Raw genomic sequence first — 57,671 nt, 5'->3', positions numbered from 1 at the left:
TGTCGTCCAGATCAAAGATGCCCGGCTTGACCGCATTGGCCATGGAGAACAGCACTTCACCATTGCCGGCCATGCTTTCGTGGCGGTGGAAAATATCCATCTCGCCAAAACGCAGCCCGCTTTCCAGAATGTTCTGCAACAGCGCCGGGCCTTTGAAGCCGGCAGCGTCGCGGCAGATCACACTGATCACCAGGACTTCTTCGGCTTGCGGTTGATCCTTTTCGACCGCTGCAGGCGCCGGCTTGGCGTCTTCTACGAAGTCGTCACGGCTGCTGAAGCTCGGGCCGCCGTCCAGATCCAGATCGAGGTTCAGGTCGCCCTGGGCCGGACCGTTGCTGCCGCGCTTGCCACGTTTGGCGCCGGATTCGCGAGGCTCGCGTGCTTCGCGGGCCGGCATGCTCACCGACGGCAGATCGTGCTCGTCCAGTTGCGGTTCCTTGTGTGTGTCCAATACGCGGGCCGGGCCCAACAGCTCAGGGCTGGTGTCCTCGTCCGGCAGGTTGGACAAACTTCGATCAAGACGGAATTTCAGTTTTCCCTTGCCGCCGCGCATACGGCGCCAGCCATCGAAAAGAATACCGGCTATCACAATGATGCCGATGACGATCAGCCACTCGCGCAGACCGATTTCCATGTAATCCCGTGCCTCTATAAAAAATGCTGAAAAATAAGGGGTTTACACTGTGCAAACCGCTTTAAAACGTGGCGCCAACTCTATGTTCTGACAGGCGTTTTGCCCACGTATACGAAAAATTGACATTAAACTAGCACGACCATAGACAACTTTACACCGTCTGTCTCATCGGCTTGCGCGAATATGTCGATTGGCCAGCAAGTCGAGTCAGGTAATAAAGTCCTACAGACCCCCTAATACCTTTCCCACAAGATGCCGAATCAGGCATCCACCATCGCCATCGCCTCCTCGACATCCACCGCTACCAGTCGCGAACAACCCGGTTCATGCATCGTTACGCCCATCAACTGTTCGGCCATTTCCATGGCGATCTTGTTGTGGGTGATATAGATGAACTGCACGGTCTGCGACATCTCTTTGACCAAGCGTGCGTAGCGTCCAACGTTAGCGTCATCCAGCGGCGCGTCAACCTCATCGAGCATGCAGAACGGCGCCGGGTTCAACTTGAAGATCGCAAAAACCAGTGCCAGCGCGGTCAGGGCCTTTTCCCCGCCGGAGAGCAAATGGATGGTGCTGTTCTTCTTCCCTGGCGGCTGCGCCATGATCGTTACCCCTGTATCGAGTAGATCTTCGCCCGTCAGTTCCAAATACGCGCGCCCGCCACCGAAAACTTTCGGGAAAAGCGCCTGTAATCCGCCATTGATCTGATCAAAGGTATCTTTGAAACGGTTACGGGTTTCCTTGTCGATCTTGCGGATGACGTTTTCCAGGGTTTCCAGCGCTTCGACCAGATCGGCGTCCTGCGCATCCAGATAACGCTTACGCTCGGATTGTTGCGTGTATTCGTCGATGGCCGCGAGGTTGATCGCGCCCAGACGCTGAATCCGCGCATTGATCCGTTCGAGTTCTTCTTCGGCTTCGCGTTCACTGGCTTGCGCAGTCAATGTGGCGAGCACGCCGTTGAGATCGTAGCCGTCTTCGAGCAGTTGATCCTGCAGGGCCTTGCGGCGCACGGTCAGGGCCTGCCACTCCATGCGCTGCTGTTCGAGCTGACCACGGATCAGTTGCGATTGCTGCTCGGCCTGCGTGCGGCGTTTTTCTGCATCGCGCAATTCGCGGTCGGCATCTTCGAGCGCGATCTGCGCAGTCTTGAGTTCTTCATCGACGGTCATGCGCTTGTCGAGCAGCTCTTCGAGTTTCAGGCGCAGTTCTTCCAGCGGTGCTTCGCCCTCTTCCAGATTCAGGCTCAACTGTTCACGCTTTTCGGTCAGACGCTCGGACTGCATTTCCAGACGTTCCAACGCCTGACGCGTGGAGTCGTGCTGCGCGCGCAGCGAGCCGAGACGCACGGCCAGTTGGTGCGCATGATCCTTGTGCTGCCGCGCTTCCTGACGCACGCGGTCGAGGCGTTCGCGCAGGCTGTCGCGCTGGGCCAGCAGCAACTCGCGCTGCTCGGTGTCCAGCGCCATCGCATCGAGGGCTTCCTGCAAGTGCATGCGCGCTTCGCCGATGTGTTCGTGCTCCAGCGCACGTTGTTCGCCGAGTTCGACCAGCTCTTCATCCAGACGAGTACGACGCAATGTCAGCTGTTCGGCCTTGGCTTTACCGGCGGACAATTGCGCTTTCAGCTCACCTTGCTGACGCGCTTCGTCTTGCAGCAAACGACGCAGATGCTCACGACCGTTTTCCTGCTGACGCTGCTGCGCGCGCAGGGTTTGCAAACGGTTTTCCATGGCTTCGACCGTGGCTTCACGCTCTTCGCGTTCAAGATGCAACGCTTCGATTTCCTGGCCACGGGCGAGCATGCCGCTTTCCGCTTCACTGGCCCGTCGTACGCGCAGAAAGTGCCGGCCGACCCAATAGCCGTCGCGGCTGATCACGCTCTGCCCGGCGCCCAACTGGCCGCGCAGAGCCAATGCCTGCTCCAGACTGTCGACCGGTTTGACCTGACCGAGCCACGGCGACAGATCGATCTGCGCCTCGACTTTGTCCAGCAGACTGCCCGCCACCCGCACGCCGTCGGTGCCAGGGCTGAGCAGGCGCAAATCGCCCTGAGTAAAACCGGACAGATCGAAGCCGCTAAAATCATCGACCAGCACCGCTTGCAGATCGGCGCCGAGCACGGTTTCTACCGCCAGCTCCCAACCGGCCTCGACCTTCAGGCCTTCAGCCAGACGCGGACGCTCGGCGAGGTTGTGTTCCTTCAGCCATTCAGCGGTGCCGGTGCCCGGATCGAGCGCGGCTTGCTGCAAGGCTTCAAGGGAGGCCAGGCGACCATTGAGGCGCTGCAAATCGCCCTGCGCCTGTTGCTGCGCGGTCAGCGCTTGCTGGAGTTCCTGACGCAGTTGCTCAAGCTTTTCGACTTGGGCTTCTTCGCTGGTCTGCAAATCTTCAAGGGTCGCTTCGGACTCGGCGAGCTGCTCGTTGAGCTCCATGATCGCCGCGTCTTCGGGGTCCGCCGAGAGCAACGCACGCTCTTCGCCGAGGCGCTTTTGGCGATCGGCCAAGCGCTCCATACTGGTTTCGAGCTGCTGAATGCGCGACTGCTGCACTTCGGCCTGACGCCGCGGTTCGGCAGCAGTGAGGTTGAAGGCGTCCCACTGCTCCTGCCAACCGTGCATGACGCTTTCGGAATCTTCGAGTGCAGCGGCGGCTTCTTCGGCGGCAGCGCTGGTGATTTCCTGCTCGGGGGTGAGCATGTCCAGCTCTTCGCCGAGGGTCAGCAGCAACGTGCGGTCGTGGCCCAGATGCGACTCGGTCTCCAGTCGCGCGCGCTCGGCTTCTTTCAAGTCGTCCTGCAACTGACGCAAACGCTGCTGGCCGTGCTGGATGCTCTGCTCGACCCGGGCGATGTCGCCGCCGACCGAATAGAAGCGCCCCTGCACCAGATTGAAGCGCTCGGACAGGTCGTGATGCCCGTCGCGCAAGCGCTCAATCGCCGCATCGGCGTTACGTTGTTCGGCGACCAGCGCTTCGAAACTGATTTCCTGGGTGCCGATGATCGACTCGCGCTGGCCGACCTGATCGTTCAGATCCTGCCAGCGCAGGGCCGACAGTTGCGCCTTGAGCTGACGCTCCTCGGCTTTGAACTCCTGATACTTCTTGGCGGCCTCGGCCTGACGGTGCAAGCGTTCGAGCTGACGTTCGAGCTCATCGCGCAGGTCGGTCAGGCGGGCGAGGTTTTCATGGGTGCGGCGGATGCGGTTTTCGGTCTCGCGCCGGCGCTCCTTGTACTTGGAGATACCCGCCGCTTCTTCGATGAAGTTACGCAGGTCTTCAGGCTTGGACTCGATCAGCTTGGAGATCATCCCCTGCTCGATGATCGAGTAGCTGCGCGGGCCCAGCCCGGTGCCGAGGAAGATATCGGTGATGTCACGGCGACGGCATTTGGTGCCGTTGAGGTAATAAGTGGTCTGGCTGTCGCGGGTCACTTTGCGGCGAATGGAAATCTCCGCGTAAGCCGCGTATTCGCCCAGCAGCGTGCCGTCGGAGTTGTCGAACACCAGTTCGATACTCGCCTGGCTCACCGGCTTGCGGCTGGTCGAACCGTTGAAGATGACGTCGGTCATCGACTCGCCACGCAGGTTTTTCGCCGAACTTTCGCCCATCACCCAGCGTACGGCGTCGATGATGTTCGACTTGCCGCAACCGTTCGGCCCGACGACCGCCGCCATGTTACTGGGGAAGTTCACCGTGGTCGGGTCGACGAAGGATTTGAATCCCGCTAGTTTGATGCACTTGAGCCGCACGCTTAGGCAACCGTCAGGGCAGACACCACCAGATCGCAGCTGCGCTGGGCGTAAGCCGTCAGCACGATGCGGATCTGCGGCAGGTCACGGGCGAGCACGGCAGCCAGCAAGCGCTCGAACAGTTCGAGGAATTCGCTCATTTCGGCCTTGCGCTGTTCGAGGGCGAGGAAGTACGCGCGGCTCATGGCCGGCTGCAGGTTCTCGACAGTTTCTTGCAGGTACGGGTTGTTGGCGAACGGATAGGCGGCGCGCATGACGTTGAAACTGTCATCGACGAACGTGCGGATGTCCTGACGCTCGTAGCTGGCGGTCAGGCGCTGCTGGATCTGCACGAACGGCGCCATGTCCGACTGGACCTGCCAGCCATTGGCCACCGAATTGCCGAGCAGGATGTACAGCTCGCTCATCAGCGTGCACAGGCTCTGCACCTTGTGCGCCGTCAGTTCGGTGACATGCGCGCCACGGCGCGGCAGGATCGCGATCAGGTGGCGACGTTCGAGGATCAGCAAGGCTTCGCGGACCGAACCGCGGCTGACGTTGAGCGCCAGCGTGACCTTCTGTTCCTGGATGCGCTCTCCCGGCTTCATTTCGCCACGAATGATGCGTTCGGCGAGGTGGTGAGCGATTTGCTCGGCGAGGCTGTCCGGGGCCTTGAACGTCATGGTGTCCTTCAAATTCTATCGATCTGCACAAGCGGCGCAGTGTAGCGCAAATGCAAGGTCATGGCGGAGTGCCCACTCAGCGGTTTTTGGCACGATTCCCGCAAAAAGGCAGGGGACTCGATGAGGGTCAATACTGAATAGACAGGTTGTTGATCGACGAAATGCATTTTCTTGACCTTTAAGTCAGAAAACCATTGACCGAAAAGTCAGAGCTGCTAAATTCGGCTCAAGTCGCTTAACAACAATAATGAGTCTGCGAGGCCTTCCGTGATCCAGTTTTTACTTAACCAGGAACTCCGTAGCGAGCACGCCCTGGACCCGAATCTGACCGTGCTCAATTACCTGCGTGAACACGTCGGCAAATCCGGCACCAAAGAAGGTTGCGCCAGCGGTGACTGCGGCGCCTGCACCGTAGTGGTCGGCGAGTTGCAGACGGATGACGACGGTCGCGAACATATTCGCTATCGCAGCCTCAATTCGTGCCTGACGTTCGTGTCGTCCTTGCACGGCAAGCAACTGATCAGCGTTGAAGACCTCAAGCACAAAGGCGAACTGCACAGCGTGCAGAAAGCCATGGTCGAGTGCCACGGTTCGCAGTGCGGTTTCTGCACCCCCGGTTTCGTCATGTCGCTGTTCGCTCTGCAAAAGAACAGCGATGCGCCGGATAACGCCAAGGCCCACGAAGCGCTGGCCGGCAACCTCTGCCGTTGCACAGGCTACCGGCCGATTCTGGCCGCTGCCGAGCAGTCGTGCTGCGCCAAGCAACCGGATCAGTTCGATGCCCGCGAAGCTGACACCATCGCCCGACTCAAAGCCATTGCCCCCACCGATATCGGCGAACTCAACAGCGGCGACAAGCGCTGTCTGGTGCCGCTGACCGTCGCCGATCTGGCCGATCTCTACGATGCTTACCCACAAGCGCGCCTGCTGGCGGGCGGCACCGATCTGGCGCTGGAAGTCACCCAGTTCCACCGCACGCTGCCGGTGATGATCTACGTCGGCAACGTCGCCGAAATGAAGCGCATCGACAGTTTCGATGACCGCATCGAAATCGGCGCCGCCACCAGCCTCTCCGACTGCTACGAAGCGTTGAACGCCGAGTACCCGGATTTCGGCGAATTGCTGCACCGCTTCGCTTCACTGCAAATCCGCAACCAGGGCACCCTCGGCGGCAACATTGGCAACGCCTCGCCGATCGGTGACTCGCCGCCCCTGCTGATCGCCCTCGGCGCGCAGATCGTGCTGTGCAAAGGCGAAACCCGGCGCACCCTGAACCTGGAAGACTACTTCATCGATTACCGCGTCACTGCCCGCCAGGAAAGCGAATTCATCGAGAAGATCATCGTCCCGCGTGCCAGCGCCGAGCAGTTGTTCCGCGCCTATAAAGTCTCGAAGCGTCTGGACGACGACATCTCCGCCGTCTGCGCCGCGTTCAATCTGCGCATCGAAAACGGTGTGATCAGCGATGCCCGCGTCGCCTTCGGCGGCATGGCCGCGATCCCCAAGCGCGCCGCCGCTTGCGAAGCCGCGCTGATCGGCCAACCGTTCAACAATGCCGTGATCGAACGCGCCTGCGCTGCCCTGGCCGAAGACTTCACGCCGCTCTCGGACTTCCGCGCCAGCAAGGAATATCGCCTGCTCAGCGCGCAGAACCTGCTGCGCAAATACTTCATCGAACTGCAAACACCGCACATCGAGACTCGGGTGACCGCTTATGTCTAACCATCACGCCGTAGAGAAGACCCAGGCTGAACTGGCCGAATTGTTCGCCCAGGACCTGACCACCGGTGTCGGCCGCAGCGTCAAGCACGACAGCGCCGCCAAACATGTGTCCGGTGAAGCCCAGTACATCGATGATCGCCTGGAATTTCCGAACCAGTTGCACCTGTACGCACGCCTGTCGGACCGCGCCCACGCGAAGATCATCAGCATTGATACAAGTCCTTGCTATGCCTTCGAAGGCGTACGCATCGCCATCACCCACGAAGACGTCCCGGGCCTGAAAGACATCGGCCCGCTGATGCCGGGCGACCCGTTGCTGGCCATCGATGATGTGCAATTTGTCGGGCAACCGGTGCTCGCCGTGGCGGCGAAAGATCTGGAAACCGCACGCAAGGCAGCGATGGCCGCGATCATCGAATACGAAGACCTCGAACCGGTGCTGGATGTGGTCGAAGCGCTGCGCAAGCGCCACTTCGTCCTCGACAGCCACACCCACCAGCGCGGCGATTCGGTCTCCGCACTGGCGACGGCCGATCATCGCATTCAAGGCACGCTGCACATTGGCGGTCAGGAACACTTCTACCTGGAGACGCAAATCTCCTCGGTCATGCCCACCGAAGACGGCGGCATGATTGTTTATTGCTCGACGCAGAACCCGACCGAAGTGCAGAAACTAGTCGCTGAAGTGCTCGACGTGTCGATGAACAAAATCGTCGTCGACATGCGCCGCATGGGCGGTGGTTTCGGTGGCAAGGAAACTCAGGCGGCAAGCCCCGCGTGCCTGTGCGCAGTGGTTGCGCATCTCACCGGCCAGCCGACCAAAATGCGCCTGCCGCGCGTCGAAGACATGCTCATGACCGGCAAGCGTCACCCGTTCTACGTCGAGTACGACGTCGGCTTCGACAGCACCGGGCGCCTGCACGGGATCAACATGGAACTGGCCGGCAACTGCGGTTGCTCACCAGACTTGTCGGCGTCGATTGTCGACCGCGCAATGTTCCACTCGGACAACTCGTATTACCTGGGCGATGCGACCATCAACGGTCATCGCTGCAAGACCAACACCGCCTCGAACACCGCCTACCGTGGTTTCGGCGGCCCGCAAGGGATGGTCGCGATCGAAGAAGTGATGGACGCGATTGCCCGTCATCTCAACCTCGATCCACTCGCGGTACGCAAGGCCAACTACTACGGCAAGACCGAGCGCAACGTTACCCACTACTACCAGACAGTCGAGCACAACATGCTCGAGGAAATGACCGCGGAACTGGAAGAAAGCAGCCAGTATTACGAGCGCCGCGAAGCGATCCGTCGCTACAACGCCAACAGCCCGATCCTGAAAAAAGGCCTGGCGCTGACCCCGGTGAAATTCGGTATTTCGTTCACCGCGAGTTTCTTGAACCAGGCAGGTGCCTTGATCCACATCTACACCGACGGCAGCATCCACCTGAACCATGGCGGCACCGAAATGGGCCAGGGCCTGAACACCAAAGTCGCGCAGGTCGTGGCCGAAGTGTTCCAGGTCGAAATCGATCGCGTGCAGATCACCGCGACCAATACCGACAAGGTGCCAAACACCTCGCCAACCGCTGCTTCCAGCGGTGCCGACCTCAACGGTAAAGCCGCCCAGAATGCCGCCGAGATCATCAAGCAACGCTTGGTTGAGTTCGCCGCACGGCACTTCAAAGTCAGCGAGGAAGACGTCGAATTCCATAACGGCCATGTACGCGTTCGTGATCACATCCTGACCTTTGAATCGCTGATCCAGCAGGCGTATTTCAATCAGGTCTCGCTGTCGAGCACAGGCTTCTACAAGACCCCGAAAATCTACTACGACCGCAGCCAGGCCCGTGGCCGTCCGTTCTATTATTTCGCCTTCGGCGCGGCGTGCTGCGAAGTCATCGTCGACACCCTGACCGGCGAATACAAGATGCTGCGTACCGACATTCTCCACGACGTCGGCGCCTCGCTGAACCCGTCCATCGACATCGGTCAGGTTGAAGGTGGTTTCGTCCAGGGCATGGGCTGGCTGACCATGGAAGAGCTGGTCTGGAACAACAAGGGCAAGCTGATGACCAACGGTCCGGCCAGCTACAAGATCCCGGCAGTGGCGGACATGCCGCTGGATCTGCGAGTGAAACTGGTAGAAAACCGCAAGAACCCGGAAGACACCGTGTTCCACTCCAAGGCCGTTGGTGAGCCGCCGTTCATGCTCGGCATTGCCGCGTGGTGTGCGATCAAGGACGCTGTGGCAAGCCTCGGCGACTACAAGCATCAGCCGAAGATCGACGCCCCGGCGACCCCGGAGCGGGTGTTGTGGGGCTGTGAGCAGATGCGTCAGCTTAAAGCGGTGAAGGCCGTCGAAGCTGAAACCGAGCTGGCTTCGCTTTAAGACCGAGGCGCGGCCATCGCTGGCAAGCCAGCTCCCACAGGGTTTTGTGCTGACCGTTGGACTGTGCAATTCCAATGTGGGAGCGAGCCTGCTCGCGAAGAGGCCCGAACAGACAACAAAGATGTCGAGGTGAATATGTACAACTGGATCGACGCCCTCGCCGACCTGCAGAACCAGGGCGAGCCCTGTGTGCTGGTGACGATCATCGAAGAGCTCGGCTCGACGCCACGCAATGCCGGCTCGAAAATGGTCGTCAGTGCTCGCCAGATCTTCGACACCATCGGTGGCGGGCACCTGGAATACAAAGCCATGCAGATCGCTCGCGAGATGCTCGCCAGCGGCAAGCAGGACACTCATCTGGAGCGCTTCAGCCTCGGTGCCAGTCTGGGCCAGTGCTGCGGCGGCGCCACGGTGTTGCTGTTCGAACCGATGGGCCAGGTGCAAGCGCAGATCGCCGTGTTCGGCGCCGGCCACGTCGGTCGCGCCCTGGTGCCGCTGCTCGCCAGCCTGCCCTGCCGGGTGCGCTGGATCGATTCCCGGGAAGAAGAATTCCCCGCACAGATTCCCCACGGCGTCCGTAAAATCGTCGCCGAAGAGCCTGTGGATGAAATCGATGACCTGCCCGCCGGCAGCTATTGCATCGTCATGACCCACAATCATCAGCTGGATCTGGAACTCACCGCCGCGATCCTCAAGCGCAACGATTTCACCTGGTTCGGCCTGATCGGCTCGAAGACCAAACGCGCCAAGTTCGAACACCGTCTGCGTGACCGCGGCTTCGACGCCAGCGTCGTGCAACGCATGCGCTGCCCGATGGGTATCGGCGAAGTCAAAGGCAAGTTGCCTGTGGAAATCGCCATCTCCATCGCCGGCGAAATCATCGCCACTTATAACGCCAATTTCGGCCAGCACACTGCCAGCGCCGAACCGATTACCAAACTGCTGCCGCTTTCACGCCGCAGTCAGGCCGCCAAACTCAAAGCCTCAAATTGATTAGAGAAACCTCATGCCTCTGACTCGCAAAGCCTACCGCGCCGCCATCCTGCACAGCATTGCCGACCCTGCCGAAGTCGGTATCGAAGCCTCCTACGAATATTTCGAGGACGGCCTGCTGGTGGTCGATGGCGGCAAGATCAGCGCCGTCGGCCACGCCAGCGACTTGCTGCCGACGCTGCCGGCAGACATCGAAATCAACCACTATCAGGATGCCTTGATCACCCCGGGCTTTATCGACACCCACATTCACCTGCCACAAACCGGCATGGTCGGCGCCTATGGCGAGCAACTGCTCGACTGGCTCAACACTTACACCTTCCCGTGCGAAAGCCAGTTCGGCGACAAGGCGCACGCCGATGAAGTCGCTGACATTTTCGTCAAGGAACTGCTGCGCAACGGCACCACCACGGCGCTGGTGTTCGGCAGCGTTCACCCGCAGTCGGTGAACTCGTTCTTTGAAGCGGCCGAGAAACTGGATCTGCGGATGATCGCCGGTAAAGTGATGATGGACCGCAACGCGCCGGACTACCTCACCGACACCGCCGAATCCAGCTACGTCGAGAGCAAGGCGCTGATCGAGCGCTGGCACGGCAAAGGTCGCCTGCACTATGCGGTCACCCCGCGTTTCGCGCCGACCAGCACCCCGGAGCAATTGACCCTCGCCGGGCAATTGCTGACTGAATATCCGGATCTGTACATGCAGACCCACATCAGCGAGAACCTCAAGGAAATCGAGTGGGTCAAGGAGCTGTTCCCGGAGCGCAAGGGCTACCTGGACGTTTACGATCACTACCAGCTGCTCGGCGAGCGCTCGGTATTCGCCCACGGCGTGCACCTGTGCGACGACGAATGTGCGCGACTGGCGCAAACTGGCTCCGCCGTTTCGTTCTGCCCGACGTCGAACCTCTTCCTGGGCAGCGGTTTGTTTAATCTGCCAATGGCCGAGAAGCACAAGTTGAACGTGGGGCTGGGCACTGACGTGGGTGGCGGCACCAGTTTCTCGTTGCTGCAAACACTGAACGAAGCCTACAAAGTGATGCAGTTGCAGGGCGCGCGCTTGAGCCCGTTCAAGTCGTTGTATCTGGCGACCCTGGGTGGCGCGCGGGCGCTGCGTCTGGAAGACAAGATCGGCAACCTGCAACCGGGCAGCGACGCTGACTTCCTGGTGCTGGATTACAACGCCACGCCGTTGCTGAGCTATCGCTTGAAACAGGCGAATAACATTGCCGAGACGCTGTTTGTGTTGATGACGCTGGGCGATGACCGGACGGTGCAGCAGACGTATGCGGCGGGTTCGCTGGTGCATCAGCGCTGAGTTTTCCCAAGGCAAAAAAAATCCCCCGGTGGTGTTCAGCCCCGGGGGATTTTTTGTTGCCTGTCAGATTGCATCGCTGGCAAGCCAGCTCCCACAGGTTTCTCGGTGAATCGCAGATTTGCTAACCCCACAAAATCCTGTGGGAGCTGGCTTGCCAGCGATTAGGGTCGACTCGGTATCAGCTCAAAGCTTGGCCGCAGGACGCCCCGGCTTCTTGGTCTGCAACAAATGCGAGAACACCGCATGCAGATCATCCGACGCGCCTTCCTCATCGAGGTTGAGCTTGCTGTCGATGTGATCCATGTGATGCATCATCAGATCCACCGCCAACTCACCGTTACGCGCTTCAATGGCGTCGATCAGTTGGGTGTGCTCGTCGTAGGAACAGTGCGAGCGGTTGCCGCTTTCATATTGGGCAATGATCAGCGAGGTCTGCGAGACCAGGCTGCGCTGGAAGCTGACCAGCGGTGCATTTTTCGCCGCTTCCGCCAGTTTCAGATGGAACTCGCCCGACAGACGAATACCGGCGCCGCGATCACCGCGCGAGAAGCTGTCGCGCTCGTCGTTGACCATTTGGCGCAATTCGGCGATCTGTTCGGCGGTCGCGTGCAACACGGCCAGTTCAGTGATCGCGCGTTCGACCAGACGGCGGGCCATGAACACCTGACGCGCTTCTTCCACGCTCGGGCTGGCAACGACGGCGCCACGGTTCGGCCGCAACAGCACCACACCTTCATGGGCCAGACGCGACAGCGCGCGGCGAATGATGGTGCGACTGACCCCAAAGATTTCCCCCAGCGCTTCTTCGCTCAACTTGGTGCCGGGCGCCAGACGCTGTTCGAGGATGGCCTCGAAGATGTGCGCGTAGACAATATCGTCCTGGGTTCCGCTGCGGCCGGCTTTGCCTGCTCGCGGTTGTTTCTTGAGGGGTTGCAACTGTTCGTTCATGGGCACTCGAGTCGGGAGAACTGCGGCGAATAGACCGTGACTGTAATACGGCACAGTAGGTCGCTGGCAAGTATCGCGTAAAAAACAGCGCGATTGTACACAATGGATGGTGGCAACACGACTGTATGGCTGTTTGTGACCACGGCTGTATTGCAACGGTTCGTTACGATTGAGTTTAGGCTTGATCGCAGAATCCGCCGCCCAAACGCGATCCGCTCATGTAGGAGCTGCCGAAGGCTGCGATCTTTTGATGTTGTTTTGTAGAAGCAAGATCAAAAGATCGCAGCCTTCGGCAGCTCCTACAGGGAAATAATGTCATTGGTATAAGGAACACCGCCGTCATGAACGACGCCACGCACACTCAACTGCGCCCTCTGGCCGACACATCGCCCTCGGCCATCGTCGCCGGTTTTATTGCGATGATGACCGGTTACACCAGCTCCCTGGTCCTTATGTTCCAGGCCGGGCAAGCGGCGGGCCTGACCAGCGGGCAGATTTCTTCGTGGATCTGGGCAATTTCGATTGGCATGGCGGTGTGCTCGATCGGCCTGTCGCTGCGCTATCGCACGCCCATCACCATTGCCTGGTCGACACCCGGCGCGGCGTTGTTGATCACCAGTCTTGGCGGCGTGAGTTACGGCGAAGCCATCGGCGCCTACATCACCTGCGCGGTGCTGGTGACGATCTGCGGGCTGACCGGTAGTTTTGAACGGCTGATGAAGAAGATCCCGGCATCGCTGGCGGCAGCCTTGCTGGCGGGGATTTTGTTCAAGATCGGCAGCGAAATTTTCGTCGCCGCGCAACACCGCACCGGTCTGGTATTGGGCATGTTCTTCACCTATTTATTGGTCAAACGCCTGTCGCCCCGCTATGCCGTGCTCGCCGCACTGCTGATCGGCACCGCGCTGTCGGGCTTCATGGGGCTGCTGGACTTCAGCGGTTTTCATCTGGAAGTGGCCACGCCGGTGTGGACCACGCCGCACTTTTCGCTGGCGGCAACCATCAGCATCGGCATTCCGCTGTTCGTCGTAGCCATGACTTCGCAGAACATGCCCGGCATCGCCGTGCTGCGCGCCGACGGCTACACCGTCCCGGCCTCGCCGCTGATCACCACTACCGGCATCGCTTCGTTGTTACTGGCGCCGTTCGGTTCACACGGCATCAACCTCGCCGCCATCAGCGCGGCAATCTGCACCGGGCCGCATGCCCACGAAGATCGCAACAAACGCTACACCGCAGCAGTGTGGTGCGGGATTTTCTACGGGATCGCCGGGGTGTTCGGCGCAACGTTGGCGGCGCTATTTGCCGCGCTGCCGAAGGAACTGGTGCTGTCAATTGCTGCGCTTGCGCTGTTTGGCTCGATCATCAACGGCTTGAGCATCGCAATGACCGAAGTGAAGGAACGCGAAGCGGCGCTGATCACGTTTATGGTGACGGCGTCGGGGTTGACGCTGTTCTCCATCGGATCGGCGTTTTGGGGGATTGTTGCGGGGGTTGTGACGCTGGTGATTTTGAATTGGCGTAAAGCGTAAGATCAAAAGATCGCAGCCTTCGGCAGCTCCTACAGGGAATACGCGTAGATCCTGTGAGCTGCCGAAGGCTACGATCTTTTGATCCACGAAAAAAAACGGCGACCCTCAGGTCGCCGTTTTTTTCAGTATCACTTAGCCGCGTTGATCGGCTTTTCCGGATACCAAACGTCCAGCAGCGGGCTGACGGTTGCACCGGTCAGTTCGCTACGGGTTTTCAGCCAGGCTTCAACAGCAGCACGCTGCTCTTCGTTGACCGAGCCACGCTTCTGCAGGCATACCAGACCGAAGTCGTCGCCGCCAACATAACCCAGACCATTGGCTTCCATGGCTTCTTTGATGAAGGCTTCGAGGAAAGCGTCAATGGCTTCTTCGGACAAGTCTTCTTTGAAGTCCAGGTTCAGTTCGAAACCCAGCTCTTGAAATTCATCAACGCACAGTTTTTTGCGCAGACGCTGGGAACGGTTAGTCGCCATTGGAACAATCCTCTTAAGTAATAACGGCCGGCACTTTACCAGTTTAAGACGTCATTTGCCCGACTCTCTGGACACTGCGGCCGACCGCCTGTAAAAAAATCACTGATTAGCCACCCCGGGGACGGCACAAGCGGTTACACCTTGGGGCATAATGCCGACACTTTCGTGACCACTGAGGGCTTTTTCATCCATGTCCTCGTTTTTCTCCCCCTCTTTTGCAGGGTTTTATTTCACATGATCAAATCGTTGCGTCCACTTTTTTTCGCCGGCCTATTTCTTCCTCTGGCCCTGCCTGCCTCTGCTGCCCCAATCAATACTGCCCTGACCCCCAATGTCGAAAAAGCCCTCAAGGCGAGCAAACTGCAGCCTAACGCCCTGTCGCTGGTAATGGTGCCGCTCGATGGCCCAGGCACAGCCACCGTGTTCAACGCCGATGTGTCGGTCAACCCGGCCTCGACCATGAAACTGGTTACCACCTACGCGGCGCTGGAAATGCTCGGCCCCAACCACCAGTGGAAAACCGAGTTCTACACCGATGGCACTCTGAGCGGCGGTATCCTCAACGGTAACCTCTACCTCAAGGGTGGCGGCGATCCGAAGCTGAACATGGAAAAACTCTGGCTGTTGATGCGCGATCTGCGCGCCAACGGCGTCACGCAGATCACCGGTGATCTGGTGCTGGACCGCAATTTCTTCGTGCAGCCACAGCTGCCGGAATTCAACGATGACGGCAATGACGAAAACAAGCCGTTTCTGGTCAAACCCGACTCGCTGCTGGTCAACCTCAAGGCCCTGCGCTTCGTCGCCCGCAATGACGGTGGCCGGGTGCTGATCTCGGTGGAACCGCCGATCGCCAGCATTCGCATCGAAAACACCGTTAAAGCGCTCCCCTCCAAGCAATGCACCGGCGGTGTGCGCTACAACCCGGTGCCACAGCCCGATGGCAGCGTGACCGTGACGGTGGGCGGCCAGTTGGGTGAAGGTTGCAGCTCGCAGACCTACCTGTCGCTGCTCGACCACGCGACCTACACCGCGGGCGCCGTTCGTGCGATCTGGAAGGAGTTGGGTGGCAGCATTCAGGGCAGGGATCGTCTCGCGCCGACCCCGAGCAACGCCAAATTGCTGGCTCGCGCATTCTCGCCGGATCTGGCGGAAATCATTCGCGACATCAACAAATACAGTAACAACACCATGGCTCAGCAGCTGTTCCTGAGCCTGGGCCAGAAATTTCGCAACGACGCCGACGGTGACGACGCCAGGGCAGCGCAGCGCGTAGTCCGTCAGTGGCTGGCGAAAAAAGGCATTACCGCACCGCACCTGGTGATGGAGAACGGTTCCGGCCTGTCCCGTGCCGAACGGGTCAGCGCCCGTGAGATGGCGAACATGCTGCAAGCCGCCTGGCACAGCCCGTATGCCGCCGAGTACATCAGCTCGTTGCCGATTGCCGGCACCGACGGCACCATGCGCAAACGCCTGAAGACCACCGCTATGCGCGGCGAAGCCCACGTCAAGACCGGCACCCTGAACACCGTGCGAGCGATTGCCGGTTTCAGCCGCGACGTCAACGGCAACACTTGGGCGGTGGTGGCGATCCTCAACGACAAAGCGCCGTTTGGTGCATCGTCGGTGCTGGATCAGGTGCTGCTGGATCTGTATCGCCAGCCGAAGCTGCCGCAGACGGCTTCCGTCCTGTAATCCAGTCCCACCAACACCCTAAAACCCTGTGGGAGCTGGCTTGCCAGCGATAGCGTAAGGTCAGTCACCAAAGATTCTGAGTGAACTGACGCCATCGCGGGCAAGCCCGGCTCCCACAGGGTTTGTGCTGTGTTCAATGTCAATTCATCTGCCGCTCAACCCGATCCCGCCCGCCCTGCTTCGCCGCGTACACCCCGTAGTCCGCGCGCAGCAACAGCGAATCAGCGCCCTCCCCCGGTCGCCAACTGGCGATACCGAAACTTGCGGTCACCACGCCGACCACATCAACCGGTGCACTGCGCAACCCCTGCCACAACTCCACAGCGAGCATGTACGCGTGTTCGCCGTCGATGTCCGGGCAGAGCACCATGAATTCCTCGCCACCCAAGCGACAGAACACATCCGTGCGACGCAAGCGATGGCCGATGCGCTCGCACACGGCTTGCAGCACCCGGTCGCCCACGGCATGACCGTGCTGGTCGTTGATCCGTTTGAAATGGTCGATGTCGAGCATGATCACCGACAGTTCACCGCCACCGCGCTCGACCCGGGCCATTTCGGTGGTCAGGCGCTCCTGGAAATAGCGACGGTTGTGGATACCGGTCAACGAATCAGTGATCGACAGCGCCCGAAGTTCCTCCTCCACGCGCTTCAAATCTGAAATGTCCGAGATATAGCCATGCCAAAGCACGCCACCGCCGGGCAGCTCCTCCGGCGTCGCCTCGCCGCGCACCCAGCGCAGACCGCGTACGGGCAACTGCACGCGATATTCCTCGCGCCAAGGGCTGAGGTTTTGCGCTGATGCCCGAATCGAGGTGCGCACGCGGCTCACGTCTTGCGGATAGATACGGGAGAAAATGGCCTCGGCATCGAGCAGCAGCACATCCGGTTCGAGTTCGTAGATCTCGCGGATGCCGTCGCTGGCGTAAATCACACTGAAGCGACCGTCGAATTCCATCTTGAACTGGTAAATGCCGCCGGGCACGTGAGCGCTGAGCTTTTTCAGCAGCACATCACGCGCCGCCAGCGCCTCGTGCACACGCTTGCGCTCAGTGATGTCGATGCAGATCGCCAGATGCCCGACCCACAGGCCCTGCTCATCAAGCACAGGGGTGGCGAGCATGTTCACCGGCAGGTGACTGCCGTCCTGGCAGATCAGGGTCCACTCGCGCGCCTCGTGCCCGCCGACTTCGCCGCCCTCGACCAGCATCGCCTGACAGGTCGGGATCGTCTTGCCGTAACGCGCACTCAATTCCGCCGCGCGGGCCATCAGTTCGCGCGGAAAATGCAGGTTCTCCAGGGTCATGCGGCCGACCACCTCATCGCTGCGGTAGCCAAGCATCTGTTCGGCGCCGGGGTTGAAGGTGCTGATCACCCCGCGCAGATCGGTGGCGATGATTGCCACCTGCGTTGCGGCATTCAGCACGCCGCGTAACTGGCCGTGAGTGCCGCGCAGTTCCTGTTCGCTCTCGTGCAACTCTTGCGTGCGCTGCTCGACCAGATACAAGGCTCGCTGGCGCTGGCTGACCAGCACATATAACAACGCACTCAGCAGCAGACTGAGTAATCCACCGAGAATCAGCACGCTCCCCACTGAGGAGTCGTTGGCCTGCACGAAAGCGTCGCTCGGCAGGATATCCACCTGATAGTCATGATCGGCCATGCGTACCAGCCGGGTGGTGGCCAGAGCACTGGGTGCCGGATCGTTAGCCGATTCGTAGAGCACCTCGTGCTGCTCAGGGATCGACAGGTCGAGAATGCGCACCGAAAGGTAGTCATGGAACGCGTCCGGCAAACCATCCGCCAGCAACTGGCGCATGCTGATCACGGCCATCACATAGCCGAAAGGCTTTTGCTGCCCCTCTCGAATGACTGGCGCCACCAGCAAGACCCCGCGGGCATAGGCTGGCTCGACACTGATCAGATTCATCGGTTGCGAAACGACCAGATTACGCAGCTCATCGGCGCGCTGCAGGACATCGCGGCGCAGCGGTTGCGCGAGCAAATCGTAGCCCAGCGGCGAGCCCAGACGGCTTTGGGTCTGACTGAATAAAACCGGCACGTATTCATCTCGGGCGCCCGCCAGTTGCAACTCGCGCTGTTCATTAAGTTCGCGAATCGTAAACATGCTCAGGCCTTCCGCACGCACGCGCTGCTCAAATTCGGCGCGCTCGGCAGCACTGACCCTGAGGGCAAACGAATAGGCCTGGGTGCGCAGTAATAAGGGTCGGGTATAACCATCGAACTCGGCGCGAGACACCGATTGGGAATTGGTGAAGAAGCGGCGCAGGCCGTCGAGGCGTTGCTCCTGGTCCTGAAATCGCTCTTCGATGCGGCTGTAACGCTCATTGGCCAGCAACTGAAAGCGCTGACGCAGTTGTTGTTCAAACTGGCTGAAAGTAGCCCAGGCGAGCAGCCCCGTGAGTATCCCGCCGGCGAGCAATACCAGCATCGCGACCAGCCAGGCCGAGACGTCTTCGCTGATGAAACCCAAAATCTTCGGGCGCACGGGGTGCAACGACATAAGGGCAACTCACTACGCCAGCATTGCGGGGGAACCCCCATTGGCCATGAGTGAGTTTATAGCTATTAGCCATCAATTTGGCTAGCGTTGATCAGATCCAAGAGCCTTTAAAATCAAGGCTCTGTGGATCCAATCCCTTGCAGCGTCAACGAGCCGTGATTTTCCAGGCGCGGTGAATCTTGGTGTTACGCGCGAAATCCGGATCAATGGTCTGCGCGCTGATTTCCTCAATCGCGTAACGCTCGGCCAGGTTCTCTTCCAACTGGAACTTGCGGAAGTTGTTGGAGAAATACAACACGCCGCCCGGCGCCAGGCGCGCCATGGCCAGGTCGATCAACTGCACCTGATCACGCTGCACGTCGAAAATGCCTTCCATGCGCTTGGAGTTGGAGAAGGTCGGCGGATCGATGAAGATCAGGTCGTACTCTTCGCGGCAACTTTCCAGCCACGCCATCACGTCGCCCTGCTCCAGACGGTTCTTGTCCGAGAAGCCGTTCAGCGACAGGTTGCGGCGCGCCCAGTCGAGGTAGGTTTTCGACAGGTCGACGCTGGTGGTGCTGCGCGCACCGCCCTTGGCCGCGTGCACGCTGGCGGTCGCGGTGTAGCAATACAGATTGAGGAAGCGCTTGCCGGCGGCTTCTTTCTGAATGCGCAGGCGCATCGCCCGGTGATCCAGGAACAGTCCGGTGTCGAGGTAGTCGGTGAGGTTGACCAGCAACTTGACGCCGCCCTCGGTCACTTCATTGAACTTGCCCTGCGCAGCCTGACGTTCGTACTGCTTGGTGCCACTCTGGCGCTCGCGGCGTTTGACCACCACGCGGCTCTTGTCGATGTTCAGCGCCTGCGGAATCGCTGCCAATGCATCGAACATGCGGATCGAAGCCTTTTGCGGGTCGATCGATTTCGGCGCGGCGTATTCCTGAACGTGCACCCAGTCGTGGTACAGGTCGATGGCCATCGCGTATTCCGGCATGTCCGCATCGTACACGCGGTAGCAATCGATGCCTTCGCGCTTGACCCACTTGCCCAGTGCCTTGAGGTTTTTCTGCAGACGGTTGGCAAACATCTGCCCGCCTTCGCTCAAGCGAGCCTGCTCGACCACCGGAGCCGGGGCTGGCGTTGGTTTGATCGGGTTGCCGTTCTTGTTGAACTTGCGTTCTTGTGGCTCGTCCGGCGTCTGGTCGTAAGCTGCTTGCTCACGCTCGACCTGACGCTGTTCCGGGGTGCGACGCTCGCCCGTGACGAATTGATCCGGAGTGACTTTGATCAGCAGCAGCTTGCACGGCAGTGCGCCGTTCCAGAACGAATACTGTTTGTGGCTGCGGATGCCCATGCGCTTGCCCAGATCCGGCGCACCGGTGAACACCGCCGCTTCCCAGTTCAGGCAGGCCTGACGCAGACGCTCGCCGAGGTTCTGGTAGAGATACAGCAGGCTGGCTTCGTCGCCCAGACGCTCGCCGTACGGCGGGTTGCAGATCACCAGACCTTTCTGGTTCTGATCCGGACGCGGCTCGAACGTCGCCACTTCGCCCTGGTAGATCTTGATCCACTCACTCAGGCCGGCACGTTCAACGTTGTTGCGGCCCGGTTGGATCAAGCGCGGGTCAGCTTCGTAACCACGAATCCACAGCGGCGGCTTGGCCAGACCGGCAGCCGCACGTTCGGTCGCCTCTTCGTGGAGCTTTTTCCACAGCGCCGGCACGTGGCCCAGCCATGCGGTGAAGCCCCACTGCTCACGACGCAGGTTCGGCGCCATATCGGCGGCGATCATCCCCGCTTCGACGAGGAACGTACCGACACCGCACATCGGGTCAGCCAGCGCGCCGCCATCGGCAGCAATGCGCGGCCAGCCGGAACGGATCAGGATTGCTGCCGCGAGGTTTTCCTTCAGCGGCGCTGCACCTTGCTGCAAGCGGTAGCCGCGCTGGTGCAGGCTGTGGCCGGATAGGTCGAGGGAGAGAATCGCTTCGCCGCGATCCAGACGCAGGTGAATGCGCAGATCCGGGTTGAGCTTGTCGATCGACGGACGGTCGCCCTGCGGGGTACGCAGTTTGTCGACGATGGCGTCCTTGACCTTCAAGGCGCCGAAGTGAGTGTTGTCGATGCCCGAGCCGTGGCCGCTGAATTCAACGGCCAGGGTGCCATCGCTGAGCATGTGGTCTTGCCACTCGACGTCGAGCACGCCGTGGTACAGGTCTTCAGCGTCCTTCATCGGGAAACGCTTGAGCACCAGCAACACGCGGTTGGCCAGGCGCGACCACAGGCACAGACGATAGGCGGTTTCCATGGTTGCCATGCCACGCACGGCGGAGGTGTGCTCGCGGGCTTCTTCAAGGCCAAGCCCGACGGCTTCCTCGATAAGCAGGCCTTCAAGACCTTTGGGGCAAGTGAGGAAGAGTTCGAATTGGTCGGACATGGTATTTCCAGAGCCTTTGGCTATGTGAACCGACAACGCATTGCCGATCCGGTTTTCAATCAGGCGCTTTTCTAAAAGAACGCCCGCGTGGCACGAAGGTGTGCCGTCCCATCCCTGCTGCTCGGGTTAAAAGAGCTTAGATGCAAGGACAGAGAAAAAAGTTGAAGCAACAAAATGACTCAAAACAACCCTTCGTCGAATAGTACCCCAGTGCAACCGTGGGTCATTCTCACTAAAGGATTAAGCCCATCATGCAGCGCGGTGCCGATCATACCGGGGTTTGCTCAATAAACATTGAACAAATACGCAGTTACTTATTGCCATAGCACCCTTTTCGTTACGTCCTTATGACAAAACGGTCATTCCATCGGTGTGACTCATTGGTTAGAACTGAGCACAGGTTGACGTCGCAACGGCGTCAACACCTTGGCTCGCCACGCCGGCAGCGAGCCGCCCCCGGCAGAGTTTTTCTGCCAGACCTCGGTTGAGGTCAACGCGACACATACAGTCAACAAGTGAGGGAAACACCCTATGAGAAGACTTAAGCGTGATCCGTTGGAAAGAGCATTTTTGCGCGGATATCAATATGGCGTTGGTGGCAAATCCCGTGAGCTTTGCCCATTTACTCTACCGTCGGTACGTCAAGCCTGGATTAACGGCTGGCGAGAAGGACGCGGCGACAACTGGGACGGTATGACCGGCACTGCGGGAATCCACAGACTCAACGAACTTCACGCCGTCGGCTGACACAGGGCATTTATTCCGACACGACAATCTGAATTTGCAACGCATTAACCACGCACGTCCCTCCCGGACGGCGGGCTACGGCCCAAGGGCTCCTTCGAGGAGCCCTTTTTTATGCCCGGTCGATTTGACTGACGCCCGCCTTTCGAATGTCTGCCGACCACCTCTGTAGGAGCTGCCGCAGGCTGCGATCTTTTGATCCTGTTTTTTTAAAATCAACATCAAGATCAAAAGATCGCAGCCTTCGGCAGCTCCTACATTGACCGGGACAGCCTGGGTTATTTGCGCAATGCGGCGATCGCATCCACCGATTCACGAATCAGCGCCGGGCCTTTATAGATGAAGCCCGAGTAAATCTGCACCAGACTGGCACCCGCAGTGATCTTCTCAGCAGCATGCTTGCCTTCAGTGATGCCGCCCGCTGCGATGATCGGCAAGCGCCCACCCAGCTCAGCCGCCAGTACTTTCACGGTGTGGGTGCTCTTGTCTCGCACCGGCGCACCGGACAGGCCGCCCGCCTCGTCACCATGCACCATGCCTTCAACACCAACCCGGCTCAGCGTGGTGTTGGTGGCAATCACCGCGTCCATCCCGGTTTCGATCAGCGCTTGCGCGACCTGCGCGGTTTCTTCGTCGGTCATGTCCGGGGCAATCTTGATCGCCAGCGGCACATGCTTGCCATGACGCAGCGCCAGTTCGGCGCGGCGCGTGGCCAGGTCCGCCAGCAACTGCTTGAGCGAATCGCCGAACTGCAAGCTGCGCAGGCCCGGGGTGTTCGGCGAGCTGACGTTGACGGTGATGTAACTGGCGTGGGCGTAGACCTTGTCCAGGCAGATCAGGTAATCGTCAACCGCGCGTTCAACCGGGGTATCGAAATTCTTGCCGATGTTGATGCCTAGCACGCCCTTGTATTTGGCCGCTGCGACCCGCGTCAGCAGGTTATCCACACCCAGATTGTTGAAGCCCATGCGATTGATGATCGCCTCGGCTTCCGGCAGGCGGAAAATCCGTGGTTTCGGGTTGCCGGGCTGCGGACGCGGGGTCACGGTGCCGATTTCGACAAAACCGAAACCCAACTGCGCGAAGCCGTCGATGGCCGCGCCGTTCTTGTCCAGACCCGCCGCCAGACCCACCGGGTTGGGGAACTCCAGGCCCATGACCGTCACCGGCAACTTCGCTGGCGCCTTGCACAGCAGACCGTTGAGGCCCAAACGTCCACCCGCGCCGATCAGATCCAGCGACAGATCGTGGGAGGTTTCCGGGGAAAGTTTGAACAACAGCTGACGGGCCAGGGTGTACATGGGCGGCGATGACTCGGGCGGCGAAAAGAGGCGGCGATTATAGCCGGGCATCGCCCCCCCGCGCGAGGCGCATGCGCAAATCGACGCGACTGGCATATGCCTTGCACCCTGCTTGCCATCAGCCCGCACGCCAATGGCGGCGTACAGGCAAGGACAATGGCGTCGTCATGGGGTTTTGCCTGCGCAAAATCGATGGCGGCGTTTTTTTTGAAGGCGGCTTTTGCAGGTGCATGCGATGAATGAACCCTCCGTCGGGCCGCTGGCCTGGGTCAACGGCAGCGATGCTCCGGAAAAGACTGCGATCAATCTTGGTTTCATGGCCCTGAGCGATTGCGCCTCGGTGGTGGTGGCCGCCACTCAGGGTTTCGCTCAGCCTTATGGCCTGACCCTGAACCTCAAGCGCCAGAGTTCGTGGGCCAACCTGCGCGACAAACTGGTCAGCGGCGAACTCGATGCCGCCCACAGCCTGTACGGTTTGATCTACGCCGTGCATTTGGGCATCGGCGGCATCGCATCTACCGATATGGCCGTGTTGATGGGCCTCAACCAAAACGGTCAGAGCCTCAACCTCTCCCACGGTCTGCAAGCCCTCGGTGTGAACAGTCCTGAAGCGCTGGATCGCCACGTGCACCAATCCCGCGCAAAATTGACCTTTGCCCAGACCTTCCCGACCGGCACGCACGCGATGTGGCTTTATTACTGGCTGGCGAGCCAAGGCATTCATCCGTTACAGGATGTCGACAGCGTGGTCGTGCCGCCGCCGCAAATGGTTGCGCACCTGCAAGCGGGACGAATCGACGGCTTTTGCGTCGGCGAACCGTGGGCCGCCAGCGCGGTACAGCAGGATCTCGGCTTTACGCTGGCCACCAGCCAGACGATCTGGCCCGATCACCCGGAAAAAGTCCTCGGCTGCACCCGCGCCTTCGTCGAGCAATACCCGAACACCGCGCGCGCGCTGGTGATGGCGATCCTCGAAGCCAGCCGATTTATCGAAGAAAGCCAGGAGAATCGCCGCAGCACCGCACAACTGCTGAGCGCCCCGGATTATCTCGATACGCCGGTTTCGTGCATCGAACCGCGCTTTCTCGGTGAGTACACCGACGGCCTCGGTCATCGCTGGCAGGATCCCCACGCCTTGCGCTTTCACGGCAACGGCGAAGTCAATCTGCCGTATCTCTCCGACGGTATGTGGTTCATGACCCAGTTCCGCCGCTGGGGCTTGCTGCGCGAAGACCCGGATTACCTCGCCGTGGCGCGTCAGGTTCAGCAATTGAGCCTCTATCGCGACGCGGCGACTGCTGTTGGCGTCACCGCGCGGGGCACGGACATGCGAAGCAGTCAGTTGCTCGACGGCAAAATCTGGGATGGCAGTGATCCGGCCGGTTACGCGCGCAGTTTCAAGCTGCACGCCCTGAGCGACGATGCTCCCCTTCTCGCCCGCCGCTGACAGGAGACCGCCAACATGCTGCGCATTCTGCTGATCAACGACACGGCGAAAAAAGTCGGACGCCTGAAAGCGGCGCTGACCGAGGCCGGTTTTGAGGTGATTGACGAGTCTGGCCTGACCATCGACCTGCCCGCACGCGTCGAAACGGTGCGCCCGGACGTCATCCTGATCGATACCGAGTCACCGAGCCGCGATGTAATGGAGCAAGTGGTGCTGGTCAGCCGCGATCAGCCACGCCCCATCGTGATGTTTACCGACGAGCATGACCCCGGCGTGATGCGTCAGGCGATAAAGTCCGGGGTCAGTGCCTACATCGTTGAAGGCATTCACGCACAACGTTTACAGCCGATTCTCGATGTGGCCATGGCGCGGTTCGAGAGTGATCAGGCGTTGCGTGCGCAGCTGCACGCCCGCGACCAGCAGCTGGCTGAGCGCAAACGCATCGAACTGGCCAAAGGCTTGTTGATGAAGATGAAGGACTGCAATGAGGAAGAGGCCTACACCCTGATGCGGCGCCAGGCCATGAGCCGCCAGCAGAAGCTGATTCAGGTGGCGGAGCAGATTATTGCGATGAGTGAATTGCTCGGCTGAATAACCAGCAAGATCAAAAGATCGCAGCCTTCGGCAGCTCCTACAAGAGTTAGATGCTCCCCCTGTAGGAGCTTTCGAGTGCAACGAGGCAGCGATCTTTAAGCCTTGGCACAAATCTCGCTACACATTCCACACAGGTAACCAACGGCGGTTGCCCCACCTACGACAAAGACGTCGCTGACCCGCTCGCCCCACCCGGCGAATCAGGTAGCGGCGTTTTTGCGTTTTTGGCCCCACAGCCCGGGGCCGGTGGTGCGGCCGTGGCGGCGCCCCACTTTGCTGACTCATGACTCCTTCTCGAGACTCTTTACAGCTGAGGTGCGCGATGAATAAAAGCTTCTGGAAATCCGGCCATACCCCGACCTTGTTCGCGGCCTTCCTCTACTTCGACCTGAGTTTCATGGTCTGGTACCTGCTCGGCCCGCTGGCGGTGCAGATCGCGGCCGACCTGCACCTGACCACGCAGCAGCGCGGGCTCGTGGTCGCCACGCCAATCCTTGCCGGCGCCGTGCTGCGCTTCGCGATGGGCATGCTGGCGGATCGGCTGTCACCGAAAACCGCCGGGCTGATCGGCCAGGTCATTGTCATCTGCGCGCTGTTCGGCGCCTGGAAACTCGGTATTCACAGTTACGAACAGGCGCTGATCCTCGGTCTGTTCCTCGGCATGGCCGGCGCGTCGTTCGCCGTGGCGCTGCCGCTGGCGTCGCAATGGTACCCGCCTGAGCACCAGGGCAAAGCCATGGGCATTGCCGGCGCGGGCAACTCCGGCACCGTGTTCGCTGCACTGCTCGCGCCGGTACTGGCCGCCTCCTTCGGCTGGAGCAACGTCTTCGGCTTCGCAGTGATTCCATTGATCCTCACGCTGGTGCTGTTCGCCTGGATGGCAAAAAACGCCCCGCAACGTCCGAAAGCCAAGTCCATGGCCGACTACTTCAAAGCCCTTGGTGACCGCGACAGTTGGTGGTTCATGTTTTTCTACAGCGTCACCTTCGGCGGCTTCATCGGCCTGGCCAGCGCCCTGCCCGGCTACTTCAACGATCAATACGGCTTGAGCCCGGTCACCGCCGGTTACTACACCGCTGCCTGCGTATTCGGTGGCAGCCTGATGCGGCCATTGGGGGGCGCACTGGCGGATCGCTTCGGCGGCATTCGCACCTTGCTGGCGATGTACACGGTGGCGGCTATCTGTATCGCAGCGGTCGGCTTCAATCTGCCGAGTTCCTACGCGGCGCTGGCACTTTTCGTCTGCACCATGCTCGGTTTGGGGGCAGGCAACGGGGCAGTTTTCCAACTGGTGCCGCAGCGCTTTCGTCTTGAGATTGGTGTGATGACCGGGCTGATCGGCATGGCTGGCGGCATCGGCGGTTTCGCGCTGGCGGCAGGCATGGGCGCGATCAAACAGAGCACCGGCAGTTATCAACTGGCCCTGTGGTTGTTCGCCAGCCTTGGCGTGCTGGCGTGGTTTGGCCTGCACGGCGTCAAGCGGCGCTGGAGAACCACCTGGGGTTCGGCGGCCGTGACTGCGGCTCGAGTCTGAGACCTGAATGGCCCTGCAACTGAGTTTCGCCGAAGCCAGCGCCACCGGCCCGCGCGCGGAGAATCAGGACGCCCTGCGTCTGGTCACGCCCGCCCCGGCGCTGGCGGCTAGCAAGGGTTACCTGTTCGCCATCGCTGACGGTGTCAGCCAGTGCGCCGACGGTGGACTGGCGGCGCGCTCGACCTTGCAGGCGCTGGCCCTCGACTACTACGCCACCCCGGAAACCTGGAGCGTGGCCCAGGCACTGGATCGCCTGCTGCTGGCGCAAAATCGCTGGTTGCAGGCCAATGGCGGTGGGCAACCGTTGCTCACCACTGTCAGCGCTTTGGTCATGCGCGGTAGGCGCTTTACCCTGGCCCACGTAGGCGATTGCCGGGTCTATCGCTGGCATGCCGACAGCTTGCAGCGGATATCCAACGATCATGTCTGGGAGCAGCCGGGCATGCAGCACGTGCTCAAGCGTGCGTTAGGGCTTGATCAGCATCTGGTGCTGGATTTTCTCGACGGCGAATTACGCACAGGCGAGTGTTTCGTGCTGCTCAGCGACGGCGTGTGGTCGACGTTGGGCGATACCGCCATTGCAACGATCCTGCGCGACCAGCCGGATCTGCAAAGCGCGGCAAACACTCTGGTGAACGCCGCGCATCTGGCCGGCAGTCAGGACAACGCCAGCGCCTTGCTGGTGCGGGTAGATGCCGTCGGTGAAGCGAACATCGGCGATGCGCTGATGCATCTTCAGCAGTGGCCGCTGCCCCCGCCGCTGAAATCCGGTCAGTCTTTCGAAGGCTGGCAGGTGCAAGAGGTTGTCAGCCAGAGTCAGCAATCACTGCTCTATCGCGTGCACGACGACCAAGGTCAGCCATGGTTGCTGAAAACCCTGCCCGCACGACTGGCAGATGATCCACAGACCGGGCAAGCGCTTCTTTCGGAGGAATGGTTTCTGAAGCGCGTGGCCGGTCGGCATTTTCCTGAAGTCCATGCGTGCCTTCAGCGTCAGCATTTGTACTACGTGATGCGGGAATATTCGGGGACGACCCTGGCGCAGCTTTTCCAGCGAAGCGGGCCGTTACCATTGGCAAAGTGGCATGAACTGGCTGAGCGACTGCTGCGTGCGGTGGGCTTGCTGCATCGGCGGCAGATTCTGCACCGGGATATCAAACCGGAGAACCTGCTGCTTGGTGACGATGGTGAGTTGCGCCTGCTGGATTTTGGTCTGGCCTACTGTCCTGGCCTGTCCGAAGACGCTGTTTCGACATTGCCGGGAACTCCAAGCTTTATCGCCCCGGAAGCCTTTCGCGGTGACCCGCCCGGCGCACAACAGGATCTGTATGCGCTGGGCGTGACACTGTATTTCCTGCTCACGGGGCATTTTCCCTATGGCGAGATCGAAGCCTTTCAACGGCCGCGATTTGGCTTGCCGGTCAGTGCCAGTCGCTACCGCCCCGATCTGCCGGAGTGGCTGGCGCAGAGCCTGGAGCGCGGCGTTGCTGCCGATCCGCAACAGCGTTTTGAAACGGCAGAAGAATGGTTGCTGGTGCTGGAACAAGGCGAGCGGCGCAGTTTGAGCGTACGCCCCAGGCCACTGCTGGAGCGTGAGCCGGTAAAGGTCTGGCGGACGATGGCGCTGGTGGCATTGCTGGGGAATCTGGTGCTGCTGGTTTTGTTGTTCCATCAGCCTTGAAAAGATCGCAGCCTTCGGCAGCGCCTAAAGGATGTGCACGATTCCCCTTTAGGCGCTGCCGAAGGCTGCGATCTTTTGACTTTGCGCCTCAAAATCGCGCAACACGCCTCCAGACAGTGCAGAAAAATTCCATTCCTGCCAGTAAAGCCCTGTAATCAAGGGATTGGGCGTACTTGGCACAACCACTGCATTAGACCTTTCAACACACACATAAAGCCCAACCTTCAACGACGAAGGTTGTGCTCCCCGAGAGAACGGGACCAGGACAAAGGCGTCCTCGCTAGGCAACTAGCGGGACGCCTTTTTTTGTTTGCGCAAAATTTCTCGAGCAAGGCCTGAAGCCCACAAGAGGCCAGCCGCAGCTCCCCGGAGAACCTGATGAAAAAACTCAAACTGGTGATGATCGGCAACGGCATGGCCGGAGTCCGCACCCTCGAAGAACTGCTCAAGCTGAGCAACGAGCTGTACGACATCACGGTCTTCGGCGCCGAGCCGCATACCAATTACAACCGCATCCTGTTGTCGCCGGTGCTGGCCGGTGAGCAAACCTTCGAAGAGATCGTGCTCAACGACCTCGACTGGTACCTGGAAAACAACATCAAGCTGCTGCTCAACCGCAAAGTGGTGGAAATCGACCGGGTCAAGCGCCGGGTGATTGCCGAGGACGGCACTGAAGCCGAGTACGACCGCCTGCTGATCGCCACCGGCTCGACGCCGTTCATTCTGCCAATTCCTGGCAATACCTTGCACGGTGTGATCGGCTACCGCGACATTGCCGACACCCAGGCAATGATCGACACCGCCAAAACCCACAAGCACGCCGTCGTGATCGGCGGTGGCCTGCTCGGCCTCGAAGCTGCCAACGGCCTGATGCTGCGCGGCATGCACGTCACCGTCGTGCATCTCGGTGAGTGGTTGCTGGAGCGGCAACTGGACAAGACCAGCGGCCAACTCCTGCAAAGCGCTCTGGAATCCCGTGGCCTGCATTTCCGTCTGTGCGAACAAACCCAGGCCCTGCACGACGCCGGTAACGGTCGGGTCGGCTCGGTGCAATTCAAGAACGGCGACATCATCCCTGCCGATCTGGTGGTCATGGCCGCTGGCATCCGCCCCAACACCGAACTCGCGGAAAAGGCCGGCATTCCGTGCAATCGCGGCATTCTGGTCAACGACACCCTGCAAACCTATGACCCGCGCATCTATGCCATCGGCGAATGCGCCAGCCATCGCGGCATCGCTTATGGGCTCGTCGCACCGTTGTTCGAACAGGCCAAGGTCTGCGCCAACCACCTCGCGCAATTGGGTTTCGCCCGCTATCAGGGCTCGGTTACATCGACCAAATTGAAAGTCACCGGCATCGACCTGTTTTCCGCCGGCGACTTCATGGGCGGCGAAGGCACCGAAACCATCACCCTTTCTGATCCGATCGGCGGGGTGTACAAAAAACTGGTGATCAAGGATGACGTTTTGGTTGGCGCCTGTCTGTACGGCGATACGGCAGATGGCGGTTGGTATTTCCGACAGATTCGTGAGAATCACGCCATCGGCGAGATCCGCGATCACCTGATGTTTGGCGAAAACGCCCTCGGTGACGTAGGACATCAGGGCCAGGACAAAGCCATGGTCATGGCCGACACCGCCGAAGTCTGCGGCTGCAACGGCGTGTGCAAAGGCACCATCGTCAAAGCCATTCAGGAACACGGCCTGTTCAGCGTCGATGACGTGAAGAAACACACCAAAGCGGCCAGTTCCTGTGGCTCCTGCGCGGGGCTGGTCGAGCAGATCCTGATCAACACCGTCGGCGGTGCGGCAGACGTCAAACCGAAAAGCGAAAAAGCCATCTGCGGTTGCAGCGACCTCAATCACGGCCAGATCCGCCAGGCGATCCGCGAGCAACATCTACTGACCATCACCGGCACCATGAGTTACCTCAACTGGCGCACGCCAAACGGCTGCGCGACATGCCGCCCGGCGCTCAACTACTACCTGATTTCCACCTGGCCGGGCGAGGCCAGGGACGATCCGCAATCGCGCCTGATCAACGAGCGCGCCCACGCCAATATCCAGAAGGATGGCACTTACTCGGTGGTACCACGGATGTGGGGCGGTGTGACCAACCCTTCGGAATTGCGCCGAATTGCCGACGTCGCCGACAAGTACAACGTGCCGATGGTCAAGGTCACCGGCGGTCAACGCATCGACCTGCTGGGCATCAAGAAACAGGATTTGCCCGGCGTCTGGAAGGATCTCGACATGCCCTCCGGCCACGCCTACGGCAAATCGATTCGCACGGTGAAAACCTGTGTCGGCAGCGAGTTCTGCCGCTTCGGCACGCAGAATTCGACGCAACTGGGCATCGAGCTTGAACATGACCTGTTCAATATGTGGTCGCCGCACAAAGTCAAACTGGCTGTCTCCGGTTGCCCACGCAACTGCTCGGAAGCGGGGATCAAAGACGTAGGAATCATCGGCGTCGATTCCGGATGGGAGATGTACATCGGTGGCAACGGCGGGATCAAAACGGAAGTCGCCGAATTCTTCGTCAAGCTGAAAACCGCCGAAGAAGTTCGCGAGTACAACGGCGCGTTCCTGCAGCTCTATCGCGAAGAAGCCTTTTACCTCGAGCGCACCGTGCACTACCTGCAACGGGTCGGCATGGAGCACATCAAGAAAGCCGTGCTTGAAGACCCCGAGCGTCGCAAAGCGTTGAACGAGCGCCTGCAATTCTCCCTGTCGTTTGAGCAGGATCCGTGGAAGGAGCGACTGGCGCAGCCGCAATTGAAGAAAGAATTTGACGTGATCCCTGTGAAAAACCTGGAGGTGCCGGCATGAACTGGCTCGATATCTGTGCCCTGGAAGAGATCAATACCCTCGGTTCGCGGATCATTGCCGGTCCCAAAGGTGACATCGCGATTTTTCGTACAAGTGACGACGAAGTATTCGCCCTCGACGACCGCTGCCCGCACAAGGGCGGCCCGCTGTCACAAGGTTTGATTTACGGCAAACGTGTGGCCTGCCCGCTGCACAACTGGCAGATCGACCTGCAATCCGGTGAAGCCCAGGCGCCTGATATCGGATGCGCCCACCATCACGCGGCGCGGGTTGAAAATGGCCGGGTGCAATTGGCCCTGCGGGACGCTATCTGATGAACCGCCAGACGACCGCCTCGACCTGCTGTTATTGCGGGGTCGGCTGCGGCGTACTGATCGAGCATGACGGCGAGCGCATCCTCGGCGTCAGTGGCGATCCGACGCATCCGGCCAACTTCGGCAAACTCTGCAGCAAAGGCTCGACCCTGCACCTGACCGGCGACCTCGCAGCCCGAGCGTTATACCCAGAACTGCGCCTGGGCAAAGGTCTGGCGCGCAGCCGCGCCGATTGGGACACGGCGCTGGACCATGCTGCCAATGTGTTCGCCGAGACCATCGCCGAGCACGGCCCGGACAGCGTCGCGTTCTACATTTCCGGACAGCTGCTGACCGAGGATTATTACGCCTTCAACAAACTGGCGCGGGCGCTGGTCGGCACCAACAACATCGACAGCAATTCACGCCTGTGCATGTCTTCGGCCGTGGTCGGCTACAAACGAAGTCTCGGCGCCGATGCACCGCCATGCAGCTATGAAGATCTGGAGCTCAGTGATTGCGTGATGATCGTCGGCAGTAACATGGCCTATGCCCATCCGGTACTTTTTCGTCGGCTCGAAGAGGCTAAATCGCGCCGTCCGCAGATGAAAGTCATCGTCATCGACCCACGGCGCACCGACACCTGCGATCTGGCCGATCTACATCTGGCGATTCTGCCTGGCACCGATGTCGCTCTGTTCCATGGGATTTTGCACCTGCTGTTGTGGGAAGAGTGGATCGACCGCGACTTCATCAACACCCACACCGAAGGTCTGGCCGAGCTGAAAAGCCTGGTACGTGATTACACGCCACAGATGGTGTCGCAGCTGTGCGGGATCAGCGTCGAGCAACTGCAGCAATGCGCTGAATGGGTGGGCACTGCGCCGAGTTTTCTGTCGCTGTGGTGCATGGGCTTGAACCAGTCCACCGCCGGCAGCGCAAAAAACAGCGCACTGATCAACCTGCACCTGGCTACCGGGCAAATCGGTCGTCCGGGGGCAGGACCTTTCTCTCTCACCGGTCAGCCAAATGCCATGGGCGGGCGGGAAACCGGAAGTTTGTCCAATCTGCTCCCCGGCCATCGCGATGCCGCCAACCCCGAGCACCGTGCTGAAGTCGCGGCTTACTGGGGCGTCGATCGGTTGCCGGAAAACACCGGGCTCAGTGCTATCGAACTGTTCGAACAGGTGCGTAGCGGCAAGATAAAGGCGTTGTGGATAGCCTGCACCAACCCCGCGCAATCGATGCCGGATCAAAACTCGGTGCGCGCGGCACTGCAGGCGTGTCCGTTCGTGGTATTGCAGGAAGCCTTCCGCACCACCGAAACAGCTGAATTCGCCGACCTGTTATTGCCCGCCGCCAGTTGGGGCGAGAAGGAAGGTTCGGTGACCAATTCCGAGCGACGCATTTCCCACGTACGCAAAGCCATTCTCGCACCGGGTGAAGCGCGGCCAGACTGGGCAATTACGGTGGATTTCGCACAGCGTCTGGAGAAACGTCTGCGCCCGCAGCACCCGAGCCTGTTTGCTTTCGATCAGCCTTCGCAGCTGTTTAATGAGTTCAAATTGCTCACCCGCGGGTGTGATCTGGATCTGTCCGGGATCAGTCATGCGTTGATCGACCAGATCGGGCCGCAGCAATGGCCCTTCCCCGCTGGCGCCCGGCAAGGAACAGCGCGGTTGTACAGCGACGGGATTTTTCCTACCGCTAATGGCCGCGCGCAGTTCATTGCCGAGCCTTACCGCGCCGCCAAGGAGCAGCGTGATGCGCGCTTCCCGCTGACGCTGATCACCGGCCGCCTGCGCGATCAATGGCACGGCATGAGCCGCACCGGCACGGCGGCGCAACTGTTCGGGCATGTCAGCGAAGCGGTATTGAGCCTGCACCCGGACGAACTGCGCCGGCACCGTTTGCAGCCGGGCGATCTGGTCAATCTTAAAAGTCGTCGAGGCGCCGTGATCGTTGCGGTTGGCAGCGATGACAGCGTGCGTCCGGGCCAGGCTTTTTTGCCGATGCACTGGGGCGATCGTTTTCTCAAGGGTGGCGTGAACAGCGTGACGCTGCCGGCCTTCGACCCTTTGTCCAAACAGCCTGAACTCAAGCACAGCGGTGTGCGTTTGGAGTCGGTCAATCTGCCGTGGCAACTCTTCGCACTGATCGAAGGTGATGTTCAACGGCACTTCGAGACGCTACGACCACTGTGCGAGGCGTTTTCCTACGTGAGTCTGAGTCTCGTCGGACGTGAACGCCCGGCATTGCTGATACGCGCTGCCAGCGGCGCGGCACCGGACCCGCAGTTGCTTGGCGAGATCGACGAATGTCTGTCGCTGATCGATGGCCCCGTACTGGCCTATGACGACCCGCGCCGCGCCATCGGCAAGCGTGTACGCATTGAAAACGGCCGGATCACCGCCATTCGCCTGGCTGGCGAAACCCTCGCGCAACACTGGCTGCAAGGTTTGTGGCTGGAAGGTCGCGCGGATGAACAACTGCGACGCTGGCTGCTGGCGCCAATGAGCGCGCCGCCGGGCAACGCCGGGGCGCAAGTCAGTCGCGATAAAACCTTGTGCAACTGCAACAACGTCAGCCTCAACGCAGTCTGCGCCGGTATTGGCCAAGGACTTGACCTGCAGGGTTTGAAAAATCAACTGGGATGCGGCACGCAATGCGGCTCGTGCATCCCGGAGATAAAGCGCTTGCTGGCCGCCAACGTGCAGCCGGTTGCCGTCATTTGATGAGGGAAGACACCATGAATGCGAAAGTCTGGTTGGTGGGCGCTGGCCCTGGTGATCCGGAACTGTTGACCCTCAAAGCCGTGCGCGCCTTGCGTGAAGCCGATGTGGTGATGATCGATGACCTGGTCAACGACGCCGTGCTGGAACACTGCCCCGCCGCGCGAATCATTGCGGTGGGCAAGCGCGGTGGCTGCCGCTCGACGCCGCAGGCCTTCATCCATCGTCTGATGCTGCGCTACGCCCGTCACGGCAAATGTGTGGTGCGGCTCAAGGGCGGCGATCCGTGCATCTTCGGTCGTGGCGGTGAAGAGGCTCAGTGGTTACGCGAGCGTGGCGTCGAGGTCGAGTTGGTCAACGGCATCACTGCCGGGCTGGCCGGTGCGACGCAGTGCGATATCCCCCTGACCCTGCGCGGTGTCGCGCGCGGCGTGACGCTGGTGACTGCGCATACGCAGGATGACAGCCAATTGAATTGGCAGGCACTGGCGCAAGGCGGGACGACGCTGGTGATCTACATGGGTGTGGCCAAGCTTGGCGAGATTCGTGAGCAATTGTTGGCGGGGGGAATGGCGAAGGATACGCCGGTAGCGATGATCGAAAACGCCTCATTGCCACATCAGCGCGAGTGCCGCAGTGATCTGATGGCGATGGAGTTGGATGCCTCTGCGTTTGAGCTGAAAAGTCCGGCCATCCTGGTGATTGGTGCTGTTGCTGCTGTTGCTGCTGTTGCGCAAGATCAACAGATCGCAGCCTTCGGCAGCTCCAACATTGGGAGTGCTTGCGCCTTGTAAGCGCTGGCGCTTTACCAAATCGCAGACAAAGAAAAGCCCGGCATAAGCCGGGCTTTTCTCGGAGCGGCAGCTAATTACTTAGCTTGAGCTTCAACCTGCGCTTCTACGCGACGGTTTACAGCGCGGCCAGCTTCAGTTTTGTTGTCAGCAACTGGGCGGGATTCGCCGTAGCCAACAGACTGAACGCGGGACGATTCAACACCGTACTGGTTGGTCAGAACTTGCTTAACGGCGTTTGCACGACGCTCGGACAGTTTCTGGTTGTAAGCGTCAGGACCGACGGAGTCAGTGTGACCTTCAACAGTAGTGGTGGTGGATGGGTACTGCTTCATGAAGTCAGCCAGGTTTTTGATATCGCCGTAGCTGTTGGTTTTAACAACAGATTTGTCGAAGTCAAATTTAACGTCCAGCTCAACACGAACAACTTCAGCAACTGCCGGGCAGCCATCAGCGTCAACAGTTACGTTGGCTGGGGTGTCTGGGCACTTGTCAACGTTGTCGCAAACGCCATCGTTGTCGCTGTCGGAGCAGACTTCAGCTGGTGCTGGAACTGGAGCAGCAGCAGGCTTGGAGCCGCCACCGAAGTTCACACCGATACCGACGCTTGGAGCCCACTCGGTGTCGCCTTGGTCGATGTTGTACTGAGCTTCAACGCCAGCACGGGCGTAGAAGTTGTCAGTGAAGTACAGCTTGGCACCGCCGCCAACGTTGGCGAAGGTGGAACGGTTACGACCGTTCGAACCGTTCTGGTCGATGCTCTGGTCAGAGAAACCGGCCGAAACGTACGGACGCAGCATGTCGCCCGGGTTGTTGAAGTGGTACAGAGCGTCCAGAGCGGTGTTAGCGCCTTTTACGTTCTTGCCGTCGTCGGCACGTACGTTGTGCACTTCGTCGTAGCCCAGACGCAGTTCAACGTCGTCGGTCAGGAAGTAACCGATCGAGCCGCCGAACAGGTTGCCGTTGTTCTTGAAGTTACGAGCGCTGTCGAATTGTTCTTTCTTAGCGAAGCCTTCGATTTCAACTGCGCCTTGGCCTTGTGCCAGAGCGCCGAACGAAGTGGCAGCAATAAGAGAACCAATGGCCAAGCCCAAGGTGTTTTTCAGTTTCATCCGTTAAATCCCCATCTGGTGATTGTGAAGCAGTCCCGCAAACCGGGGGACAACTCGGCGGCAAGTCTATCAGAACTTGCCTACACGTAAGAGATATTTGCGCTGAACTAAGTTTCAGCAATGCCTGCAAATTTCTCACGCAATTTATCTAGAGCGCGTTTGTACCGCATTTTTGTAGCACTCAAACCCATGTGCATGATGTCTGCGATCTCCTGAAACTCCAGCTCTGCGACAAATCGTAGCACCAGAATTTCGCGGTCAATCGGGTTCACATACACCAGCCAGCGATCAAGCCCGCCCTTGTCCTCGGGTTTTGGCGCCTTTTCTTCGGACGCTTCCTCGAGGGGGTCAAGACTCAATGCGTCCATCAAGCGACGCTTTCGCCGTTCCTTCCGATACTGCGTGATGCATTCGTTGTAAGTGATGCTGTACAGCCAGGTTTTGAACTTCGATTTCCCCTCGAAATTCTTCAAGCCATACAACACCTTCAACATCACTTCCTGACAGACATCGTCTGCATCGCGATCGTTCCCAAGATATCTCGCGCAGACGTTAAATAATGTTCGCTGGTAACGCCGCATCAGTTCTTCATAGGCGCGCGTCACGTGAAACAGCTCGGTATGCGAGCGCGCGACCAACTCCTCATCAGAGAGCTCGCGGGGGTCGTAGCGCGTAGATAGCGTTTGGGCTTTATTCAAAACAAGTCGTGCCGACAGTCAGGTCAATGTCCGCCGCAACCAGCTTCAGCTGGCATTTCGCGGCGGCATACATTAGCAGGGTTTGCCGGATTAGCGGCTACTCACATGCTGTTCCAGCAGGATCCGATTGGAAAGAGAGACTAGCTCACCCTCATCGGTCAGCAATGTGGTTTTAACCGTGCCGATCTCTTCGATCTGGCCTTCGACCTCGCCAACACGCACTTGTTGCCCAACCTGGTACAACTCACGCACATAGATTCCCGCAAGAATCTGACCGGCAATTTCCCGGCTTCCCAACCCCATGGCCAGCGCAACCGCCAGACCAACGGTAATCAAAACGATGACAATCACATGGTTCAGCAGGTCGGTCTTGACCTCAAGCTGACTGATCGCGACCGAGATGCTGATGATGATCACCAGCCCCTGAGCGATTCGCCCCAGCCCCGAAGCGTAGTCCAGGCCTACGCCTTCTGCCGCCCCACGCACCAGCCCATTGGCCAGTTGCGCGAGCAAAACACCCACCAGCAACACCAGGGCTGCGCCAAATACTTTTGGCAAATACAGCGCCAGCATATCGAGCGTAGCTGAAACTCTCTCAAGGCCAAGGGATTCTGCTGCAGAAACCAGAAAAATAAGCAGAACGAACCAGTAAACGATCTTGCCGATCAGTGTCGAGATCGGAACCTGAAGCCCGGCGCGCGACAGCAATTTAGTCAGTCCGGTGCCGCCCATCAGGCGATCGAGGCCCAATTTAGCGAGCAGTTTGGACAGCAAGGTATCGAGCAGCTTGGCCACGACGAAACCCAACAGCAGCACCACCAGTGCGCCGAACAGGTTCGGGATGAAGTTGGCGACTTTGGTCCACAACGCAGTCATTGCAGTGACGAGGCTCTGAGTCCAGAGATCAAGTTCCATATTCAATCAGCCTTATCAGCAGTGCGAGCGGTAGGTTTACGAAGACGGGAAACCGGCGAGACATGGGCCGATCCGTTATTCAGGGCGATCATCAGCGCGGGCAGCCAGCGGCCCAGCAGGCTAAACAGATCACCCGCGCCGACCTGGCGGTTGGCGGTTTTGAGTACGCGGCCCAGACACGCATCGTCGTCGCGGCTGGACGGCGAGGCGTTGAGCATGTCGCGCAAAGACTGTTCAAACGGATCGTGCATACGCACCTCTCGTGATGTCTGTGAAAGACGCGGGCAAATTTGGTCGGGTCACATGCGCCATGTTCAAACCCAGCGCAAACGACGGAATAACCACCATTGGCCGAAGGCCATGGCGAGCACCGTCAAGCAGGCGATCAGGAAACCATAAGGGCTGCTCGCGAACGGAATTCCGCCAACATTTATACCCAACAGCCCCGTGATAAAACTCATCGGCAAAAAGATGCAGGTGATGATCCCGAAGCGGTACATCGTGCGATTCATGCGCACGCTCAAACGTCGGTCTTCCGCCTCCAGGACAAGCCCCACGCGCTCTCGGGTCAATTCGAGTTCTTCCAGATAGCGGGTCAGGCTGTTGTTCAACTCGTTCCAGTAATCGGCATCATCATCGACAAACCACGGCAGTTTTATCCGCGTCATCTGGCCGAAAATATCCCGCTGTGGAGCGAGAAACCGCTTCAGTCCGGCCGCCCTTCGACGGATGTGCAAAATCGATCCGTGCTCTGGGGTATACCGTTCGTCGGCATCCATCTTTTCTTCTTCCTCATCGGCGATTTCCGAGAGGCAAGTGACCAGATCCTGCACTTTATTAGTGAGGAATTGCGCCAGATAAAGGATCAGCTCAGAGGACGTTTTCGGGCCTTTGCCCTCCGCCAGAATCGTCAGCAGCTCATCCGTGGCGCGCAACGGGCGCAAACGCAGGGAAATAACGCGCTGGGCGGAAGCGAAAATCCGCACCGAAACCATGTCTTCCGGTTCGGCCCCCGGATTGAGGTTGACGCCGCGCAAAAACAGCAGCAACTCGGAATCCGGCAACGGCAGCAGGCGCGGTCGAGTGTTCTCTTCCAGCAGCAAGTCGCAGGTGAATTCGTTCAGGCCACTGGATTTGCGCAGCCAGGTCTGCGTTTGCGGATGACTGCGATCCCAGTGCAGCCACAGACTTTCATGAGCCTGTAGCTGCAAATCGTCGAGCTCAGTCCGGGCTATCGAACGCGCACCGCCTCTACCGTCCAGCACCAGGGCATGCACCAGCCCCCATTGCGCGTTTTCTTCCTCGAACATCCTCATCCCTTTGTCAAAAGCTTATTCAGGCATCTTCAGCGGACTCGGCGAGATGATTACGCCGTTGTTGTCCGCATAAATGTAGTGGCCCGGGTGGAACGTCACTCCGGCGAAAGTCACCGCGACGTTGAGATCGCCGATGCCGCGCTTGTCGGTTTTCATCGGATGGCTGGCCAGTGCCTGGACGCCAAGATCGGTCTGGGCGATGACATCGACGTCACGGATGCAACCGTAGATGACCATCCCTTCCCAGCCGTTTTTCGCGGCTTTCTCGGCGATCATGTCTCCGAGAAGCGCACGGCGCAGCGATCCGCCACCGTCGACCACGAGTACCTTGCCGTTGCCCTTGAGTTCGGCTTGCTCCTTGACCAGCGAGTTGTCTTCGAAACATTTGATGGTCACGATTTCGCCGCCGAACGAATCACGTCCGCCGAAATTGCTGAACATCGGTTCCAGCACCTGGACCAGCTCCGGATAGGCATCGCACAGGTCAGGCGTGAGGTAATGGTTCATCGAAAAACTCCTGTAAAAAGGAAGACGATCAAGGATGACGCACTCTTGTAAGACGAGTTCCGGCAGTCGCTGTTTACCTTAGTTCATACAATGCTCGCTGAGCGAACCTGAACAAACGCTGAATACTTAATAGCAAACCAGCCACTAAATATGACCAGAACCGCACAATGCGTCATATCTTAGCCGCAAGCCGCCCCGAACGAAATGGCCTCTTCAGCGCCTCGCGACTCAGACTGCAGCCGCCAGATCCGGCTTCTCGCCCAGCAACGGGGTCTGCTGATCGTTCAACCAGCGCGCCACCAGTGGCCATACTTGTGCCTGTGCAGCCTTGCTTACCAACATTTCGACATGGCCGAAATTCTCTTTGAAGCCCTGCTCGCGCCCCAGATTGATGAACTGCTTGTGCTCAGAGCCAATCTGCTCGAACAGTTTGCGACAAGCCCACTCAGGATCCTGATGATCCCCGGCCGCACTTACCGCCAGCACTGGCACCTGAACATCAGCCAGACCGGCCCACCAATCTTTGTCCTTGTCACCAAACCGGCCGAACAAGCCGTACCAGCGCATGCTCTCGATGGCCAGGCCGATGGGCTCGTCTTCCGGTCCGCGCTTGAGACGTGAGCCCGACAACTGCGCGAAACGCTTGAGAATGAAGCGACCGCTCCATTCAACCGGCGGAATCTTCAGCGGCCAGTAAGTACGGCTGACCTGAGTGCCAAAAAACGCCGCCGACGCCACGGCGGGTTCGCCCAGATACTCGCCACCGAGTGCCGCCGCCAGGGTAATGCCGCCCAGCGAATGGCCGATCCAGTGCGGCACCTGCCCGCTCTGCTCACGCACGAATGCGGCGATTGCCGGCAGATCGTACCTGGCGTAGTCGGCGACACGGTTCCTGCGGTATTCCTCGTTGCGCTGCGATAAACCGTGACCGCGCATCTCCGGAATCCACACGTCGAAGCCCAGCCGCGCCAGATAAGCGCCGAGCCCCAGACCTTTGGGCGAGAACCAGAAGCGTCGGTTGGAAAAACTGCCGTGCAACAGGATGACCGGCACACCGCGCACCGCCGGTTCATCGGCCATACCCAAACGGGTGACGGCGATTTCTACGGACCAGTCCGGGCTGTTGCCGGGTTTGAGACGATAAACGTCTTCGCTCAGATCGCCGCGCCGCTCGGCGCTGATCAGGGCGACAGGAAATAGGTTGCTGCTGCTTTGCATAATGCTCTTGCACAAAAAAGGGCGGCATCCGAAGGCGCTCGCCCTGTTTGAATCACCTAAAGAACCGAGTCGTGTGGGAGCGAGCCTGCTCGCGAAAGCGGTGTATCTGCCAACATTCATATCGAATGTTAATCCGATTTCGCGAGCAGGCTCGCTCCCACAGGGGACGCGGACCGTTCACATATTGGTTAAGCCTGCGCTTGGCCTTCCGCGAGGAAGAACCAGGTTTCCAGCACTGTGTCCGGGTTCAGCGACACGCTTTCGATGCCCTGCTCCATCAACCAGCGAGCCAGATCCGGGTGATCGGAAGGACCCTGACCGCAGATACCGATGTATTTGCCAGCCTTGTTGCACGCCTGAATCGCGTTCGACAGCAGCTTCTTGACGGCCGGATTACGCTCGTCGAACAGGTGCGCGATGATCCCGGAATCACGATCCAGACCTAGAGTCAGCTGAGTCAGGTCGTTGGAACCGATCGAGAAACCGTCGAAGAATTCGAGGAACTCTTCAGCCAGAATCGCGTTGGATGGCAATTCGCACATCATGATCACGCGCAGACCGTTCTCGCCACGCTTCAGGCCGTTCTCTGCGAGCAGATCAACAACCTGACTGGCTTCGCCGAGGGTGCGCACGAACGGCACCATGATTTCGACGTTGGTCAGGCCCATCTCGTTGCGCACGCGTTTCAACGCGCGGCATTCGAGTTCGAAGCAATCGCGGAACGATTCGCTGATGTAACGCGAAGCGCCACGGAAGCCCAGCATCGGGTTTTCTTCTTCCGGCTCGTACAGCTTGCCGCCGATCAGGTTGGCGTATTCGTTGGACTTGAAGTCCGACAGACGCACGATGACCTTCTTCGGTGTGAACGCTGCTGCCAGGGTGCTGATGCCTTCGACCAGTTTGTCGACATAGAAGCCAACCGGATCGTCGTAGCCGGCAATACGCTTGTCGACGCTGTCCTTGATTTCCTGCGGCAGGCCATCGTAGTTCAGCAGCGCTTTAGGGTGCACGCCGATCATGCGGTTGATGATGAATTCCAGACGGGCCAGGCCCACACCGGCGTTCGGCAGTTGCGCGAAATCGAAGGCGCGGTCCGGGTTGCCGACGTTCATCATGATCTTGAACGGCAGATCAGGCATGGCGTCCACGGAGTTCTTCTTGATGTCGAAGCCCAGTTCACCTTCGAAGATGTAACCGGTGTCGCCTTCAGCGCAAGACACGGTCACGCCCTGCCCATCCTTCAGCAACTGGGTGGCGTTGCCGCAACCGACAACGGCTGGAATGCCCAGCTCACGGGCGATGATCGCCGCGTGGCAGGTACGCCCGCCCCGGTTGGTCACGATGGCGCTGGCGCGCTTCATTACCGGTTCCCAGTCCGGGTCAGTCATGTCGGAAACCAGTACGTCGCCCGGCTGGACTTTGTCCATCTCGGACACGTCCTTGATGATCCGCACTTTACCGGCACCAATACGCTGGCCGATGGCGCGACCTTCAACCAGCACGGTGCCGGTTTCTTTCAACAGGTAACGTTCCATGACGTTGGCCTGGGTGCGGCTTTTCACGGTTTCCGGACGCGCCTGCACGATGTACAGCTTGCCGTCGTCACCGTCCTTGGCCCACTCGATGTCCATCGGGCACTGGTAGTGCTTCTCGATGATCATCGCTTGCTTGGCCAGCTCGCTGACTTCGGCGTCGGACAGGCAGAAGCGCGCGCGATCAGCCTTGTCGACGTCGATGGTCTTGACCGACTTGCCGGCCGTGGCGACTTCGCCGTAGATCATCTTGATGGCTTTGCTGCCCAGGTTGCGACGCAGGATGGCCGGACGACCGGCCTCCAGCGTGCCCTTGTGGACATAGAATTCGTCCGGGTTCACCGCGCCTTGAACGACGGTTTCGCCCAGACCGTAAGCGCCGGTGATAAACACCACGTCACGGAAACCGGACTCGGTGTCGAGGGTGAACATCACGCCGGCGGTGCCGGTTTCCGAACGCACCATGCGCTGCACGCCGGCAGACAAGGCGACCAGTTTGTGGTCGAAGCCCTGATGCACGCGGTAGGAAATCGCACGGTCGTTGAACAAAGAGGCGAAAACCTCCTTGGCAGCGCGGATAACGTTCTCCACGCCACGGATGTTCAGGAAGGTTTCCTGCTGACCGGCGAAGGATGCGTCAGGCAAGTCTTCGGCAGTGGCTGAAGAACGCACGGCCACGGCCATGTCAGGGTTGCCGGCCGACAGCGTGGCGAACGCGGTGCGGATCTCGGCGTTGAGTTTTTCCGGGAATTCGGCGTCCATGATCCATTGACGAATCTGCGCGCCGGTCCTGGCCAGGGCGTTGACATCATCAACGTCGAGCGCGTCGAGGGCCTGGTGGATCTGGTCGTTGAGGCCACTCAGTTCGAGGAAGTCGCGATAGGCCTGAGCGGTGGTGGCGAAGCCGCCGGGGACCGACACACCGGCACCCGCCAGGTTGCTGATCATCTCGCCCAGGGATGCGTTCTTGCCCCCCACATGCTCAACATCGTGTTTGCCGAGCTTATCGAGGGAAACTACGTACTCTACCAAGGTGATCTCTCCACTAACTGTGTTGGAAAAGCTCAGAAACCGGCTGCTCGGGGGAGCGTTGGCCGGTTGTATGGCCTGGACCTGGAAAATAAGTGAGAATGCAGGCCAATGGCGGCCGGCAAATCGCGCCTATCATATCCAGAAATGCTCATTAGCTTAAGGCCCAAGGTGCAAATGAAACGATCTGCTTTCTTTATCTCCGATGGCACCGGCATTACTGCCGAAACCCTGGGTCAAAGCCTCCTGGCGCAGTTCGAAAACATTACCTTCAGCAAATTCACGCGACCGTACATCGACAGCGTGGATAAAGCGCGGGCCATGGTACAACAAATCAATAAAGCCGCCGAAACCGACGGCTTTCGCCCGATCATCTTCGACACCATCGTCAATCAGGACATTCGTGAGATTCTCGCAACCTCCAATGGTTTCATGATCGACATTTTCTCGACCTTCCTCGCCCCGCTTGAGCAGGAACTGACCGAGCATTCTTCCTACACCGTGGGCAAGTCGCATTCGATCGGGCACAACTCCAATTACATGGAGCGGATCGAGGCGGTGAACTTCGCCCTCGACAACGATGACGGCGCCCGCACGCACTATTACGACAAGGCTGATCTGATTCTAGTGGGCGTGTCGCGATGTGGTAAGACGCCGACGTGCCTGTACATGGCCATGCAATTTGGTATCCGCGCGGCCAACTACCCGCTGACCGAAGACGACATGGAGCGCCTGCAACTGCCGCCCGCCCTGCGCGCTCATCAGCACAAGCTGTTCGGCCTGACCATCGACCCGGACCGCCTCACCGCGATCCGCAACGAGCGCAAACCCAACAGCCGCTATTCGAGCTATGCCCAGTGCGAATTCGAAGTGCGCGAAGTGGAAAACCTGTTCCGCCGCGAAAACATCCCGAACATCAACTCCACACATTTTTCGGTGGAAGAGATCTCGGCGAAGATTCTGGTGGAGAAAGGCGTCGAGCGGCGGTTCAAGTAGTTTTGCGGTGTCTGATCTGACGCCATCGCTGGCAAGCCAGCTCCCACAGGGATTTGTTGTGAATGTGAATTTTGCAAACACCAGAGAAACCTGTGGGAGCGGGCTTGCCCGCGATGAACGATTACACGATGTCTGTTAATGCCAAGGCCAAAGCTTCGAAACCGCCAAGCAACAACCCGTCATTTCCCACCGAGTTACACACACTCACCCGAATAAACTGCGGCACCGCCGCATGCCCTACCGCGAACGCCTCGGCGGTCGCCACCAGATAGTTGTTTTCTTTCAACTCCGCAGCAATCTGCGACGCTCGCCACAACTCGGGCACCTCTACCCAAAAGTGCGGACTGTGGTTGTGCGTCTTGTAGCTCAAGCCGTCCAGCACACCTGCAACCAAAGCCTTGCGGCGGCCAATCTCCTTGATCTGCTCATCCAGCAAACGCTCGGCCATGCCGTTTTCGATCCACAGGCTCGCCACCTCCATCGACAGCGGATTGGCCATCCAGCACGTCGCACGAATGGCTGAGCTGATACGCCCGATCAGCGCCTGCGGCGCATGCAGATAACCGACCCGCAACCCCGCCGAAACGGCCTTGCTGAGACTGCCGATCAGCACCGCACGCTCAGGAGCGAAATAACTCAATGGCAGCGGGCGCTGGTGGTCGAGCACAGCATGGGCTTCGTCTTCGATAATCAGCAGATTGTGCTGGCGGCACACCTCGGCAATCGCCTCGCGCCGCGGGATCGACATCACGGCGGCTGTAGGATTCTGGATCGTTGGTGTGCAATACACCGCCGCTACCCGATGCTGACGGCAAATGTCCTCCAGCGCCGAGGGCAACAGTCCTTCGTCATCCATCGCGGCGCCGATGAGTTTTATCCCGAGTTGACGTGCGACGCTGATCAATCCGGGGTAGGACAAATGCTCGGTCACGACCGTGTCGCCGGCCTTGAGCAAAGCCATCAAGGCGCACAGCAAACCGTGCTGACCACCGTTCACGCACAGCACCTGATCGGCGTGCGGCACGAAACTCCCGTGGCGCAACCAGACCGCCCCCGCCACCCGGTGCCTGGCCAATCCGCTTTCGGCGGTATACCCGGTCAATTGCTGTAACAAGCCCGGATCATTGGCCAGTTCGACAAGACACTCGCGCATGAACGCTGCTTCCTGGCCGGGGATCGGCTGGTTGCGGCTCATGTCGAAACACGCTGGCGGCTCGTCGCTGACATTGCGAAAGCCTGTGTCCTGCGGCCGCTCCATCCCGCGCTGACGCACATAGGTGCCATCTCCTACGCGGGCCACAACTAATCCGACCCGCTCCAGCTCGCCGTAAGCACGACTGATGGTGCCGATAGTGACGCCAAGACTATCGGCCAACAGCCTGTGCGGTGGCAGCTTGCAACCTGCCTCGATAACGCCCTCGCCGATGGCCTTTTCGACCGCATCCGCCAGGCGTTTGTACTTGACGCCGACGCCATTGGCGAGGCCGTCGCGAAGGATTGACACCATGGCAATACTTACTTTGACAGTCATTCTCGCCCCAAATAGCGTATTGAAAACAGGCTCAATCAGGAATAGACCTTTTCAGTGACGAGGTCAATTCCCCGCTCGGAGCACCCAACATGTCGACCGTCGTCAGCTCACCGATAACCATCAGCAAACCCTGGCTTGCCGGATTGATCACCAGCACCCTGTTTCTCATCGTTTGTCTGAGTTGGGGCACCACATGGCTGGGGATCAAGATTGCCGTGGAAAGCGTGCCGCCACTGACCGCTGCCGGCCTGCGCTTTCTGATTGCCTTCCCGCTGTTCCTCAGCTTCGCGGTGTTGCGCAAGGAACCCCTGCTGTTTCCACGACAAAGTCGCTGGTTTTTTGTGTTCGTCACGCTGTCGTATTTCAGCCTGCCGTATTACCTGCTCAACTATGGCGAGATGCACGTGTCGTCTGGCCTGACGGCGCTGCTGTTCAGCTGCATGCCGGTGTTTATCCTGATGTTCAGCGCACTGTTTCTGCGCGAGAAAATCTATCCATCGCAAATGCTCGGCATCGCCATCGGCTTCGCCAGTTTGTTCATGATCATTCGCAGCCAGGGCTTGCACCTTGATCAGGCGGAATGGCTCGGTGTGCTGGCGATTCTCTGCGCAGCCGTCATGCATGCGTTGTGTTACGTAGTGACGAAAAAACACGGCAGCGCCATCAGCGTAATCACCTACAACACGCTGCCGATCGGCATCGCCGGGCTGATGTTATTTATTGTCGGATTGAGCTTCGAAGCGCCGAGCTTCCAGGACGTGAGCGCGCGCTCATGGGCTGCCCTGCTCTATCTCGGGCTGGTGGCGTCGGTGGGTGGATTCATCGTTTATTTTTTGCTGCTTAAACGCCTCAGCCCGATCATTCTGTCGTTCGTGTTTATCATTTTCCCGGTGTTCGCCGTGATCATCGGCGCCTGGTACGAAGGGCAAACCCTGTCCCGGGAACTGATGATCTATTCGGCGATTTTGTTGAGCGGTTTTGCGATCACCAAACTGCCCATCGAAAAATGGCGCAAATCCTCCGTGTAGGAGCTGCCGCAGGCTGCTCCTACAGCGCTTTCGTCAGATCACGAACAGGTCGACGAAGCGGTGGACTGGCGTCGCTTCCAGCCGCGACTGATCTTTGCACAGCGCCAGGATCTCGGCGCTGCGTTGACCGGTGAAGCGCGTTGCCAGGTTGGCCTTGAACTTGTCTTCCAGCAAAGGAATGCCCTGCGCCCGGCGGCGGCGATGGCCGATCGGGTATTCCACCACGACGTTGTCGGTGCTGGTGCCGTCCTTGAAAAAAACCTGCACGGCGTTGGCAATCGAGCGCTTGTCGGCCTCAAGGTACTCGCGGGTGAAGCGCGGCTCTTCGACGATGTGCATTTTCTCGCGCAGCACATCAATGATCGGATGAGCTTTGTGGAAATCGTCCTCGTACTGTTCGGCGATCAGGTTGCCGAAGGCCAGCGGCACGGCGGTCATGTACTGAATGCAGTGATCGCGGTCGGCAGCGTTGGCCAGCGGCCCGACCTTGGAAATGATGCGGATCGCCGATTCGTGGGTGGTGATGACGATTCGCTCGATTTCGTGCAGTCGATTGCGCACTTGCGGATGCAACGTCACCGCTGCCTCGCACGCAGTTTGCGCGTGGAACTCGGCGGGAAAGCTGATCTTGAACAGGACGTTTTCCATCACATAACTGCCGAACGGCCGTGAGAAAGCGAAGGCGCGTTTATCTTCCGGCTTCAACGCCAGGTCGCTGTTGGTGTGGCTGAAGAGCACGTCGTAAAAGCCCCACTGTTTGGCACTCAACACACCGGGAATGCCCATTTCACCGCGCATGGCGATATCGGCCAGACGCACGCCACGGCTGGACGCATCCCCCGCTGCCCAGGATTTTCGCGAGCCAGCATTCGGTGCATGACGGTAGGTGCGCAGCGCCTGACCGTCGGCGAATGCATGGGACAGCGCCGACAACATCTGCTCGCGATTGGCGCCCATCAGTTTGGCGGTCACGGCGGTCGAGGCGACTTTCACCAGAATGACGTGATCAAGTCCTACGCGATTGAAGGAGTTTTCCAGGGCAATGACGCCCTGAATCTCGTGAGCCATGATCATCGCTTCCAGCACATCACGAATCGTCAGCGCTGCTTCAGCGTTGGCCGAGCGCTTCTGCGAGAGGTGATCGGCCACCGCGAGAATTGCGCCGAGGTTGTCCGACGGATGGCCCCACTCGGCGGCGAGCCAGGTGTCGTTGTAGTCGAGCCAGCGCACGATGCAGCCGATATCCCACGCCGCTTTCACCGGATCAAGGCGATAAGGGGTGCCCGGCACTCGAGCGCCAAACGGCACGACGGTGCCTTCGACGATGGGGCCAAGGTGCTTGGTGCATTCGGGAAAACGCAGCGCCAGCAGACCGCAACCCAGCGTGTCCATCAGGCAGTGGCGGGCGGTGTTCAGGGCTTCGGTGGATTCAACGTTGAAGGTCAGGACGTAGTCGGCGATGTCCTGCAGGACACGGTCGTAGTCGGGGCGGTTGTTCAGGTCGACGTTGGCGCTCATGTTCGATTCACTCTTTAAGTGGTTCGTTGATGGGACCTCGGTTCAGGCAATGGACTTTTAGAATTGAAATGCGACCCCATGTAGGAGCTGCCGAAGGCTCCTACAGGGGAAGTTGTCGTTTAGAAAGAATCACCAGGGACGCGCACGTAGCCTTCCATCAGGACACGGGCACTGCGGCTCATGATGGCTTTTTTCACCACCCACTCACCGTTTTCCAGGCTCGCCTCGGCACCGACCCGCAATGTGCCGGAAGGATGACCGAAACGCACGGCGTTGCGTTCCACACCACCCGCCGCCAGGTTCACCAGCGTCCCGGGAATTGCCGCCGCAGTGCCGATGGCGACCGCAGCCGTGCCCATCATCGCGTGGTGCAGCTTGCCCATCGACAATGCACGCACCAGCAAATCAACGTCACCGGCAGCAATAGCTTTACCGCTGGACGCCACGTAATCCGCAGGCTTGGCGACGAACGCGACTTTCGGTGTGTGTTGGCGCTTGGCCGCTTCATCGAGATTCGAGATCAGGCCCATGCGCAAAGCGCCATAAGCGCGGATGGTCTCGAACATCTGCAAGGCTTTCGGGTCGCTGTTGATCGCACTTTGCAGTTCGGTGCCGGTGTAGCCGATGTCTTCGGCGTTGACGAAAATCGTCGGAATACCCGCATTGATCATGGTCGCCCTGAACGTGCCAACACCCGGCACCTCCAGCTCATCGATCAGGTTGCGGGTAGGAAACATCGAGCCACCACCGCCCTCTTCTTCTGCCGCAGGATCCATGAACTCCACCTGCACTTCGGCCGCCGGAAAGGTCACGCCGTCGAGTTCAAAATCCCCGGTTTCCTGCACTTCACCGTTGGTGATCGGCACGTGGGCGATGATGGTTTTGCCGATATTCGCCTGCCAAACGCGCACCACGGCGACACCGTTGTGCGGAATGCGGCTGGCGTCGACCAGGCCATTGCTGATCGCAAACGAACCGACCGCCGCCGACAGGTTGCCGCAGTTGCCGCTCCAGTCCACGAACGGCTTGTCGATGGAGACCTGGCCGAACAGGTAGTCGACGTCGTGATCAGCCTGGCTGCTTTTCGACAGGATCACGGTTTTGCTGGTGCTTGAAGTGGCGCCGCCCATGCCGTCGATTTGCTTGTCGTACGGGTCGGGGCTGCCGATCACGCGCAGCAGCAAGGCGTCGCGTGCGGGACCTGGAACCTGCGCCGCTTCGGGCAAATCTTTCAGGCTGAAGAACACGCCTTTGCTGGTGCCGCCGCGCATGTAGGTGGCGGGAATTTTGATTTGCGCTGCGAAATGAGTTGCGTGAGCCATGGTGCTCCTTAACGAAGGCATGGGACTTGAAGTCCCATGCCCACATCCGATGATTTAAACGGCAGCCGCCGACTCTTCGAGGAAGTCCTGAGCGAAGCGCTGCAACACGCCGCCGGCCTCGTAGATCGACACTTCTTCAGCGGTATCGAGGCGGCACGTCACCGGCACGTCGACGCGCTCGCCATTCTTGCGATGAATCACCAGCGTCAGGTCAGCGCGCGGCTTGCGCTCGCCAATCACGTCGTAGGTTTCGCTGCCGTCGATGGCCAGGGTGTGACGGTCGGTGCCCGCCTTGAACTCCAGCGGCAACACGCCCATGCCCACCAGGTTGGTGCGATGGATACGCTCGAACCCTTGCGCAGCAATTGCTTCGACACCCGCCAGACGCACGCCTTTGGCCGCCCAGTCGCGGGACGAGCCTTGACCGTAATCGGCGCCGGCAATAATGATCAGCGGCTGCTTGCGCTCCATGTAGGTTTCGATGGCTTCCCACATGCGCATCACTTTGCCTTCCGGCTCGACCCGGGCCAGCGAACCCTGCTTGACCTTGCCGTTTTCCACCACCATTTCGTTGAACAGTTTCGGGTTGGCAAACGTCGCGCGCTGGGCGGTCAAGTGGTCGCCACGGTGGGTTGCGTAGGAGTTGAAGTCCTCTTCCGGAAGGCCCATTTTCGCCAGGTATTCGCCGGCGGCGCTGTCGAGCATGATCGCGTTCGACGGCGACAGGTGATCGGTGGTGATGTTGTCCGGCAGCACCGCCAGTGGGCGCATGCCCTTGAGCGGACGCGCGCCGGCCAGTGCGCCTTCCCAGTACGGCGGACGGCGAATGTAGGTGCTCATCTCGCGCCAGTCGTACAGCGGCGTGACTTTCGGGCCGGTGTCTTCATGGATGGCGAACATCGGGATGTAGACCTGACGGAACTGCTCGGGTTTGACCGAAGACTTCACCACGGCGTCGATTTCTTCGTCGCTCGGCCAGATGTCTTTGAGGCGAATTTCCTTGCCGTCGACCACGCCCAAGACATCTTTCTCAATGTCGAAACGGATGGTCCCGGCAATCGCGTAAGCAACCACCAGCGGCGGCGAAGCGAGGAAGGCCTGCTTGGCGTACGGGTGGATGCGGCCGTCGAAGTTGCGGTTGCCCGAGAGCACGGCAGTCGCATACAGATCGCGGTCGATGATTTCCTGCTGGATCACCGGATCCAGTGCGCCGGACATGCCGTTGCACGTGGTGCAGGCAAACGCCACGACGCCGAAACCGAGTTGTTCCAGTTCAGTGGTCAGCCCCGCTTCGTCGAGGTACAGCGCCACGGTTTTCGAACCCGGCGCCAGCGAGGATTTGACCCACGGTTTGCGCGTCAATCCGAGTCGGTTGGCGTTGCGCGCAATCAGGCCAGCGGCAATCACGTTGCGCGGATTGCTGGTGTTGGTGCAACTGGTGATGGCCGCGATGATCACCGCACCATCGGGCATTTGCCCCGGCACGTCATCCCACTGACCGGAGATGCCTTTGGCCGCCAGATCCGAGGTCGCAACGCGCGCGTGCGGGTTGCTCGGGCCGGCCATGTTGCGCACTACCGACGACAAGTCGAAGGTCAGACCGCGCTCGTATTGCGCGCCTTTGAGGCTGTCGGCCCACAGACCGGTGGTCTTGGCGTAATGCTCGACAAGCTGCACTTGCTGATCTTCACGACCGGTGAGCTTGAGGTAATCGATGGTCTGCTGGTCGATGTAGAACATCGCCGCGGTGGCGCCGTATTCCGGCGCCATGTTGGAGATGGTTGCGCGATCGCCGAGGGTCAGCGCGGCAGCACCTTCACCGAAGAACTCCAGCCATGCACCGACGACTTTCTGCTTGCGCAGGTACTCGGTCAGCGCCAGCACCATGTCGGTGGCGGTGATGCCCGGTTGCAGTTTGCCGGTCAGTTCGACGCCGACGCTTTCCGGCAGGCGCATCCACGAGGCGCGGCCGAGCATCACGCTCTCGGCTTCAAGGCCGCCGACGCCGATGGCGATTACGCCCAGCGCATCGACGTGCGGGGTGTGGCTGTCGGTGCCGACGCACGTGTCGGGGAACGCCACGCCGTCACGCACCTGGATCACCGGAGACATTTTCTCCAGGTTGATCTGGTGCATGATGCCGTTGCCCGGCGGGATCACATCAACATTCTTGAAGGCTTTTTTGGTCCAGTTGATGAAGTGAAAACGGTCTTCATTGCGACGATCTTCGATGGCGCGATTCTTCTCGAACGCCTGCGCATCAAAGCCCCCCGCCTCTACCGCCAGCGAGTGGTCGACAATCAGTTGCGTCGGCACCACCGGGTTCACTTGCGCCGGATCACCGCCCTGCAAGGCAATCGCGTCACGCAGACCGGCGAGGTCGACCAGTGCGGTCTGACCGAGAATGTCATGGCAGACAACGCGCGCCGGGAACCACGGGAAATCGAGGTCGCGCTTGCGCTCGATGAATTGCTTCAGGGATTCGGTCAGCGTGGCCGGGTCGCAGCGACGCACAAGGTTTTCCGCCAGCACGCGCGAGGTGTACGGCAGGGTGTCGTAAGCGCCGGGCTGGATCGCATCGACAGCCGCACGGACGTCGAAATAGTCCAGCGGTGTTCCGGGCAGGTTCTTGCGAAATTCTGTGTTCATCGGCTCAGGACTCGGGTCACGGGAGTTTCAAGGGGTGGGGCCAGACACCGATCTTGAAATTCACACTGAACCCTGTGGGAGCTGGCTCGCCAGCGATAGTGTCGGGTCAGTCGACATCGATGCTGGATGTGACTCCGTCATCGCTGGCAAGCCAGCTCCCACAGGGATTTAGGTGAACGTCGAGATCAGTGTTCAGCCCTCACCATTCAGCGACGTTCGATTGGCACGAACTTGCGCTGGTCTACGCCGACGTATTCGGCGCTTGGGCGGATGATGCGGTTGTTGGCGCGTTGTTCGAACACGTGCGCCGCCCAGCCGGTCAGGCGCGAGCAGACGAAGATCGGTGTGAACAGTTTGGTCGGGATGCCCATGAAGTGGTACGCCGAGGCATGGTAGAAGTCGGCGTTCGGAAACAGCTTCTTCTGCTCCCACATGGTCTTGTCGATGGCTTCGGAAACCGCGAACAGCACCTTGTCGCCGACTTCATCAGAGAGCTTTTTCGCCCAGCCCTTGATCACTTCGTTGCGCGGGTCGCTGTCCTTATAGATCGCGTGACCGAAACCCATGATCTTGTCTTTGCGCTCGAGCATGCCGAGGGTGCCTTTGATCGCGTCTTCGGGCGACGAAAAGCGCTCGATCATTTCCATCGCCGCTTCGTTGGCGCCGCCGTGCAGCGGGCCGCGCAACGAACCGATGGCCGCAGTGACGCAGGAATACAGATCGGACAGGGTCGAAGCGCAAACACGAGCGGTGAAGGTCGAGGCGTTGAATTCGTGTTCGGCGTAGAGAATCAGCGACACGCTCATCACTTTGACGTGCAGTTCGCTCGGCTTCTTGTCGTGCAGCAAGTGCAGGAAGTGGCCACCGATGGATTGTTCATCGGTCACGCAGTTGATGCGTTTGCCATCGTGGCTGAAGCGATACCAGTAGCACATGATCGCCGGGAACGCGGCCAGCAGACGGTCAGTCTTGTCACGCTGTTCGGAGAAGTCTTTCTCCGGTTCGATGTTGCCAAGGAACGAGCAACCGGTGCGCATCACGTCCATCGGGTGGGCGTCGGCGGGGATGCGTTCCAGCACTTCTTTCAGCGCTTGCGGCAGGTCGCGCAGCTTGCTCAGTTTGCCTTGATAAGCGTCGAGTTCGGCCTGGGTCGGCAGTTCGCCATACAGCAGCAGGTACGCCACTTCTTCAAATTGCGCATCGGCTGCCAGTTCGCGCACGTCGTAGCCGCGATAGGTCAGCCCGGCACCGGCCTGGCCTACGGTGGACAGTGCGGTTTGCCCGGCAACCTGGCCCCGGAGCCCGGCGCCACTGAGTACTTTTGCTTCGGCCATTGCTGTCTCCAATTTTTGAATTTGTTAGGGAATCTGCAATTTCGGTGTTGTTTGTAAAAGATCGCAGCCTGCGGCAGCTCCTACAAAGATCCATGTAGGAGCTGTCGAGTGAAACGAGGCTGCGATCTTTTGATCTTCATTTTTTCGCCGCAAACAACGCATCGAGCTTCTGCTCGAACGTGTGGTAATCGATGCGATCGTAAAGCTCCATGCGAGTCTGCATGGTGTCGATGACATTCTGCTGCGTGCCGTCGCGGCGGATCGCGGTGTAGACATTTTCCGCAGCCTTGTTCATCGCGCGGAACGCCGACAGCGGGTAAAGCACCAGCGATACATCGGCGCCGGCCAGTTGTTCTGTGGTGTACAGCGGCGTCGCGCCGAACTCGGTAATGTTGGCCAGAATCGGTGCTTTCACGCGGCTGGCGAACAGCTTGTACATTTCAAGCTCTGTGATGGCTTCCGGGAAGATCATGTCGGCGCCAGCCTCGATGCACGCCGCGGCGCGATCCAGAGCAGACTCCAGACCTTCAACGGCCAGCGCATCGGTACGCGCCATGATCACGAAGCTGTCGTCGGTACGGGCATCGACGGCAGCCTTGATGCGGTCGACCATTTCCTGCTGGCTGACGATCTCTTTATTCGGACGATGGCCGCAACGCTTGGCGCCGACCTGGTCTTCGATATGAATCGCCGCCGCGCCGAACTTGATCATCGATTTGACGGTGCGCGCCACGTTGAAGGCCGAAGAACCGAAACCGGTGTCGACATCCACCAGCAGCGGCAAATCGCAGACGTCGGTGATGCGCCGTACGTCGGTGAGCACGTCATCCAGACCGGTGATGCCCAGATCCGGCACGCCGAGGGACCCTGCGGCCACCCCGCCACCGGACAGGTAGATCGCCTTGAAACCGGCACGTTTGGCCAGCAGCGCGTGGTTGGCGTTGATCGCACCGACCACCTGCAAAGGGTGCTCGCTGGCGACCGCATCGCGGAAACGCTGGCCTGGAGTGTTCGGGTTGGAACTCATGACTCACCTCGTTCAGTGGCTGTCTTATTGTGGGCGCCGTCCTGGTAATGACGGGCGATGTTGCGTTTCGAGGCGCCGATGTGACGGCGCATCAACAATTCCGCGAGTTCGCCGTCACGGTCGGCGATGGCATCGAGAATCCTGTGGTGTTCGGCGAAGGCCTGGCGCGGGCGGTTCGGCGTGGTCGAAAACTGGATGCGGTACATGCGCACCAGTTGATAGAGCTCACCGCAGAGCATCTGCGTCAGCGTGCGGTTGCCGCTGCCCTGGATGATGCGGTAGTGGAAGTCGAAATCGCCTTCCTGCTGGTAGTAGCCGACCCCGGCCTGAAACGCCGCATCGCGCTCGTGGGTTTCCAGCACCCGACGCAGCTCATCGATTTCTTCGACGCTCATGCGTTCAGCCGCCAGACGGCACGCCATGCCTTCGAGGGATTCACGGATTTCGTAGAGTTCCAGCAATTCGGCATGGCTCAGCGATACCACTCGCGCGCCGACGTGCGGCACACGCACCAGCAGGCGCTGACCTTCAAGACGGTGGATCGCCTCACGCAGCGGCCCACGGCTGATGCCATAGGTGCGTGCCAGCTCAGGCTCGGAGATCTTGCTACCCGGAGCAATCTCGCCTCTGACGATAGCCGCCTGAATGCGTCGAAATACGTTTTCCGAGAGCGTCTCGGAATCGTCGCCGCTGATGACCGGGGGATCGAGTTGATCCAGCATGATTGTCGACACCTTTAAATCCAATGCGGCAAAAACTAGCCAATCCGGCCGCATCAGTCAAAGGAAAAATAGACATTGTCGACAATCGTCTAATAACACCCCTCAAGAGGCCCAAGGGTTATAGGCCCTCTCGGGCGCTGGCGCCATAAAACCACCGTGCTAGAATGCCGCCCGCATTTGCTGGCCATTTGTACGGCTTGTCATAAAAAGCTGAAAGGCACACGAAGGGACCTGCGCAAGTTTTGCCAGGCACCTGAACCGAAAACGGAACGCTGCGCACCAGGATTTATGAGACTCAAGCCTTTTCCCACATTCTTCGCCCTGTTTTGCCTGCCCGGCCTTGCCGCCGCGGGGGAAAAAACTGTGTACGGCCTCAACGAATACGCTTCGCTTGACGGCATCAATCTGGAAGTCGCGGCCAAACTCGACACCGGCGCAAAAACCGCCTCGCTGAGTGCTCGCGACATAAAACGCTTCAAACGCAATGGTGAATCCTGGGTACGTTTCTACCTGGCGATCGACGCCGCGCATTCGCATCCTATCGAGCGCCCGCTGGCCCGAGTCAGCAAGATCAAGCGCCGGGCTGGCGACTACGATCCGGAAGAAGGCAAAAAGTACACCGCACGCCCGGTGATCGAGCTGGATATCTGCATGGGTTCGGCAATGCGCAGCATCGAAGTGAACCTGACCGACCGAAGTGCGTTCCAATATCCGCTTTTGATCGGTTCCGAAGCGCTGAAACGTTTCGACGCACTGGTCGATCCCAGTCTTAAATACGCTGCAGGCAAACCCGCTTGCACCATCGCCGCTCATACCGCCGAGTAATTTCCATGCGTTCTCTAACCTTCCACCTGAAAATCCTGATCACCATTCTGGTGCTCCTGGGCGTTTCGGTTACGGCCTATCAGATTTTCGTACTCGGCATCCCGGTGACCGAAGACGCCACCGACGACTTGTGGAACATCGACGCCAAAGTCGAGTTCGTCGCCAGCACCAAAGACCCGGTGAAGATCCAGATGTTCGTGCCGCCGCTGAGCCGCGATTACGTCAGCCTCAACGAGAGCTTCATCTCCAATAACTACGGCGTGTCGGTGAACCGCGTCGATGGCAACCGCAAAGTGACCTGGTCGGCACGACGCGCCAAGGGCAATCAGACCCTTTATTACCGTCTGGTGCTGACCAAGCGCTACACCGCAGAAAAAACCAAGACCAAAGGCCCGACCTTCCGCGACAGCATGGTCATCGAAGGTCCGGAAAAAATCGCCGCCGAATCGCTGCTCGCACCGATTCGCCAGCACTCGGCCGACGTTGAAACCTTCATCGGCGAAGCGATCAAGCGCGTCAATAACGTCAACGACGACAACGTGAAACTGCTCCTGGCTGGCGATCCATCGACGCCGCACAAAGCCAAAATCGTCGAGCTGCTGCTGTCCATCGCCCACGTCCCGGTGGAAAAAGTCCACACCATCCGCCTCGTCGCCGATCAGCCGCAAACGCCTGAACTGTGGCTGCGCAGCTTCAACGGCACCGACTGGCTGTACTTCAATCCGGAAACCGGCGAACAGGGCCTGCCGACCGACCGCCTGCTGTGGTGGACCGGCGATGAAAACCTGATCACCGTCGACGGCGGCAAGAAAGCCAACGTGACCTTCAGCCTGAACAACAGCGAGATGAACGCGATTCGTCTGGCCAAGCTGACCGACGAAAACACTGACGCCAACTTCCTCGAATACTCGCTCTACGGCCTGCCGCTGCAAACCCAGCAGACGTTCATGATCATGGTAATGATCCCGATCGGCGTGCTGGTAATCCTGATCCTGCGCAACCTGATCGGCTTGCAGACCCTCGGCACGTTTACCCCGGTGCTGATCGCCCTCGCCTTCCGTGAAACGCAATTGGGCTTCGGCATCCTGCTGTTTACCGTGATTACCGCGCTGGGCCTGTCGTTACGCTCGTATCTGGAACACCTGAAGCTGCAAATGCTGCCGCGACTGTCGGTGGTGCTGACGTTTGTCGTGGTGTTGATCGCGGCGATCAGCCTGTTCAGCCATAAACTGGGTCTGGAGCGGGGTCTGTCGGTGGCGCTGTTCCCGATGGTGATTCTGACCATGACCATCGAACGCCTGTCGATCACCTGGGAAGAACGCGGTGCCAGCCATGCGATGAAAGTCGCGATCGGCACCTTGTTCGCAGCGTCCCTGGCGCACCTG

Annotated in this window: 42 protein-coding genes (2 of these 42 running past the window's edge); 19 read left to right on the top strand and 23 right to left on the bottom strand. The window is 59.6% G+C overall.

All coding sequences use genetic code 11. The features are described from left to right. The 3 genes from zipA to AB4P97_RS04780 form a co-directional block, all read right to left on the bottom strand. Positions 1-634: the 5' portion of a cell division protein ZipA gene (gene zipA / locus AB4P97_RS04790; RefSeq protein ID WP_042558522.1), read on the bottom strand. It extends 227 nt beyond the left edge of the window; only the first 634 of its 861 coding nucleotides appear in the window; the start codon lies at positions 632-634; the stop codon falls past the left edge of the window. A gap of 260 nt (positions 635-894) precedes the next feature. Then, positions 895-4,383 (bottom strand): chromosome segregation protein SMC, encoded by a 3,489-nt coding sequence (smc, locus tag AB4P97_RS04785; protein ID WP_042558521.1) that lies wholly within the window; start codon positions 4,381-4,383, stop codon positions 895-897. Positions 4,384-4,385: 2 nt separating this feature from the next. Then, positions 4,386-5,045, bottom strand: coding sequence for a GntR family transcriptional regulator (locus AB4P97_RS04780; protein WP_042558520.1), 660 nt, complete (start codon positions 5,043-5,045; stop codon positions 4,386-4,388). Between the two features lie 267 nt (positions 5,046-5,312). On the opposite strand from AB4P97_RS04780, the gene xdhA reads away from it, so the two are divergent. The 4 genes from xdhA to guaD all read left to right on the top strand — a co-directional run bounded on the left by xdhA (position 5,313) and on the right by guaD (position 11,470). Then, the gene (gene xdhA / locus AB4P97_RS04775; protein WP_047300405.1) at positions 5,313-6,767 is read left to right on the top strand and encodes a xanthine dehydrogenase small subunit; all 1,455 of its coding nucleotides are present in this window, start codon (positions 5,313-5,315) and stop codon (positions 6,765-6,767) included. Beyond that, positions 6,760-9,159 (top strand): xanthine dehydrogenase molybdopterin binding subunit, encoded by a 2,400-nt coding sequence (xdhB, locus tag AB4P97_RS04770; RefSeq protein ID WP_261735658.1) that lies wholly within the window; start codon positions 6,760-6,762, stop codon positions 9,157-9,159. The genes xdhA and xdhB overlap by 8 nt, the downstream gene beginning before the upstream one ends. Positions 9,160-9,294: 135 nt before the next feature. Next, complete coding sequence (gene xdhC / locus AB4P97_RS04765; protein ID WP_395602117.1) at positions 9,295-10,152, top strand: xanthine dehydrogenase accessory protein XdhC; 858 nt, start codon at positions 9,295-9,297, stop codon at positions 10,150-10,152. Positions 10,153-10,165: 13 nt separating this feature from the next. Continuing rightward, positions 10,166-11,470, top strand: coding sequence for a guanine deaminase (gene guaD, locus AB4P97_RS04760; RefSeq protein WP_395602116.1), 1,305 nt, complete (start codon positions 10,166-10,168; stop codon positions 11,468-11,470). Between the two features lie 183 nt (positions 11,471-11,653). Here the strand turns inward: guaD and AB4P97_RS04755 are convergent, their stop codons facing one another. Further along, the gene (locus AB4P97_RS04755; RefSeq protein ID WP_042558515.1) at positions 11,654-12,418 is read right to left on the bottom strand and encodes a GntR family transcriptional regulator; all 765 of its coding nucleotides are present in this window, start codon (positions 12,416-12,418) and stop codon (positions 11,654-11,656) included. 341 nt (positions 12,419-12,759) lie between these two features. Here AB4P97_RS04755 and AB4P97_RS04750 point away from each other — a divergent pair, with 341 nt between their 5' ends. Then, positions 12,760-13,950, top strand: a complete 1,191-nt coding sequence (locus AB4P97_RS04750) for a benzoate/H(+) symporter BenE family transporter (RefSeq protein WP_042558514.1) — start codon at positions 12,760-12,762, stop codon at positions 13,948-13,950. A 128-nt stretch (positions 13,951-14,078) separates the two neighbouring features. On the opposite strand, the gene AB4P97_RS04745 is transcribed toward AB4P97_RS04750, so the two are convergent. Beyond that, positions 14,079-14,423 carry a YggL family protein gene (locus AB4P97_RS04745; protein ID WP_042558513.1) on the bottom strand — a complete coding sequence of 115 codons (345 nt, stop codon included), beginning with the start codon at positions 14,421-14,423 and terminating at the stop codon, positions 14,079-14,081. A gap of 234 nt (positions 14,424-14,657) precedes the next feature. Between AB4P97_RS04745 and dacB the strand changes: the two genes are divergently transcribed. After that, the gene (dacB, locus tag AB4P97_RS04740; protein ID WP_042558512.1) at positions 14,658-16,118 is read left to right on the top strand and encodes a D-alanyl-D-alanine carboxypeptidase/D-alanyl-D-alanine-endopeptidase; all 1,461 of its coding nucleotides are present in this window, start codon (positions 14,658-14,660) and stop codon (positions 16,116-16,118) included. 139 nt (positions 16,119-16,257) lie between these two features. Here dacB and AB4P97_RS04735 read toward each other — a convergent pair whose 3' ends face one another. Together AB4P97_RS04735 and rlmKL are read right to left on the bottom strand one after the other, a co-directional pair. Beyond that, a complete protein-coding gene (locus AB4P97_RS04735) occupies positions 16,258-18,642 on the bottom strand; it encodes a diguanylate cyclase (protein ID WP_395602115.1) in 2,385 nt (794 codons plus the stop codon). A gap of 145 nt (positions 18,643-18,787) precedes the next feature. Further along, positions 18,788-21,058, bottom strand: coding sequence for a bifunctional 23S rRNA (guanine(2069)-N(7))-methyltransferase RlmK/23S rRNA (guanine(2445)-N(2))-methyltransferase RlmL (rlmKL, locus tag AB4P97_RS04730; protein ID WP_042558510.1), 2,271 nt, complete (start codon positions 21,056-21,058; stop codon positions 18,788-18,790). 531 nt (positions 21,059-21,589) lie between these two features. Between rlmKL and rmf the strand changes: the two genes are divergently transcribed. Next, positions 21,590-21,805, top strand: coding sequence for a ribosome modulation factor (gene rmf / locus AB4P97_RS04725; RefSeq protein ID WP_003223300.1), 216 nt, complete (start codon positions 21,590-21,592; stop codon positions 21,803-21,805). Positions 21,806-22,080: 275 nt separating this feature from the next. Here rmf and AB4P97_RS04720 read toward each other — a convergent pair whose 3' ends face one another. Beyond that, the gene (locus tag AB4P97_RS04720; RefSeq protein WP_042558509.1) at positions 22,081-23,103 is read right to left on the bottom strand and encodes a quinone-dependent dihydroorotate dehydrogenase; all 1,023 of its coding nucleotides are present in this window, start codon (positions 23,101-23,103) and stop codon (positions 22,081-22,083) included. 235 nt (positions 23,104-23,338) lie between these two features. Here AB4P97_RS04720 and AB4P97_RS04715 point away from each other — a divergent pair, with 235 nt between their 5' ends. From AB4P97_RS04715 to cobA, 8 genes are all read left to right on the top strand, one after another. Then, positions 23,339-24,550 carry a CmpA/NrtA family ABC transporter substrate-binding protein gene (locus AB4P97_RS04715; protein WP_395602114.1) on the top strand — a complete coding sequence of 404 codons (1,212 nt, stop codon included), beginning with the start codon at positions 23,339-23,341 and terminating at the stop codon, positions 24,548-24,550. A gap of 15 nt (positions 24,551-24,565) precedes the next feature. Beyond that, positions 24,566-25,141, top strand: a complete 576-nt coding sequence (locus AB4P97_RS04710; protein WP_042558507.1) for an ANTAR domain-containing response regulator — start codon at positions 24,566-24,568, stop codon at positions 25,139-25,141. 325 nt (positions 25,142-25,466) lie between these two features. After that, a complete protein-coding gene (locus AB4P97_RS04705) occupies positions 25,467-26,678 on the top strand; it encodes a NarK/NasA family nitrate transporter (protein ID WP_042558506.1) in 1,212 nt (403 codons plus the stop codon). Between the two features lie 7 nt (positions 26,679-26,685). Continuing rightward, entirely contained in the window at positions 26,686-28,359 is a 1,674-nt protein-coding gene (locus AB4P97_RS04700; protein ID WP_395602113.1) for a protein kinase, read from the top strand. 378 nt (positions 28,360-28,737) lie between these two features. Next, positions 28,738-31,191, top strand: a complete 2,454-nt coding sequence (gene nirB, locus AB4P97_RS04695) for a nitrite reductase large subunit NirB (protein ID WP_395602112.1) — start codon at positions 28,738-28,740, stop codon at positions 31,189-31,191. Further along, on the top strand, positions 31,188-31,505 hold the full coding sequence (gene nirD, locus AB4P97_RS04690) for a nitrite reductase small subunit NirD (RefSeq protein ID WP_042558503.1): 318 nt from the start codon (positions 31,188-31,190) through the stop codon (positions 31,503-31,505). The genes nirB and nirD overlap by 4 nt, the downstream gene beginning before the upstream one ends. Further along, complete coding sequence (locus AB4P97_RS04685) at positions 31,505-34,219, top strand: molybdopterin-dependent oxidoreductase (protein ID WP_395602111.1); 2,715 nt, start codon at positions 31,505-31,507, stop codon at positions 34,217-34,219. Before nirD ends, AB4P97_RS04685 begins: the two co-directional genes overlap by 1 nt. 14 nt (positions 34,220-34,233) lie before the next feature. Continuing rightward, on the top strand, positions 34,234-35,010 hold the full coding sequence (gene cobA, locus AB4P97_RS04680) for a uroporphyrinogen-III C-methyltransferase (RefSeq protein WP_395602110.1): 777 nt from the start codon (positions 34,234-34,236) through the stop codon (positions 35,008-35,010). Positions 35,011-35,084: 74 nt separating this feature from the next. Here cobA and AB4P97_RS04675 read toward each other — a convergent pair whose 3' ends face one another. The 8 genes from AB4P97_RS04675 to ppsA all read right to left on the bottom strand — a co-directional run bounded on the left by AB4P97_RS04675 (position 35,085) and on the right by ppsA (position 43,337). Continuing rightward, positions 35,085-36,119 carry an OmpA family protein gene (locus tag AB4P97_RS04675; protein WP_042558500.1) on the bottom strand — a complete coding sequence of 345 codons (1,035 nt, stop codon included), beginning with the start codon at positions 36,117-36,119 and terminating at the stop codon, positions 35,085-35,087. 107 nt (positions 36,120-36,226) lie between these two features. Next, positions 36,227-36,817: an RNA polymerase sigma factor SigX gene (gene sigX, locus AB4P97_RS04670; RefSeq protein WP_042558499.1), complete on the bottom strand. Its 591-nt coding sequence runs from the start codon at positions 36,815-36,817 to the stop codon at positions 36,227-36,229. Between the two features lie 90 nt (positions 36,818-36,907). Then, on the bottom strand, positions 36,908-37,732 hold the full coding sequence (locus AB4P97_RS04665; protein ID WP_008048604.1) for a mechanosensitive ion channel domain-containing protein: 825 nt from the start codon (positions 37,730-37,732) through the stop codon (positions 36,908-36,910). Positions 37,733-37,734: 2 nt separating this feature from the next. Continuing rightward, on the bottom strand, positions 37,735-37,983 hold the full coding sequence (locus tag AB4P97_RS04660) for a hypothetical protein (protein ID WP_008076827.1): 249 nt from the start codon (positions 37,981-37,983) through the stop codon (positions 37,735-37,737). A 63-nt stretch (positions 37,984-38,046) separates the two neighbouring features. Continuing rightward, a complete protein-coding gene (locus tag AB4P97_RS04655; RefSeq protein WP_042558498.1) occupies positions 38,047-39,042 on the bottom strand; it encodes a zinc transporter ZntB in 996 nt (331 codons plus the stop codon). Positions 39,043-39,063: 21 nt separating this feature from the next. Beyond that, the gene (rraA, locus tag AB4P97_RS04650; RefSeq protein WP_015096067.1) at positions 39,064-39,555 is read right to left on the bottom strand and encodes a ribonuclease E activity regulator RraA; all 492 of its coding nucleotides are present in this window, start codon (positions 39,553-39,555) and stop codon (positions 39,064-39,066) included. A gap of 228 nt (positions 39,556-39,783) precedes the next feature. After that, a complete protein-coding gene (locus tag AB4P97_RS04645) occupies positions 39,784-40,773 on the bottom strand; it encodes an alpha/beta fold hydrolase (protein WP_395602109.1) in 990 nt (329 codons plus the stop codon). Between the two features lie 188 nt (positions 40,774-40,961). Continuing rightward, positions 40,962-43,337: a phosphoenolpyruvate synthase gene (gene ppsA / locus AB4P97_RS04640; protein ID WP_042558496.1), complete on the bottom strand. Its 2,376-nt coding sequence runs from the start codon at positions 43,335-43,337 to the stop codon at positions 40,962-40,964. 174 nt (positions 43,338-43,511) lie between these two features. Between ppsA and AB4P97_RS04635 the strand changes: the two genes are divergently transcribed. Beyond that, a complete protein-coding gene (locus AB4P97_RS04635) occupies positions 43,512-44,330 on the top strand; it encodes a pyruvate, water dikinase regulatory protein (protein ID WP_042558495.1) in 819 nt (272 codons plus the stop codon). Between the two features lie 121 nt (positions 44,331-44,451). Here AB4P97_RS04635 and AB4P97_RS04630 read toward each other — a convergent pair whose 3' ends face one another. Continuing rightward, positions 44,452-45,861 (bottom strand): PLP-dependent aminotransferase family protein, encoded by a 1,410-nt coding sequence (locus tag AB4P97_RS04630; RefSeq protein ID WP_042558494.1) that lies wholly within the window; start codon positions 45,859-45,861, stop codon positions 44,452-44,454. Positions 45,862-45,950: 89 nt separating this feature from the next. Here AB4P97_RS04630 and AB4P97_RS04625 point away from each other — a divergent pair, with 89 nt between their 5' ends. Further along, the gene (locus AB4P97_RS04625) at positions 45,951-46,889 is read left to right on the top strand and encodes a DMT family transporter (RefSeq protein ID WP_042558493.1); all 939 of its coding nucleotides are present in this window, start codon (positions 45,951-45,953) and stop codon (positions 46,887-46,889) included. 33 nt (positions 46,890-46,922) lie between these two features. Here the strand turns inward: AB4P97_RS04625 and prpD are convergent, their stop codons facing one another. From prpD to AB4P97_RS04595, 6 genes are all read right to left on the bottom strand, one after another. Further along, the gene (gene prpD, locus AB4P97_RS04620) at positions 46,923-48,407 is read right to left on the bottom strand and encodes a 2-methylcitrate dehydratase (RefSeq protein ID WP_042558492.1); all 1,485 of its coding nucleotides are present in this window, start codon (positions 48,405-48,407) and stop codon (positions 46,923-46,925) included. A 119-nt stretch (positions 48,408-48,526) separates the two neighbouring features. Then, complete coding sequence (gene prpF / locus AB4P97_RS04615; protein ID WP_395602108.1) at positions 48,527-49,729, bottom strand: 2-methylaconitate cis-trans isomerase PrpF; 1,203 nt, start codon at positions 49,727-49,729, stop codon at positions 48,527-48,529. Between the two features lie 54 nt (positions 49,730-49,783). After that, the gene (gene acnD / locus AB4P97_RS04610; protein WP_042558490.1) at positions 49,784-52,378 is read right to left on the bottom strand and encodes a Fe/S-dependent 2-methylisocitrate dehydratase AcnD; all 2,595 of its coding nucleotides are present in this window, start codon (positions 52,376-52,378) and stop codon (positions 49,784-49,786) included. Between the two features lie 206 nt (positions 52,379-52,584). Further along, positions 52,585-53,712: a 2-methylcitrate synthase gene (gene prpC / locus AB4P97_RS04605; protein WP_395602107.1), complete on the bottom strand. Its 1,128-nt coding sequence runs from the start codon at positions 53,710-53,712 to the stop codon at positions 52,585-52,587. 136 nt (positions 53,713-53,848) lie between these two features. After that, positions 53,849-54,739, bottom strand: coding sequence for a methylisocitrate lyase (prpB, locus tag AB4P97_RS04600; protein ID WP_042558488.1), 891 nt, complete (start codon positions 54,737-54,739; stop codon positions 53,849-53,851). After that, complete coding sequence (locus AB4P97_RS04595; protein ID WP_181818557.1) at positions 54,736-55,458, bottom strand: GntR family transcriptional regulator; 723 nt, start codon at positions 55,456-55,458, stop codon at positions 54,736-54,738. The genes prpB and AB4P97_RS04595 overlap by 4 nt, the downstream gene beginning before the upstream one ends. Before the next feature lie 291 nt (positions 55,459-55,749). On the opposite strand from AB4P97_RS04595, the gene AB4P97_RS04590 reads away from it, so the two are divergent. After that, complete coding sequence (locus AB4P97_RS04590; protein WP_016983749.1) at positions 55,750-56,286, top strand: ATP-dependent zinc protease; 537 nt, start codon at positions 55,750-55,752, stop codon at positions 56,284-56,286. A gap of 5 nt (positions 56,287-56,291) precedes the next feature. After that, a protein-coding gene (locus AB4P97_RS04585) for an inactive transglutaminase family protein (RefSeq protein WP_042558486.1) crosses the window boundary here: on the top strand, positions 56,292-57,671 show its 5' portion. Its footprint extends 156 nt past the window's final position; only the first 1,380 of its 1,536 coding nucleotides appear in the window; its start codon is at positions 56,292-56,294; its stop codon lies off the right edge, out of view.

Source organism: Pseudomonas sp. A1230 (assembly GCF_044218825.1).
Lineage (GTDB): Bacteria > Pseudomonadota > Gammaproteobacteria > Pseudomonadales > Pseudomonadaceae > Aquipseudomonas > Aquipseudomonas iridis.
This window is presented reverse-complemented; position numbering and strand designations above follow the sequence as displayed.

Coding starts and splice junctions, on each gene's coding strand:
- rraA (WP_015096067.1), bottom strand. CDS start 39,555: ATGAACCATTACCTCACGCCTGACCTGTGCGATGCCTATCCGGAGCTG.
- rmf (WP_003223300.1), top strand. CDS start 21,590: ATGAGAAGACTTAAGCGTGATCCGTTGGAAAGAGCATTTTTGCGCGGA.
- AB4P97_RS04630 (WP_042558494.1), bottom strand. CDS start 45,861: ATGACTGTCAAAGTAAGTATTGCCATGGTGTCAATCCTTCGCGACGGC.
- guaD (WP_395602116.1), top strand. CDS start 10,166: ATGCCTCTGACTCGCAAAGCCTACCGCGCCGCCATCCTGCACAGCATT.
- prpD (WP_042558492.1), bottom strand. CDS start 48,407: ATGAGCGCCAACGTCGACCTGAACAACCGCCCCGACTACGACCGTGTC.
- xdhB (WP_261735658.1), top strand. CDS start 6,760: ATGTCTAACCATCACGCCGTAGAGAAGACCCAGGCTGAACTGGCCGAA.
- prpF (WP_395602108.1), bottom strand. CDS start 49,729: ATGGCTCACGCAACTCATTTCGCAGCGCAAATCAAAATTCCCGCCACC.
- cobA (WP_395602110.1), top strand. CDS start 34,234: ATGAATGCGAAAGTCTGGTTGGTGGGCGCTGGCCCTGGTGATCCGGAA.
- AB4P97_RS04655 (WP_042558498.1), bottom strand. CDS start 39,042: ATGTTCGAGGAAGAAAACGCGCAATGGGGGCTGGTGCATGCCCTGGTG.
- AB4P97_RS04645 (WP_395602109.1), bottom strand. CDS start 40,773: ATGCAAAGCAGCAGCAACCTATTTCCTGTCGCCCTGATCAGCGCCGAG.
- AB4P97_RS04625 (WP_042558493.1), top strand. CDS start 45,951: ATGTCGACCGTCGTCAGCTCACCGATAACCATCAGCAAACCCTGGCTT.
- AB4P97_RS04590 (WP_016983749.1), top strand. CDS start 55,750: ATGAGACTCAAGCCTTTTCCCACATTCTTCGCCCTGTTTTGCCTGCCC.
- AB4P97_RS04660 (WP_008076827.1), bottom strand. CDS start 37,983: ATGCACGATCCGTTTGAACAGTCTTTGCGCGACATGCTCAACGCCTCG.
- AB4P97_RS04705 (WP_042558506.1), top strand. CDS start 25,467: ATGAATAAAAGCTTCTGGAAATCCGGCCATACCCCGACCTTGTTCGCG.
- AB4P97_RS04720 (WP_042558509.1), bottom strand. CDS start 23,103: ATGTACACCCTGGCCCGTCAGCTGTTGTTCAAACTTTCCCCGGAAACC.
- AB4P97_RS04685 (WP_395602111.1), top strand. CDS start 31,505: ATGAACCGCCAGACGACCGCCTCGACCTGCTGTTATTGCGGGGTCGGC.
- acnD (WP_042558490.1), bottom strand. CDS start 52,378: ATGAACACAGAATTTCGCAAGAACCTGCCCGGAACACCGCTGGACTAT.
- AB4P97_RS04735 (WP_395602115.1), bottom strand. CDS start 18,642: ATGTCGTTGCACCCCGTGCGCCCGAAGATTTTGGGTTTCATCAGCGAA.
- AB4P97_RS04715 (WP_395602114.1), top strand. CDS start 23,339: ATGAATGAACCCTCCGTCGGGCCGCTGGCCTGGGTCAACGGCAGCGAT.
- dacB (WP_042558512.1), top strand. CDS start 14,658: ATGATCAAATCGTTGCGTCCACTTTTTTTCGCCGGCCTATTTCTTCCT.
- rlmKL (WP_042558510.1), bottom strand. CDS start 21,058: ATGTCCGACCAATTCGAACTCTTCCTCACTTGCCCCAAAGGTCTTGAA.
- AB4P97_RS04745 (WP_042558513.1), bottom strand. CDS start 14,423: ATGGCGACTAACCGTTCCCAGCGTCTGCGCAAAAAACTGTGCGTTGAT.
- AB4P97_RS04635 (WP_042558495.1), top strand. CDS start 43,512: ATGAAACGATCTGCTTTCTTTATCTCCGATGGCACCGGCATTACTGCC.
- AB4P97_RS04780 (WP_042558520.1), bottom strand. CDS start 5,045: ATGACGTTCAAGGCCCCGGACAGCCTCGCCGAGCAAATCGCTCACCAC.
- prpC (WP_395602107.1), bottom strand. CDS start 53,712: ATGGCCGAAGCAAAAGTACTCAGTGGCGCCGGGCTCCGGGGCCAGGTT.
- AB4P97_RS04665 (WP_008048604.1), bottom strand. CDS start 37,732: ATGGAACTTGATCTCTGGACTCAGAGCCTCGTCACTGCAATGACTGCG.
- AB4P97_RS04755 (WP_042558515.1), bottom strand. CDS start 12,418: ATGAACGAACAGTTGCAACCCCTCAAGAAACAACCGCGAGCAGGCAAA.
- AB4P97_RS04710 (WP_042558507.1), top strand. CDS start 24,566: ATGCTGCGCATTCTGCTGATCAACGACACGGCGAAAAAAGTCGGACGC.
- AB4P97_RS04675 (WP_042558500.1), bottom strand. CDS start 36,119: ATGAAACTGAAAAACACCTTGGGCTTGGCCATTGGTTCTCTTATTGCT.
- AB4P97_RS04700 (WP_395602113.1), top strand. CDS start 26,686: ATGGCCCTGCAACTGAGTTTCGCCGAAGCCAGCGCCACCGGCCCGCGC.
- xdhC (WP_395602117.1), top strand. CDS start 9,295: ATGTACAACTGGATCGACGCCCTCGCCGACCTGCAGAACCAGGGCGAG.
- prpB (WP_042558488.1), bottom strand. CDS start 54,739: ATGAGTTCCAACCCGAACACTCCAGGCCAGCGTTTCCGCGATGCGGTC.
- nirD (WP_042558503.1), top strand. CDS start 31,188: ATGAACTGGCTCGATATCTGTGCCCTGGAAGAGATCAATACCCTCGGT.
- nirB (WP_395602112.1), top strand. CDS start 28,738: ATGAAAAAACTCAAACTGGTGATGATCGGCAACGGCATGGCCGGAGTC.
- AB4P97_RS04750 (WP_042558514.1), top strand. CDS start 12,760: ATGAACGACGCCACGCACACTCAACTGCGCCCTCTGGCCGACACATCG.